We start from the raw sequence: 55,096 nt of genomic DNA on the forward strand, positions 1-55,096 counted from the left end.
GCCGGGGTCAATCGCCGCCTCGGCCGCGACAGCGCCGACGAACTGCTGCGCCGGATCGGCGCCCATCTGTCCAGCCATGCCAGCACCCAGCCCGGCGCAGCTGCTGCCCGTCTCAACGGTGCCGACTTCGCCCTGCTGCTGCCTGGCAACGACAACCCGGCACCGATCGCCGACCAGTTGCTGGCCCTGCTCCGCGACCTGGTCGCCGCCGGCCTGATCGACGGCGAGGGCGTCGGCCATATCGGCAGCGGCGTCTATCGCCACGGCGAAAGCCTGGCCAGCCTGCTCTCCCGCGTCGATGCCGCGATTGCCTCGGCCGAGGGCGAAGGCAATCTGGGCTGGCGTTGCGCCAACAGCGACGACGCCCAGTGCGCGAACAACAACGCCGACTGGCGGAAGGTGCTCGAATGCGCCATCGAGACGCAGCGCCTGCGCCTGATCGAATTCCCCGTCGCCAACAGCAGCGGCACCCTGCTCCACCTGGAATGCCCGCTGCGCCTGCAAGCCGCCGAGGATGGCGAATGGCTGGCCGCCGGCAGCTTCATGCCGGTCGCCTCCCGCCTGGCGATGACCAGCGAGCTCGACCTGGCCGCCGTCAACCTGGCGCTCGAACGCCTGGCCCTCGGCCTCCCGGCCGTGGCCGTGAACCTCTCCGGCGAATCGATCTACGACGCCGACTTCCGCCAGCGCCTGCACGCCATGCTCGGCCATCGCCGCGAACTGGCTGCCCGGCTCTGGCTGGAAGTTGCCGAAATTGGCGCCTTCCAGCACTTTGACGAATTCGTCGCCTTCACCGGCTTGATTCGCCCGCTCGGCTGCCGCCTCGGCATCGAGCACTTCGGCCGCCAGTTCAGCCAGATCGGTCGCCTGCACGATATCGGCCTGGATTACCTCAAGGTCGACGGCAGCTTCATCCGCGCCATCGACAGCCAGCCGGGCAACCAGGCCTTCCTCAAGGGGCTGTGCGGCATCGCCCACAACATCGGCCTGACGGTGATCGCCGAAGGCGTGCAAACCCAGGACGAACTCGACATGCTGCCCGAACTGGGCTTCGACGGCGCCACCGGCCCGGCCGTGCCGAGAGTGTGAACGCATGGCGACTGAAATCGAACTCAAGCTGCGCCTCGACCCGAAAACCGTCCGCAAGCTGCTCGCCCATCCCCTGCTGACCAGCACGCCGAGCAGCAAGCAGCATCTGCTGAACACCTATTACGACACGCCGGAACTCGATCTGCGCGCCCGCCGCGTCGCCATGCGCTTTCGCAAGAAGGGCTGGGAATGGCTGCTCACGGTCAAATCCGCCGAGCCCGCCAGCGGCGGACTGGCGGTGCGCAACGAATGGGAGACGGCGGCTGTTCCCGGCGTCTTCGACTTCGCCCATGTAGACGCCGCGGAACTTCGACATTTCCTCGAACAGCACCGCGACCGACTGGAACCGGCATTCACCACCGATTTCCGGCGCCAGGCATGGCTGCTGCCGTGCGGTGAATCGCTCATCGAAATGGCGCTCGATCGCGGCCATATCGCGGCTCGGGGTCGTCGCGAAGCGATCTGCGAAGTCGAACTGGAACTGGTCTCCGGCCGCATCGAAGACATCTTTGCCCTGACCCGGCAACTGCAAGCGCAGATCAACCTGCACCCGGCCGTCGCCAGCAAGGCCGAACGCGGCTACCGGCTCTATCTCGACGAGCCGAGCCAGGCATTTCGCGCCAAGCCCCTGCCGATCAACGCCCGGCAGACGCCGGTAGCCGCCTTCCGCACCATCGCCCTGGGTTGTCTCGAACACTTCCAGCGCAACGAGGAAGGTCTGCTGGCCGGCGGCGAAGCCGAATTCATCCACCAGGCCCGCGTCGCCCTGCGGCGCCTGCGCTCGGCCATCAAGTTGTTCGCCCCCGCCCTGCCGGAAGACTTCGTCGCCGCCTACGGGCGCAGCTGGCAAACCCTGGCCGGCGCCCTGGGCGACGCCCGCAACTGGGACGTCTTCCTCGAGGAAACCCTGCCCCCGATCCACGCCGCCTTCCCGCACAACCACGATCTGCACCGCCTGCGCAACGAAGCCAGACGCCGCGTCAAATCAGCCCGCCACGCCATCAAGCACCTGCTCGCGCTCAAGGAATATCCACGCCTGATGGTCGAATTCACCGCTGCCGTGCATGCGCTCACCGACACCGTCGACATCCCGCTCAAACGCTTCGCCGACGAACGCATCGCCGCCCACACCCGCAGCGTGCGCAAGATGGCCGAACAATACGACACGCTCGACCCGGAACAACGCCACATCATGCGCCTGCGCTTCAAGAAACTGCGCTACGCGATGGAATTCATGACCCCGCTGCTACCGACCCGCGGCATGAAAACCTACCTCAACACCCTGGCCAAGCTGCAGGAAACCCTGGGCCTGATCAACGACCAGGTCACTGCCGAACTGCTGATCCACGAAGCCCTCGGCCAGAAATCCGCGACAGCGGCACACGGCTGGGTTGCCGGGCGGCATGAGCTGCTGGTTGGGCAGGTTCCGGAATTATTGGTGGCGTGGCTGAAATCAGGCCCGGATCGACACTAGGAAAAATATCGACGGCAGAACAGAGCACCAACAAAAACCCCGGTGCAATTAAGCGCCGGGGTGTCGGGAAAAAAGAAGACGAAAAAAGACTAGCTTGTCTCAAATTCCCTCTGTTAGCCTTTGGAAATTACGGGGTAGCCCCGAGTGAGCACGTTCCAGCACTGTAGTTACATGTCACTGTTTGAGTACCGCGAGCTGCGTTGCGGAAAGTCGCAGTCCCTGTTGCAAGAGCTGTCGGCAACGTACCGGTATCGCAGGCAGAAAGCGCAGTAGTAGAAAGCAGAGCTGTAGAGTTATTGGCATTTGCCGCGGCCATACCTCTTGCAATAGCAGTCGCCTCGGCAAGACAAGCAGCATCAGCAGAGCGCTGAGTGTACGCTTGGTATTGAGGAAGAGCCACAGCAGCGAGAATACCGATGATCGCCACAACAATCATCAGTTCAATCAGGGTGAAACCTTGTTGAGTTTTTTGCATTTGAATCTCCTTTTTGGGAAAGGCGGGGGAAACCGCTGCTTAACCACAAACACATTTCATGCCAAGAACAAAAAAACAAAAAAAACAATCACCTAAGAATTTTTGATGAAAACAACACAAATAAAGTTGGCAAAATCTGACGTTTTTTGTCACCCAGTACCGACAATGAGCGTCAGCGAAGTCATTGCTTGAAGATTTACACCCTCAACAATCCACCTGCCCCCGATCCAGAAATACCTCCCCATAGCGCCGATGCACCCCTTGCCGCAGGAAGGCGTCGAACAGGTCCGGGTCGATATGACCGCTGTTGCGGAAGTTTTCCATGATCTTCATGGCTTCGGAAAGCTTCATCGGTTGCTTGTAGGGGCGGTCCTTGGCGGTCAGGGCTTCGAAGATGTCGGCGATGCCCATCATCCGGGCAGGCAGGCTCATCTCCTCGCGCTTCAGGCCTTTCGGATAGCCTTTTCCATCCATACGCTCGTGGTGGCCGCCGGCGTATTCGGGCACTTTCTGCAGGTGTTTTGGCCAGGGGAGCTGCTCCAGCATGCGGATGGTGGCGACGATGTGGTGATTGATGATCTCCCGTTCCGCCGCCGTCAGGGTACCGGCGCGGATGCTGAGATTGTCGAGTTCGTCGGCATCGAGTAGCGGCACTTCCTCGCCGGCCGGGTTGCGCCAATGGTAGTCGCTTGCGATCTGCTGGATGCGTGCCAGGTCCTCGTCACGCATCCGTTCGGCGCCCTTGTTGGCCTTGCGCAGGAATTCGCGGTCGGCATCGAGCTGGGCACAGAAAGCCTGGCATTCGGCTTCGGCCTCAGCTGCATTGCTCCCGGCAGCGACTGCCTGCAGCTTGCGAATCTCGGCGTCGCGGCGCAGGACTTCGAAGCGGGTATCGACCAGCGCAATGCGGTCGAAAATGGTCTGCAGCTTGGTCGCTTTTTCAACGACATGGACCGGTGTCGTGACCTTGCCGCAATCGTGCATCAGCGCGGCAATGCGCAGTTCGTAGCGATCCTTGTCGCTGAGCTTGAAATCGGCGAGCGGGCCGTCGTCGATGGCGTCGACGGCATCGGCCAGCATCATCGTCAGTGCAGGGACGCGCTGGCAGTGCCCACCGGTATGCGGTGATTTTTCGTCGATGGCCAGGTTAAGCACCTGGATGAAGGATTCGAAGAGGGTTTCCAGCTGTTCGACCAGTTGCCGGTTGGTCAGCGCGATGGCAGCTTGCGAGGCAAGCGACTCGGCCAGTTGCTGATCGGCCTGGGTGAATATCTCGACTTCGCCGGTGGCCGGATCAATGGCATTGATCAGTTGCAGGACGCCGATGATTTCCCCGGCATGATCCTTCATCGGCACGGTCAGGAAGGATCGTGAGCGGTAGCCGGTATGGGCGTCGAAACGGCGCGTCCCGGAGAAATCGAAGCCTTCGGCTTCATAGGCGTCGGCAATGTTGATGGTCCGTCCCGACAAGGCGGCATGGGCGGCAACCATGCTGTCGTTCGGTCTGCCATCCGGATGATGCAGCGGCAGATCGGAAAAATTGTCGGTCAGCGGTTTGCCGGTGGCGCCGCCGAACGCCAGGCCGAGTGAGTCGGTACGGACGATCTTGAATTGCAGGTGTTGTCCGTCTGGAGACAGACGGTACAAGGTGCCGCCATCGGCACGGGTGATTTCCTTGGCGGCAAGCAGGATTTTTTCCAGCAGGGTCTGGATGTCGCGTTCGGCAGAAAGTGAAACGCCGATATCGTTGAGCTGCTCGAGACGATGAAACAGGTCACTCAAGGTTTGCATTCCGGTTCTCCTGCGTCGCTCAAAACGTCAATACCAGTCCGTTGCTCAGCCTGCGGGGCGCCAGATGACCCAGACAGGATTCGACTTCGGCCAGGGTGGCTTCGGCCTGCCCCGGTTTCAGGTGGGTGATGTAAAGATCGCACGCTCGTTCAAGTTTTGCCAGCCCATCGGCCAGCATGGACGGGCAAAAATGTTTTGAAAGAACGGCCAGATCACGTTCGCGATCCGGGAAAGCGCATTCGATGATCAGGATGCGCAGGTTGTCGATGGCGTTGACCGCCTGCCAGAAGGCATCGCAAGGCCCTGTATCGCCGGAGAAGACAAGGCTGGCCTGCCCGGAATCGATCCGGTAGGCCGCAGCGGGCACCGAGTGGTCGACCGGCAACGGCAGAATTGTCCGCTCGCCGAGGCGTAACACCTGCCCCAAGGAAAGTTCGCGATAGCGCATGAACGGCGCATCGGTCGTTGGCAGACGGGAAAAATCGGGCCAGATCGTGCCATTGAAGACATGCCGCTGCAGCGCTTCGATGACGGCCGCCGGCGCATGCACCGTCAACGGTGTCTGCCGCATGCCGGCCACGGTGTCGACCAGCAGCGGCAGGAAAGCGATGTGATCGAGGTGGGCGTGGGTCAGGCAGACGTGGTCAATCCGGCACAGGGCGTCCATCGACAGATCGCCGACGCCGCTGCCCGCATCGATCAGGATGTCGCGATCAAGCAGCAAGGCGGTGGTCCGCTGCGCTGCCCCGCCGATTCCCCCACTGCAGCCGAGCACGCGCAGTTCCATGTCAGGCTTTCAGGAAAAATTCCATTTTGATGCCGGCAATTTCGATCACATCGTGATCGCCCAGCGGATGCGCCTGCGCATCGAGCTGCTCGCCATTGACCACCGGGAAAGTCTCGCCTTCCACATGGGTGATGAAGTAACCATGCGGGCGCCGAGCGATCACCGCGACCTGTGTACCGGGCTTGCCGATGGTGGTCAGAGTCTTCTGCAGGGCGAGTTCCTTGCCGGCATTCGGACCGTTCAGCAACTGGATTGCCGCAGGCGGCACTGCCGTCGGCCGGGAGCTCACGCCGACGTTGGAACGCACGCCCTGCTCGCTCGGTGCGAGCTGCAATTCGCCTGGCGCTCTGGCCGCCGGCGCTCGTTTGACAGCCACGTCCGCTTCCACCGGTTGGGCCGCAGCAGCATCGGTCATGTACTTGAGTTTGTACTTGCCCAGTTCGATGACATCGTTGGCGCGCAGGAAATGCTTCTTGATCGGCTGGCCATTGACCAGCGTACCGTTGGTGCTGTTCAGGTCCTCGAGGAAGGAATCGGCCAGGATGGTAACCACCACGGCGTGTTCGCCGGAAATGGCCAGATTGTCGATCTGAATGTCGTTATGCGGTTTGCGCCCGATCGTCAGACGCTCCTTGTCCAGCACGATTTCCTTGAGCACCAGACCATCCATGGAAAGGATCAGCTTCGCCATCTTTCATTCCCCATTACTTCAGTTTGGCCAGCAACTTGTGCCACCAGCCGCAATGTACTGCACAATCACCCGTCACCCTGACCAGAATCACCGAGACGTTGTCCCGGCCACCGTGGTCATTGGCCCGCTCGACCAGTTGCTCGGCCGCCTGCGCCAGGTTCTCCCCATGAACCGCGATGACTTCAGCAATCTGCTCATCATCGAGCATGTCGTTGAGACCATCGGAGCAAAGCAGCAGGATATCGCCCTCGCGAACATCATGTACACCGATATCGACCTCGACCTCGGATTCGATGCCCAGCGCCCGGGTAACCAGGTTGCGGTTGTGAGAAAAACGCGCCTCATCGAGGCTGATCATGCCGCTGTCGATCTGTTCCTGAAGCAGTGAATGATCACGCGTCAGACAACTCAGATTGTCGTCACGCCAGCGGTAGGCACGCGAATCGCCAACGTGGGCGATATAGACGCGATTATCGAGGAACCAGGCAAAGACCAGCGTGGTTCCCATGCCGGCGTATTTTTCCTGGGTTTGCGAGGCATGGAAGATCGCGGCATTGGTGCCGCAAATTTCATCGTTAACCAGTTGCTCCGGGTAACTCAGTAACGCTGTCTCGTTGCGCGCATCGCGCAACAAGCGCGAAAACGCCGTCGACAACAGGCTGGTCGCCATGCCACTGGCCACCTCGCCGGCGTTGTAGCCCCCCATCCCATCGGCCAGTATGGCGATGCCGAGATCGGCATCGGCGAACACCGCATCCTCGTTGTGCGAACGAACCACACCCGGGTCACTGCACAACGCGATGTCGAGCACTTCATGAAGACTCATTCGCCCCCCTCATACACGCTCCAGCCTCTCCCTTAGCAAGACAGCATATTGTCGACGGTACGGCGCAAGCGGTCAAACCTTCGTTGCATGCGACTCATTGCATCGGGATTTCCCGGCCCAGCCCCTGCTCGCTCGCCGCCGCCAGCACGCGCACGGCAACAGCCAGATCCTGAATGGCCATGCCCTGCGATTCGAACAGGCTGATCTGCTCGGCATCGCTGCGCCCAGGATGGCGACCGACGATGATTTCGCCCAGCTCGACCAACTGGCGCGCCTGCAGACGGCCTTTTTCCAGCAACGGCAGCAAGTCGCCGGCTTCGGCCAGCGCCGTCGGCACGGCATCGACCGTGATCAGCCCACAACGGCGTATGGCAGCCTCGGAGAGCTCCTGGCGGATCAGCGCATTCGAGCCGGCGGCATTGATGTGCGTCCCCGGCTGCAGCCAGTCGGCGTCGAACAGCGGCTTCGCCGCCGTCGTCACCGTGCCGACCAGGTCGGCCTCACGCACCGCATCCTCGGCATCGGCGGCAGGCACCACGCGACGCCCGGTCTGTTCGCTCAGGCGCGCGCAGAAATCGCGCAGTTTGACGGCATCGCGCGCCCACACCTTGACCAGTTCCAGCGGCAACGCCGCGCAGATCGCCCGCACATGCCCTTCCGCCTGCCAGCCGCTACCGAAAACGCCGGCCACCGTCGCATCCGGGCGCGCCAGCCAGCGCGCGGCAACGCCGCTGGCGGCGCCGGTACGCATCATGCCCAGGTAGTCGGCCTCGATCACCGCCTTCAACTGGCCACTACCGGCATCGAACAGATGGACCAGGAAACGGTTGCCGGAACGGTTGCTGGTATAGGCCTTGTAGCCGAGCACGCCCTGCGCCGACAACGCGCCCTGGAGGATGTGCAGCACCGTCTGCGGCAGGCGGCTGCGCTGGCGCGGCGTATCGACCGCCTGGCCGAGCGCCAGGTCGCGATGCGCCGATTCGACACCGGCCAGCGCCATGTCCACGGTCAACACCTGTTTGACGTCGTTTTCGGTCAGGAATACCGCCATGATTCGTTCTCCGGAAGATGGACGTAAAAAAGGCGGGCACGCGGCCCGCCTTCTTCGTCGAGCAAGGCTCGAAGTTTACAGCATGGCCTTGAGCAGCTTGGCCATTTCCGACGGGTTCTTGGTGACCGTGAAACCGCAAGCTTCCATGATTTCCAGCTTGGCATCAGCGGTGTCAGCACCACCGGAAATCAGGGCACCAGCGTGGCCCATGCGCTTGCCGGCCGGGGCGGTGACACCCGCGATGAAACCGACGATCGGCTTCTTCATGTTTTCCTTGCACCACATGGCGGCTTCAGCTTCGTCCGGACCGCCGATTTCGCCGATCATGATGACGGCGTCGGTATCCGGATCGTCGTTGAACATCTTCATGACGTCGATGTGCTTCAGACCGTTGATCGGGTCACCACCGATACCGACAGCGGACGACTGGCCGAGACCGATTTCGGTCAGCTGACCGACGGCTTCGTAGGTCAGGGTGCCGGAACGGGAAACGACGCCGATACGACCTTTACGGTGGATGTGACCCGGCATGATGCCGATCTTCACTTCGTCCGGGGTGATCAGGCCGGGGCAGTTCGGGCCGAGCAGCAGGGTCTTCTTGCCGCCCTTGGCTTCCTTTTCCTTCATCTTGTTGCGCACCATCAGCATGTCGCGGACGGGGATGCCTTCGGTGATGCAGATCGCCAGATCGAGGTCGGCTTCGACAGCTTCCCAGATGGCGGCAGCAGCACCGGCGGGCGGCACGTAGATGACGGAGACGGTCGCGCCGGTTTCAGCGGCGGCTTCCTTGACCGAAGCGTAGATGGGGATGTTGAAGATCGACTCGCCGGCCTTCTTCGGGTTCACGCCGGCAACGAAACATTCCTTGCCGTTCGCATACTCCTGGCACTTTTCCGTGTGGAACTGACCGGTCTTGCCGGTGATGCCCTGGGTGATGATCTTGGTGTTCTTGTTGATCAGGATAGACATTCGGTGGCTCCTTACTTGACCGCGGCAACGATCTGGGTGGCGGCCTCGGCCATGGAATCGGCAGAGATGATGGGCAGGCCGGAATCCTTGAGGATCTTCTTGCCCAGGTCTTCGTTGGTGCCCTTCATGCGGACGACCAGCGGCACCGACAGATTGACTTCCTTGGCTGCAGCGACGACGCCGGTGGCGATGGTGTCGCACTTCATGATGCCGCCGAAGATGTTGACCAGGATGCCCTTGACCTTGGTGTTCTTGAGCATGATCTTGAAGGCTTCGGTGACCTTCTCGGTCGTGGCACCGCCGCCGACGTCGAGGAAGTTGGCCGGCTCGGCGCCGAACAGCTTGATCGTGTCCATGGTGGCCATGGCCAGACCGGCACCGTTCACCAGGCAGCCGATGTTGCCATCGAGCGAGATGTAGGCCAGGTCGAACTTGGAAGCTTCGATTTCGTCAGCGTCTTCTTCGTCCAGGTCGCGCATGGCGACGATTTCTTCCTGACGGTAGAGAGCGTTGGAGTCGAAGTTGAACTTGGCGTCGAGCGCCTTGACGGTACCGTCGGCTTCGTGGATCAGCGGGTTGATTTCGGCCAGCGAAGCGTCGGTTTCCATGTAGCAGGTGTACAGCTTCTTCAGCGTATCGACACACTGCGGGATCGAGGCTTCGTTCATGCCCATGCCCTTGGCCAGGGTCAGCGCCTGCTCGTCGGTCAAGCCGACCAGCGGGTTGACGAAGACCTTGACGATCTTTTCCGGGGTCTTGTGGGCGACTTCTTCGATGTCCATGCCGCCTTCGTACGAGGCCATCATGGCGACCGATTGCGTGGCGCGGTCGGTCAGCGCGGCGACGTAGTATTCGTGCTGGATGTCAGCACCTTCTTCGATCAGCAGGTGACGAACCTTCTGGCCTTCCGGGCCGGTCTGGTGCGTGATCAGCTGCATGCCGAGGATCTGGCTGGCGTACTCGCGCACTTTTTCCAGAGAGGTTGCGACCTTGACGCCGCCGCCCTTGCCACGGCCGCCTGCGTGGATCTGTGCCTTGACGACCCAGACCTTGCCGCCCAGGGTTTCAGCTGCCTTGACTGCGTCATCGACGGTCGTGCAGTGAATCCCGCGCGGAACCGTAACGCCGAATTTCTTCAGGATTTGCTTGCCCTGATATTCGTGAATTTTCATGCGCTTTCCTTGCGTTGAGTTGAGTTGCGAGCTTTGAGCGGCACCAAACATCCCCCTGGCCCCGCCCGGTTATACTTCTTCGAGCCGAAAATCTTACCACAGCCGCAACGAATTATTGCAGGCCAAAATTCATAATTACGAAGCGCTTTCGCTCAGTCGGATGACCTTGACCATCAACGGCAAAAGCATTGCCGCTGCCGCCACCAGTGCAATCACCGACGCCAGCCAGAAACCGGCAACTCCCAGCGCCGGTTGCCAGCGGTAACATAGCCAGGCGCCGCCGCCCAGGGCGATCCCCCAGAAGCAGAAAGTCTGGATCAGCATCGGCACAAAAGTCACCCGGCAGGCCCGCAAGACATGACCGGCGATGGTCTGCAGGGCATCGAAAAATTGGTAGATCGCCACATAGGCAATCAGCCCCAGCGCCACCCCACGCACAGCAGGATCGTCGGTATAGGCTGCCACCAGCGGCTCGGCGGCCAGCCACAGGAGCAAGCCGACCAGCACCGACAGCAAGGCCGACAGATACAAGGCAGCGCGCACCGTCACCCGCAGCCGAGCCCAGTCGCGCGCGCCGAGCAACTGGCCGACCGCCGCCAGCGTGGCAATCGCCAGCGACAGCGGCAGCATGTAGGCGAGTGCCGACAGGTTGGCGATGATGCGATGACCAGCGACTTCGGTCGCGCCGAGCGAAGCGACGAACAGGGCGACCAGCGTGAACGCCGTGATCTCGACCAGATTGGAAAAACCCATCGGCACACCCAGCCGCAGCAACTGGCGCCAGACCGGCCAGCGCGGCGCCTGCCAGCCGGCAAACGGTCGATAACGGCGACCGAGCGAACCGAAATTCAGCCACAGCGCCCCGGTCGTGCAGGCCAACCAGCCGATCACGATGTTCGACAAGGCGCAACCAACCACCCCCAAGGGCTCGCCCAGCCAGCCCTGCAAGGCCAGCCCCCAGGCAAGCACGGCGTGAATGGCCAGCCCCGCCAGCCCGATGCCCATCAGCACCCGCGGGCGACCGAGGGCATTGCAGAAGGCGTAGAAGGTGCGATAAAGCAGCGCGGCCGGCAAGCTCCAGGCGAGCAGGCCGAGGTATTCGCGAACCTTGGCATCGACCGCCGCATCCATGGCAAAGGGATCGAGCACGAAACCAGGATGACGCAGGAAGAGCATGCCGGGCAAGCTGAGTAGCAGCGCCAGCCAGAAGCCCTGCTGGAGGATGCCAGCCACTTCGTCGTCGCGGCGGGCGCCGTGCAGATGCGCAACCAGCGGCGCCACCGCCTGGACCACGCCGACCAGCGCGAACACCAGCGAAATATGGATGCCGCCGCCGATGGCAACGGCCGCAAGATCGGCCGGGCTGACGTGGCCGAGCACCGCCGTGTCGACGACCATCATGCCGATCGACGCAAGCTGGGCAACGAGAATGGGGAAAGCGTGACCGATCAGGCCACGCATTGCCTGCAACACGAAGCGACGATCAGACGATGCGGGCGCGCAATCCGGGCAGGCCGTCGACGCCGCCTTCGAGCAGGTCGCCGCGCTGCAGCGGCCCGACCCCGGCCGGCGTGCCGGTGTAGATCAGGTCGCCGGCCTCCAGGCGCACCAGCGTCGACAGGTTGGCGATGATGTCCTCGACTTTCCAGCCCATCTGATCGAGATCGCCCTGCTGGCGCAACTCACCGTTGACCTTGAGCCAGATCGCGCCAGCGCGCGGATGACCGGCGGTGGCCAGCGGCGCCAGCGGCCCGCAGACCGCCGACTGGTCGAAACCCTTGCCCATGTCCCAGGGATGGCCCTTTTCCTTGGCCCTGGCCTGGATGTCGCGTCGGGTCAGGTCGAGCCCGACCGCGTAGCCGAACACCAGGCCGGCCGCCACCTCGACCGGCACATCGGCACCACCGGCGCCGAGCGCGACGACCATCTCGACCTCGTGGTGCAAATTGGCGGTCGCCGGCGGATAACTCACGGCCAGTTCGTCGACACCGCAGATCAGCGCATCGGCCGGCTTGGTGAAGAAAAAGGGCGGTTCCAGGCCATCTGCCTGGGCCGTCGCGCCCATTTCTCTCGCGTGCTCGGCATAGTTACGGCCTACGCAGAAAATCCGGCGAACCGGAAAAAAGGCATCGCTGTCAAAAACCGGCACCACCACCGGCGAACGAGGAGAAATAGCGTAATGCATGAAATGCCCCTGGCATGTTTCGGCAAATGTGCAATACTTCGCGCATTGCACCCTGCCATGTTATCCCGATTCGTTCAGTGAAGCCCAGCCTGCCGCGCCTCATCTGCCTGTTGATGGTATCTCCCTCCGCGCTTGCTGCGGGCCTGGGAGAACTCACGGTGCACTCGCGGATCGGCGAACCGCTGCAGGCGGAAGTCGCCATCATCGCCCGGGCGGATGAAAAACTGGAGGCCGTCTGCTTCAGCCTGTCCCGGATCAAGGACGCCGATTTGCCGGTGATCACCAATGCCCGCCTGCAACTCGAACAAGGCAGCCAGGGCATGCGCCTGCGCATCACGGCACCCGAGCCCCTGCACGAACCCCTGGCCACCCTGCGCTTGCGGGCCGGTTGCGGCGTCGAACTGCAACGTGACTACTTCGTCATGCCCTCGCCACCGGACACCCGGCAAACCGAATCCAGGATCGCCAGCGCGCCAGTCCGGACGTCCGCATCGGCAGTTGCCAGCGAGCCCCTGCGGCCACGCAGCGCGCCCCCCGCAAAGAAGCCCCGTCCGGCACCCCGGCCGCCGCCCGAAGCACGCGGCGACCGTCTGGTTCTTGGCAACTCCCCGATGCAACTCGATTACAACCTGCCGTCGGCGATCAGCGAAGAAACCGAAGCACGCCTGCTGCGCATGGAAACCAGCCTGAGCCGGCTCAACGAAAGCCTGCAGAAACTTGAGGCGGCGATGGTCATCGGCAGCGAAATCAAGGCCGCCGAGCAGGAACTGCAACTGGCCATCGCGCTCCGGCAACCGCCAGCGGCCGGCCCGCTGCCCGAGGAAAAGCTCCCCGCCAACACGGCCTGGAAGCAGTGGCTGGAACTGCTCGGCGGTGCCTTGTTCGGCGGCGTGCTCAGCGCCCTGGCGTTGCAGTACCTGAGTCGCCTCAGACCGGATTATCGAGATCGATGAAACTGCACTCCAGGGCAAAACGCGCCTGCAGATGGGCCGCCAAGGCCTTGACCCCGTAGCGCTCGGTGGCGTGATGGCCGGCGGCGACATAAGCGACACCGCTTTCCTCGGCCAGATGCACGGTCTGTTCGGAAATCTCGCCGGACAGATAAAGATCGACACCGAGGGCTATGGCCTGCTCGAAATAGCCCTGCGCCCCGCCGGAACACCAGGCCACACGCCGGATCGGCCGCGCCGAATCGCCGATCACCAGGGCTTGCCGCCCCAGCGCCGCATTGATTCCGGCACTGACCTCGGCCAGGGTGGCCGGCGCTGGCAGGCGACCGAACCAGCCAATATCCTGCTCGCCGAAGCGCCCTTCCGGCAGCCAGCCGAACAAAGCGGCCAGTTGCGCGTTGTTGCCCAGTTCCGGGTGTGCGTCGAGCGGCAGATGGTAGGCCAGCAGGCTGATTCCGTTGCCGAGCAGGGTCGCCAGGCGCTTGCGGCGCATGCCGGTAATGCGCCCGTCCTCGCCCTTCCAGAAATAGCCGTGATGGACCAGAACGGCCTGGGCGCCGCGTTCGACCGCCAGATCGAGCAGTTTCTGACTGGCCGTGACCCCGGCAACGATATGCGTCACCTCGCCACAACCTTCCACTTGCAGACCGTTTGGGCAATAATCCCGGTACTTCGGCGCTTGCAGCAATTCATCGAGATACAGCGTCAATTCATCAAGTTTCATCGTCACGGACTCACATGCACAGGTTGTGGCTGATTTTTGCACAAACGGTCACCGTTGCGCTGGCCGTCGTCTTCACGGTTTCGACATTGAAGCCGGAATGGCTGCCGCGCGGCCAGCGCATCATTGCGCTGCAGGAGGCCGCACCATCCGTTGACGGCGAGCCCCGGGCAGCCGCCTCCTATCGTGATGCCGCGCGCAGCTCGCTACCTGCAGTGGTGCATATCTACACCACGCAGCAGGTCCGCCAGCAACGCCATCCGCTGTTCGACGACCCGATCTTCCGCCACTTCTTCGGCGAGCGCCCCGAGGGCCAGAACCGGCGCAACTCCGGCCTTGGCTCCGGCGTCATTGTCAGCCAGAACGGCTACATCCTGACCAATTTCCACGTCATCGAAGGCGCCGACGACATTCAGGTTGCCCTCAACGACGGCAAGACCTACAAGGCACGGATCGTCGGCACCGACCCGGAATCCGACCTCGCCGTCCTGCGCATCGACGCCAGTGGCCTGCCGGCGATCACCTTCGGCCAGATGGACAACCTGCGCGTCGGCGATGTCGTGCTCGCCATCGGCAATCCCTTCGGCGTCGGCCAGACGGTGACCATGGGCATCGTCTCGGCACTGGGCCGCTCGCACCTGGGCATCAACACCTTCGAGAACTTCATCCAGACCGACGCCGCCATCAACCCCGGCAACTCCGGCGGCGCCCTGGTCGATGCCCAGGGCAACCTGGTCGGCATCAACACCGCGATCTACTCGCGGACCGGCGGCAACCACGGCATCGGTTTCGCCATTCCGGTATCGAGTGCGCGCAGCATCATGGAACAGATCATCGAAAGCGGTTCGGTGACCCGCGGCTGGATCGGTGTCGAAGCCCAGGAAATCACCGAGGAACTGGCCGAATCCTTCGGCCTGCCCGATACCGACGGCGCCCTGATCGCCGGCGTCGTGCGCGCCAGCCCGGCCGACCGCGCCGGCGTCCGCCCGGGCGACGTGCTGCTCTCGGTCAATGGCAAGGCCGTCACCGACCCGCAGGTCATGCTTGATCTGATCGCCGAACTCAAGCCCGACGAAAAAGCCGCCTTCCGCCTGCGCCGCGACCGCAGCATCCTCGAACTCCAGGTCAGGATCGGCAAGCGTCCGCCACTGCGCGCCGAGGAATAAGCCCCATGTGTCAGTTGCTTGGCATGAATTGCAACGTGCCTACGGATATCTGTTTTTCCTTTTCCGGCTTCCAGGCACGCGGCGGCGCCACCGACGTGCATTCGGACGGCTGGGGCATCGCCTTTTTCGAGGGCCGCGGCACGCGCGTCTTCCTTGATCCACAGCCCTCGGCCAGTTCGCCGGTGGCAGAACTGGTCAGCCGCTATCCGATCCGTTCGATGAATGTCATCGCGCACATCCGCAAGGCCACCCAGGGAACCGTAGCGCTGGAAAACACCCACCCCTTCATGCGCGAACTGTGGGGCCGCTACTGGATTTTCGCGCATAACGGCAACCTGCTCGATTTCCAGCCGACACTCGACGGCAGCTTCATGCCAGTCGGCAACACCGACAGCGAGCGCGCTTTCTGCTGGCTGCTGCAGGAATTCCGCCGCCGTTTCGGTGAGGTCATGCCATCGGTCGACGCCTTGTTCGCGGCGCTGCACGAGCTCACCTTGGCGATTGCCGGGCATGGTGAATTCAATTTCCTGCTGTCCAACGGCGACTGCCTGTTCGCCCATGCCTCAACGCGACTCAGCTACATCGTTCGCCAGGCGCCGTTCGCCGAAGCGCATCTGAAGGATCAGGATCTGACCGTTGATTTCCGCGAAGTCACCGGCGCCCGGGATCGGGTGGCGGTGATCGCCACCCTGCCGCTGACCGACAACGAACAGTGGACAACAATGCCGGCCGGCACCCTGTGGCGCTTCATCGACGGCGCGCCGGCGGGCCAGCAGGCAACCCGTCCGGGACCGCCACGCAATTAGGACTTGCCGTCGAGTTTGCGGAAGTCGGCTTCGGCCTTGTCCAGCTCGGCGTCGAGGTCAAGGTCGCTGGCAGCGGACTGTTCTGCGCTGGCAGCGGCAGCCGCATCGGCTTCGGCGCGGGTCGTGGTTTTCGACACCAGCGTCGCTGCCAGGATGCCGAGTTCGTAAAGCAGGCACATCGGAACCGCCAGCGCCAGTTGCGAAACGACGTCGGGCGGCGTGACCACGGCAGCCACGACAAAGGCGCCGACGATGAAATAGGAGCGCCATTCGCGCAGCTTCTCGACCTTGACCACGCCCAGCTTGACCAGCACGACGAGCGCCACCGGCACCTCGAAGGACAGGCCGAAGGCCATGAACATGGTCATCACGAAGGACAGGTAGGCTTCGATATCCGGCGCCGGTGTGATGCTCTTGGGCGCAAAACTGGCAATGAAGTGGAAGACCTGGCCGAAGACGAAGAAGTAACAGAAGGCCATGCCCAGCACGAACAGCACCGTACTCGAGATGATCAGCGGAATGCCCAGGCGGCGCTCGTGGGCGTATAAACCGGGCGCGACGAAGCCCCAGGCCTGGAACAGCACATAGGGCAAGGCAAGCACGAAGGCGACCATGGCGGTGACCTTGAGCGGCACCATGAACGGCGTGACGACGCCGATGGCAACCATCTTGGTTCCCTCGGGCAAGGCGCTGGTCAGCGGCGCCGCCAGCAGGTCATAGATCGCCCCCGGCCCGGGATAAAGCGCCAGTCCGCCCATCACCACGGCGATGGCAATCAGGCTGCGCAAAACCCGGTCGCGCAACTCGACCAGATGCGAGACGAAGGTTTCCTGCTGCTCGGTCTCGCTCATGCCTTGCTGCCATCCTTTTCCGGTACAGCCGGCTTCGCATCGGTGCTCACCGGGCTGGCCACTGCTGCGACATCCTGTTCGATCTTGCGGGCACTTGCTTCGAGATCGGCGATTGCGTCCTGGACCGGCGAAGCGAAGGTCGTGCGCGCGGAATCATATTCCTTGCGCACCGTATCTTCGAGCGAGCGGGCCGACTCGGCCACTTGCGCCTGCAGCTTTTTCAGTTCGTCGAGCTGCATTTCGCGATTGATGTCGGACTTGACGTCATTGACGTAACGCTGCGCGCGGCCAAGCAGATGGCCGAGCGTACGCGCCACCTTGGGCAGGCGCTCGGGACCGATGACCAGCAGCGCAACGACGCCGATCACCATCAATTCGGTAAAACCGATATCGAACATGGAATTTGATCATGAACGGGCAGGCAACAACCTGCCCGGATTATCAGGACTTGGTCTTTTCCTGGACCTCGACGTCGATGGTCTGGCCACCGACCTGCTGGGTCGGCTGGGCGCCATCGGCCGGCTTGTCGGCATTGGCTTCCTTCATGCCGTCCTTGAAGCCCTTGACCGCACCACCGAGATCCTGACCGACGTTACGCAGTTTCTTGGTGCCAAACACGAGCAGGACGATGACCAGAACGATCAGCCAGTGCCAGATGGAAAAAGTACCCATGATGATGTCTCCTTAAATTCGCTTGAGCATGGGGCCGACCGGGTCAGGTCCGCCCACGATGTGCATGTGCAGATGGGGCACTTCCTGCTGCCCGATCTCGCCAGTATTGATGATGACACGGAAGCCGCCGGGGCTACCCTCGGCAAGCGCGATTTCGTTGGCTTTGACCAGCATGCGACCGAGGATTTCAGCATCCTCCGGCGCAACGGTGGCCAACGACGTAATATGCTTCTTCGGGATGACGAGAATATGAACCTGCCGCTGCGGATGAATGTCGCGGAAGGCCAGGATCAGTTCATCCTCGTAAACCTTCTGCGCGGGAATCTGCCCGGCAACGATCCGGCAGAACAGGCAATCGCTCACTTGCCGGCGCTCCGCGAGGCCTTCTCGTCGATGCCGGAAATCCCTTCGCGACGGCGCATTTCCTGCGACACGTCTTCGATCGACAGGCCGTAGAAGGCGAGCAGGACCAGGATGTGATAAACGACGTCAGTCGATTCGCGGACGATGTTCAGGCGCTTGCCATCCTTGCCGGCCATGATCAGCTCGGCACATTCCTCGCCAATCTTCTTGAGGATGGAGTCCGGGCCATCGGCAAACAGCTTGGCGGTGTAGGACTTTTCCGGATCGGCATGGCGGCGCGAAGCCAGGGTTTCGGACAAGCGATGCAGGATGTCGTGCGTGCTCATTGGTAGATGTCCTTCGGATCTTTCAAAACCGGATCGACGGGAACCCAGCGTTCCCCTTGCAACTCATTGAAAAAACAACTCGCGCGGCCAGTATGGCAGGCGATGCCGCCGACCTGTTCGACCGTCAGCAGAAGCACGTCGCCGTCGCAATCAGTACGGATGGCGCTGACCTTCTGCCAGTGCCCCGATTCCTCGCCTTTACGCCACAAACGTGCCCGCGAACGCGACCAGTATACCGCGTTGCCGCTGCGCACCGTTTCCTGCAGCGACTCGCGGTTCATGTACGCGAACATTACGATACGCCCAGCGGCGTCCTGGGCAATCGCCGGGATCATGCCGTCGGCGTCCCATTTGAGTGCGGCCAGCCAGTCGAGGGCGTGATCGAGATCGGCCATTACAGTCGCACCTCGATCCCGCGCGCGGCCATGTATTCCTTGGCCTGGCGCACCGTGTACTCACCAAAATGGAAGATGGATGCAGCCAATACCGCGTCAGCGCGACCTTCGGAAACGCCGTCGGCCAGGTGCTGCAGATTGCCGACGCCGCCGGAAGCGATCACCGGAATCCCGACCGCGTCGGATACACCGCGCGTCAGCGGCAGATCGAAACCGTTCTTGGTGCCGTCGCGGTCCATGCTGGTCAGCAGGATTTCACCGGCGCCCAGCGCCTCGACCTTCTTCGCCCATTCGATGGCGTCGAGTCCGGTATCGTTGCGGCCGCCGTGCGTAAACACATGCCACTTGCCGGGCGCGACCTGCTTGGCGTCGATGGCGACGACGATGCACTGCGAACCGACCTTGCTCGATGCATCGAAGATCAGGTCCGGATTCTGCACCGCGGCAGTATTCATCGACACCTTGTCGGCGCCGGCGTTGAGCAGGCGACGCACGTCTTCGACCTTGCGCACACCACCACCGACGGTCAGCGGAATGAAGACCTGCTCGGCGCAGGCTTCGACAATGTGCAGAATGATGTCGCGCTGATCGGAGGAGGCCGTGATGTCGAGGAAGGTGACTTCGTCGGCACCCTGCTCGTTGTAGCGGCGGGCAATCTCGATCGGATCGCCGGCATCGCGCAGGCCGACGAAATTGGTGCCCTTGACGACCCGGCCAGCGGTGACGTCGAGACAGGGGATGATGCGTTTGGCGAGCATCAGGCGCCCAGCTCGTCGGCGAGTTCCTGCGCCGCCTTGAAATCCAGCGAACCGTCGTACACGGCGCGACCGGCGATGGTGCCGACCACGCCTTCGCCTTCGACCGCGCACAGGGCGCGGATGTCGTCGAGGTTGGACAGGCCGCCGGAAGCAATCACCGGGATGGTCAGCGCCTGAGCCAGACGCACGGTGGCTTCGATGTTCAGGCCAGAGAGCATGCCGTCACGACCGATATCGGTGTAGATGATCGACTCGACGCCGTAGTCCTCGTATTTCTTGCCGAGATCGACGACATCGTGACCGGTCAGTTTCGACCAGCCGTCGGTCGCCACCTTGCCGTCCTTGGCGTCGAGGCCGACGATGATGTGCCCCGGGAAGGCAACGCAGGCATCGTGCAGAAAGCCCGGATTCTTCACCGCGGCAGTGCCGATGATGACGTAGGACAGGCCGCCATCCAGACAGGCTTCGATGGTGTCGAGATCGCGAATGCCGCCGCCGAGCTGGACCGGAATGTCGTCACCGACCTCGGCCAGGATGGCCTTGATCGCTGCGGCATTCTTCGGTTTGCCGGCAAAGGCACCGTTGAGGTCGACCAGATGCAGACGGCGCGCGCCTTGATCCAGCCAGTGCCGGGCCTGTTCGGCCGGGCTGTCTGAGAAAATGGTGGCCTCTTCCATCAGGCCCTGCTTGAGGCGGACACATTGTCCGTCCTTCAGGTCAATTGCGGGAATGATCAGCATGGGGGAATCAACGGGAAAATTTACGACAGACGCGAATCAGGGGCGCCACTCGACAAAATTCTTCAGGAGTTGCAGGCCGTCGCGAGCGCTTTTCTCGGGATGGAACTGGACCGCAAAGATATTATCCCGGCCCACTGCACAGGTAAAGGGCAGGCCGTATACGGTCGTGCCGGTGGTCAACCCAGGAGTGATGGTCTGCACGCAGTAGCTATGCACGAAATAGAAGCGCGAACCGTCGGTAATCCCCGACCACAGGGCGTGCGGCACCTGCCGGACTTCATTCCAGCCCATGTGCGGGACCTTCAGACGAGCGCCGCTGGCGTCGACCATCTGTGCCTCGGGGAAGCGCCGGACGACACCGGGAAAAACGCCGAGACCAGCAACATCGCCCTCTTCGCTGCGTTCGAACAACATCTGTTCGCCGACGCAGATACCGAGAAAGGGTTTGTTCTTTGCCGCCGCCAGCACGGCTTCCCGCAGATTGCGGGCATCGAGTTCGCGCATGCAGTCGGGCATCGCCCCCTGACCGGGAAAGACCACCCGCTCGGCAGCGGCGACCACCGCCGGATCGGCGGTGACGACCACGGCTTCGCTGCCGGCGACATGTTCCAGCGCCTTCGACACCGAGCGCAGATTGCCCATGCCGTAATCGATGACGGCGATGGTCACAGCGTTCCCTTCGTCGACGGCATGCAGCCGGCCATGCGCGGATCCGGCGTCACCGCCATGCGCAGCGCCCGGCCGAAGGCCTTGAAGATGGTTTCGGCCTGGTGATGGGCATTCTTGCCGCGCAGGTTGTCGATGTGCAGCGTCATCCCGGCATGGTTGACCAGGCCGTGGAAGAATTCAGAGACCAGGTCGACATCGAACTGGCCGATCATTGCCCGGGTGAATTCGCAATTGAGTTCCAGCCCCGGCCGCCCCGACAGGTCGATGACCACGCGCGACAGCGCTTCGTCCAGCGGCACGTAGCTGTGGCCGTAACGGGTCAGCCCCTTCTTGTCACCCCAGGCCTTGGCCAGCGCCTGACCGAAGGTGATGCCGATATCCTCGACCGTGTGATGGGCGTCGATGTGCAGATCGCCCTTGGCGTCGACATCGAGGTCGATCAAGCCGTGCCGGGCAATCTGGTCGAGCATGTGATCGAGGAAGGGAACGCCGGTGGCGAACCGGCCCTGGCCGGTACCATCAAGATTCACCTTGATGGTGATCTGGGTCTCCAGGGTATTGCGGGTAACTTCGGCTTGTCGCATGGACTTGGCGGAAAAACGTTGAAACGGAGGGGCATGATACCATTTCGTCTTACTTTTACGCCTACCGTGAAAACCCGATGAGCCGCTTCTGGAGCCAGGTCGTCCGCGACCTAACCCCCTACGTGCCGGGCGAACAGCCCAAGATCGCCAATCTGATCAAGCTGAACACCAACGAGCACCCCTGCCCGCCCTCACCCCGGGTGGTCGCCGCCATAAAGGCCGAGCTCGGCGACGACGGTGCCCGCCTGCGCCTTTACCCGGACCCCAACGCCGACCTGCTGAAGAACGCCATCGCCCGGCATCACGGCGTGAAGCCCGGCGAAGTCTTCGTCGGCAACGGTTCCGACGAGGTCCTGGCGCACATCTTCATGGCACTGCTCAAGCACGACGCGCCGATTCTCTTCCCGGACATCACCTACAGCTTCTACCCGGTCTATTGCGGCCTCTACGGCGTCGCTCACCGCACCGTGCCGCTGGCCGCCGATTTCTCCATCGACCCGGCCGACTACTGCGGCGTCGCCAACGGCGGCATCCTGATTGCCAACCCGAACGCCCCGACCGGTCGCCTGCTGCCGCTGGCTGCCATCGAGCGCATCGTCCGCGCCAACCCGGATTCGGTCGTGGTCGTTGATGAGGCCTACGTCGACTTCGGCGGCACCAGCGCCATTCCGCTGACCCAGCAGTACGACAACCTGCTGGTCGTGCACACCTTGTCCAAATCGCGCTCGCTGGCCGGTTTGCGGGTCGGCTTCGCGGTCGGTCACCCGGATCTGATCGAGGCGCTGGAGCGGGTCAAGAACAGCTTCAATTCCTACCCGCTGGACCGCCTGGCGATCGTCGGTGCCGTTGCCGCGATCGAGGACGAAGACTACTTCCGCCAATGCTGCGCCACGGTGATCGCCACCCGCGAGGCGCTGACCGCCGATCTCGCCGGACAAGGCTTCGAGGTGCTGCCGTCGGCCGCCAATTTCATCTTCGCCCGTCATCCCGGTCGCGACGCCGCCGAGCTGGCCAAGGCGCTGCGCGAACGCAACATCATCGTCCGCCACTTCAAGCTGCCGCGCATCGACCAGTACCTGCGCATCACCATCGGCAGCGATGCCGACTGTCAGGCACTGAGCACGGCGCTGCGCGAAATCCTCGGCTGAGTCGGCGACGGCCTCAAACGAGGCCGAGCAAACCGAGCAAGGCGCCGACGCCGATGAACCACAGCGGATGCAGTCTGGTCTTCAGGTTGGCCAGTACCGTGGCCGCCAGCAGCAACCACGCGGCCAGCCCCAGACCGGCCGCCTGACTGATCAGCGTCGCCCCGGAAAAAACCAGGCCGACCGCCAGCGGCGCCACGCCGAGACTGATCGCCCGCTGCCAGCGCTTGCCGGCAAAGCTCTCCCAGCGGTCGATCAGCAGGTAGATGAGCACGCTCATCGGCAGGCACATCGCCAGCGTTGCTGCCAGCGCGCCGCCCAGGCCGGCGACGTGCCAGCCGATCAGGGTCACCACCAGCACGTTCGGGCCCGGCGCGGCCTGGGCGATGGCGTACAAATGAGTGAAGGTCGTGTCGTCCAGCCACTGGTGATTTTCGACGACGACGCGGTGCATCTCAGGCAACAGCGCGGTCGCGCCACCAAAGGCGACGAAGGACAGGATCGCGAATTCGCGGAACAGGTCGACGATCAGGCTCATCGCCGCCCCAACCGCCAGTAAGCCAGACCGCCGGAGAGCAGCAGGCCGGCCAGCATCACCCACAGCATCGGCCAGCGCAGCCAGGCAATCCCGAAGACAACCAGCGCGGCAAAAGGCAGGAAAGCCGCCTTGTCACGAATCGCCATGCCCATGCGCCAGGCCATGGCGAACAACAGACCGGCGCCGACCGCAGCCACGCCGCGCAGCATCGACTGGGCGACCGGCAGACTGCCGTAAGCATCGTAGAGCATGGCCAGCAGCAGGACGATGGCAATCGGCCCGGCCAGCAGGCCGACCGGCGCGACAATGGCCCCCGCCAAGCCGCGGTAACGCTTGCCGACCAGCACCGCCAGATTGACGACATTCGGCCCCGGCAAGAACTGGCAGAGCCCGAGCTGGGCGTTGAATTCCTCGGCGGTCATCCAGCCGCGCTGGTCGACCAGCATGCGCCGGGCAAAGGGCAGCACACCCCCAAAACCGGACAGGCCGACCGACGAAAAGCCCAAAAAAAGCGCCCGGAGATCCGGGCGCGCTTGATTCGGCTGAAGCTGGGTCATGAAAGCTCAGTCTTCCAGCCGGAATTCCGCCGATTTCGCATGTGCCGGCAGGCCCTCGCCATGCGCCAGCGTAGACGCGACCCGGCCCAGCGTCTGCGCGCCGGCCTTCGATACCTTGATCAGGCTGGTCCGCTTCTGGAAGTCGTAGACCCCGAGCGGCGACGAGAAACGTGCCGAGCCGGAGGTCGGCAGCACGTGGTTCGGCCCGGCACAGTAATCGCCGAGCGATTCCGAGGTGTAGTGGCCGATGAAGATGGCGCCGGCGTGGTGAATCTTTTCCACCCAAGGATCGGGGTTGTCGAGGGCCAGTTCAAGGTGCTCGGGCGCGACGCGGTTGGCAATGGCAATCGCCTCGTCCATGTCACGAACCTGGATGAAGGCGCCGCGATTGGTCAGGGAGGTGCGGATCGTCTCCTGGCGCGGCATCGTCGGCAAGAGTTTTTCGATGCTGGCCTGGACGCGTTCGATGAAAGCCGCGTCCGGGCAGATCAGGATGGATTGCGCCAGTTCGTCGTGCTCGGCCTGCGAGAACAGGTCCATCGCCACCCAGTCGGGATTGCCCGAGCCGTCCGAAACGACCAGGATTTCCGACGGACCGGCAACCATGTCGATGCCGACGATGCCGAACACGCGGCGCTTGGCCGTGGCCACGTAGGCGTTACCGGGTCCGACGATCTTGTCCACCTGCGGCACGCTCTCGGTACCGTAAGCCAGCGCGCCGACCGCCTGTGCGCCGCCGATGGTGAACACCCGGTCGACGCCGGCCAGGCAGGCTGCCGCCAGGACCAGCTGGTTGCGCTCGCCACCCGGCGTCGGCACGACCATGATCAGTTCCTTGACGCCGGCGACCTTGGCCGGAATCGCGTTCATCAGCACCGACGACGGGTAGGCCGCCTTGCCGCCCGGCACGTAGAGGCCAACGCGGTCGAGCGGGGTGATCATCTGGCCGAGCAGGGTGCCGTCGGCCTCGGTATAGGACCAGCCGTCGAGCTTCTGCTTCTCGTGGTAGGCACGCACACGCTGGGCGGCGACTTCGAGGGCAGCACGACGGTCGGGCGGCAAACCGGCGAGTGCCTTTTCGAGCTCGTCGCGCGACAGTTCGAGATCGGCCATCGAAACAGCCGTCAGCCGGTCGAAACGGTTGCTGTAATCGACCACGGCAGCGTCGCCACGGGCCTTGACGTCGGTGAGGATGCCGGCGACGGTGCGCTCGATGCCCTCATCCGCTGCTGCCTCGAAGGCGAGCAGTTCCTTCAGCCTGGCCGCGAAATCGGCGGCTACCGTGGACAGGCGCTGGATCGCGACAGTCATTTACTTCTCCACCGCCTGAGCAAAGGCGTCGATGATCGGTTGCAGGGTCTCGCGCTTGACCTTGAGTGCCGCCTGATTGACGACCAGGCGCGAGGAAATGTCCATGATGTGCTCGCACGCGACCAGCTTGTTGGCCTTGAGCGTGCCGCCGGTCGACACCAGATCGACGATGGCATCGGCCAGGCCGGCCAGCGGCGCCAGTTCCATCGAACCGTAGAGCTTGATCAGGTCGACGTGCACGCCCTTGGCGGCAAAATGTTCGCGCGCCGTCTTGATGTACTTGGACGCCACCTTCAGGCGGTTGCCCTGACGCACGGCGTTCTGGTAATCGAAACCTTCGGGGATGGCGACCATCATCCGGCACTTGGCGATCTTCAGATCGAGCGGTGCGTACAGGCCTTCGCCGCCGTGCTCGATCAGCACATCCTTGCCGGCCACGCCGATATCGGCCGCGCCGTACTGGACATAGGTCGGCACGTCGGTGGCGCGAACGATGACGACGCGCACGTCCGGCTGATTGGTCTCGATGATCAGCTTGCGCGAGGTTTCCGGATTCTCGGCCGGCACGATGCCGGCTGCGGCCAGCAAGGGCAGGGTTTCGTCGAAGATGCGGCCCTTGGACAGGGCAATGGTGATACCGGTCACGGGGAGTGTCTCGTGGGTAAAGCGGTGATTTTACCGCAAAGCGGCATGGCCGCCGAAATCGCCGCCAATGGCGGCGACCCAAAAGCAAAAAGCCCGGCAAGCCGGGCTTTTCGATACAGGCGTATCCGGTAGCTTATTCAGCCGGGCGGATGTTGGCAGCCTGCTTGCCCTTCGGGCCATTGACGACGTCGAAGGTCACCTTCTGGTTTTCGGCCAGGGTCTTGAAACCATTGCCTTGAATTGCAGAGAAGTGAGCGAAGAGGTCTTCACCACCTTCGGACGGGGAGATGAAACCAAAACCCTTGGAGTCGTTGAACCACTTGACGGTACCAGTTGCCATGATAGCTTCCTTGGAAAATATTAAAAAAATCGAGAATCAAGACCGAGGAGCTGACAAACCGAAATCGGTGCAGGAACAACACACTGCCTGGAAATCCCGTGCCGGCGAGTATGGGGCAGAGACGGAATAAAGCAAAGCATTTTTCAAACTTTTTTGCACCCCGGGCCAAAAAAGCCCGGGTTTCATGCCAAAAACAACATCAGCGGACCCGTTCGACGCTGGCGCCGAGGGCAGCCAGTTTCTGCTCGATGCGCTCGTAACCACGATCCAGATGGTAGATGCGATCGATCAAGGTCTCGCCGCTGGCCACCAGGCCGGCAATGATCAGCGACGCCGAAGCGCGTAGGTCGGTGGCCATGACCGTCGCGCCTTCAAGGCGATCGACCCCGCGGACAATCGCGTTATTGCCTTCGATCTGGATGTTGGCGCCGAGGCGCATCAACTCGCTGACGTGCATGAAGCGGTTTTCGAAAATCGTCTCGCGGATCGTCGCCACCCCGTCGGCGACACAGTTCATGGCCATGAACTGGGCCTGCATGTCGGTCGGGAACGCCGGGTAAGGCGCCGTGCGCAGGCTGACCGATTTCAGCTTGGCCGGTGCCGTCAGGCGGATCGCGTCGCGTTCGACGACGATTTCGCAACCGGCGTCCATCAGCTTGTCGACGACCGAATCGAGGTAGGCAGCCGAGGTCCGGGTCAGGCGGATATCGCCACCGGTAACGGCAGCCGCGCACAGATAGGTGCCGGTCTCGATGCGGTCGGGCATGATCGAATGGCGGGCGCCGTGCAGTTTTTCGACGCCCTGGATGCGGATGATGTCGGTGCCGGCACCGGAAATCCGGGCGCCCATCGCCACCAGGCAGTTGGCCAGGTCGACGACTTCGGGTTCGCGGGCGGCGTTCTCGATGATCGTTTCGCCGTCGGCCAGGCAGGCCGCCATCATCAGGTTTTCGGTACCGGTCACGGTGACCATGTCGGTACAGATGCGCGCGCCCTTGAGGCGGCTGGCACGGGCATGGACATAGCCCTGCTCGACGGTGACTTCGGCACCCATCGCCTGCAGCCCCTTGATGTGCTGATCGACCGGCCGGGCACCGATGGCGCAACCGCCGGGCAGTGACACACGGGCTTCGCCACAACGGGCGACCAGCGGACCGAGCACCAGGATGGAGGCGCGCATGGTCTTGACCATCTCGTAGGAGGCCACCGGGTTGTTCAGTCCACTGCCGTCGAGCGTCAGCCCGTCGTCACCCTCATGGCGCACGCCGATACCCATGTCGCCGAGCAGGCGCAGCATGGTCGAGATATCGTTGAGTTGCGGCACATTGCCCAGTTCGAGCGGATCGGCCGAGAGCAGCGAGGCACAGAGAATCGGCAGCGCCGCGTTCTTGGCCCCGGACATGGCGACTTCGCCCTTGAGGACGCTACCGCCCCGGATCAACAGTTTATCCACGCTGGGCACTCCATTCTTCGGGGGTCAGGGTCTTGAAAGACAGGGCGTGCAGTTCGCCGGTCGCCAGTTTTTCCTTGAGCGTCTGATAGACGCGCTGCTGGCGCTGGACGCGATTCTTGCCGGCAAATTCGGCACTGACGATGAGGGCTTCGAAATGCTGCCCGTCGCCGTCGAGTTCGAGGTGATCGCAGGCCATGCCGGCGAGGATGAGTTGCTTGATCTGGTCGGGATGCATGCGGATTCAGGTTCTCAGTTTCCAGCCCCGCTTGAGCAGGGCCAGTGTCAACAGGCTGGTCAGGGCAAAACAGCTGGCCACCACGGCCAGACTGTGCACCGGCGACACGTCCGAAACGCCGAAAAAGCCGTAACGGAAGCCGTCGATCATGTAAAAGACAGGATTGTAATGGGACAGTCGTTGCCAGAATGTCGGCAAAGTGTAAATCGAGTAGAAGACGCCGGAGAGCATAGTCAGCGGCATGATCAAAAAGTTCTGAAAAGCGGCCAGTTGATCGAACTTCTCGACCCAGATACCGGCAATCATCCCCAGCGCGCCAAACAGGGCGCCGCTGAGCACGGCGAACAGCAGCACCCAGCCCGGCGCCACCACCTGCAGATCGACGAACCACACTGTAACCAGCAATACGCCGACGCCGACCATGATCCCGCGCAGCATGGCGGCCAATACGTAAGCGATGAAGAAGCTGCTGTACGGCAAGGGTGGCAGCAAGACGAAGACAATGGAACCGGTGATCTTGGCCTGGATCAGGCTGGACGAGGAATTGGCGAAGGCATTCTGCAGCACCTGCATCATCACCAGCCCGGGAATCAGGAAACTGGTGTAGCCGATGCCATGCACCCGCACATGATCCTCCAGCACATGACCGAAGATCATCAGGTAGAGCATGGCCGTCAGTACCGGCGCGGCCACGGTCTGGAAGGCGACCTTCCAGAAACGCAGCACTTCCTTGTAGAACAGGGTCCAGAAACCGATCACCGCTGCATCGTCCGCAGGAAAACCTCTTCCAGCGACGCACCGGGGTGCGCAGCCATCAGGTTGACGGTACTGTCGAGGGCCAGCAACTGCCCCTGCTTCATCAGCGCGATGCGGTTGCACAGCGCTTCCGCCTCTTCGAGGTAATGCGTGGTCAGGATGATGGTGTGCCCTTCGCCGTTGAGCCGGCGAACAAATTGCCACAGCCCCTGGCGCAACTCGACATCGACGCCGGCCGTCGGCTCGTCGAGGACGATCACCGGCGGCTTGTGCACCAGCGCCTGGGCAACCAGCACACGGCGCTTCATGCCACCGGAGAGACGGCGCATGTTGGCGTCGGCCTTGCCGGTCAGGTCGAGGTGATGCAGGATTTCGTCGATCCAGTCGTCATTGCGACGGATGCCGAAGTAACCGGACTGGATGCGCAGGGTTTCGCGCACACTGAAGAACGGATCGAAGACCAGCTCCTGCGGCACCACGCCGAGCAGACGGCGGGCCTGGCGAAAATCGCGGACGACATCGTGGCCGAGCACCCGGATACTGCCCGAATCCAGGCGCGCCAAGCCGGCCAGACAGGATATCAACGTCGTCTTGCCGGCCCCGTTCGGCCCGAGCAGACCGAAGAATTCACCTTGCCGAATTTCCAGGGAAAGGCGGTCCAGCGCCCTCAGCGAGCCAAAGGTCTTGACGACATCGACGATGGAAACGGCGGGGATCATGAGCGGCCGTCAGGCCAGGGGCAGAAGGTCGGAAACACCGTAGAGTTCAGCCAGCGAAGCCACCCCGGCCGGCACGCCGGCAAAGCGGATCAGCGCACCGGTCAGCGCACCATGGCGCAACCAGCCGAGCATGACTGCCACCGCTGAGGAATCGGCGTGGCCAACCCCGGACAGATCGATGACCTGCTCACCGGGAACGATCAAGTCACGACCACGCTCAAGCAGCTCCCGAGCCTGATCGGTGGTCATTGCACAGCCGACACAGAGCCGGCCGTTTATGCTTTCAATCATCAACGAGCAGCCCGGTTGTTGGCAGTAACTTCCAGCGACTTGTTCTTGGCCGCCAGGCTGGCGATCAAACCGTCAATACCGCCGTCGCGGACTTCACGGGCAAACTGCTCACGATAATTGGTCACCAGACTGATGCCGGCGACGACAACATCAAACACCTTCCACTGACCATCCGCCAGTTCCAGCCAGTAATCGATCTGCACCGGTTGGGCACCGGGCTGGACAACTTCCGAGCGGACCAGCACTTCCGTCTCGCCATCGCGCATGCGGAAAGGGCGGAAAACGATGCGCTGATTGCTGTAACTGGTCAGTGCATTGGCGTAGGTACGCACCAGCAGCATCTTGAATTCAGCCTGCAACCGGGTCTTCTGGGCAGTACTCGCGCTACGCCAGTCACGACCAACCGCCAGCGCCGTCATGCGCTGGAAATTGAAATGCGGCAGAACCTTGGCATCAACCAGAGCGGCAATCTTTTGAATGTCGCCGTTACGGACATCCTTGTCCTGACGCACGATTTCCAGGACCTCTTCCGATACCCGCTTGATCAATACGTCCGGGGCATCACCCGCGACAGCAGAGAAGGAAAGCAGCGCGGCAATCAGGGTAACAAACAGTTTTTTCATCATTGTCTGGCTATCAGCTTCAGTCATCCATCCTTGGCGGGCGACCGTCGTAAATCAAATTGCGGCGACGCTGCAGATAGGCATCGCGAACATAGGAATATTTGTCGAGAGCAGCCTCTTCCACCAGTCGATCAGCAGGCAACAGGCCCGCCCGGATATCGACAAAGCGTACCACCGTCGCGCTCAGGCGCTCGTTGTTCGAGCGAATGGAGCGCACCGGATCAGCATAGGTATCGACCGCCCAACCAGCGAAGTCACGTGAAGTGCGCGGCCCGATCACCGGCAGGAACAGGTAGGGGCCATCGCTGACGCCCCACACCGCGAGTGTCTGCCCGAAGTCTTCGTTGTAACGCTCCAGACCCATTTCACTGGCCACATCGAACAGGCCGAGAATGCCCACCGTCGAATTGATCAACAAGCGCGCCAAAGTGATGCCCGCGTCACCGCCCTTGCCCTGAAGCGCACTGTTTGCACCAACCCAGACTTCACCGACATTGCCAAACACGTTCCCGACACTGGCCTTGACCGGCAGCGGCACAGCAGCATCATAGGCCTGAGCAACCGGACGCGCGGCATACTGATCGAGGACCTCGTTGACCGAGTACATGGTCCGATTGAAACCCTCGAACGGATCACGCTGCTTGTCCTGTGCGCCGACTTGCGCCGCGACGAGCAGCGCGCCACCCAGAACCAGCAGGCGCTTCAGCCGTCGAATCGAATCCCCTGCCTGTAACGTCATTTACTTTCCTGCCCCTCAGCTGCCTTGTTGAAGAGAAACTGACCAAGCAGTTTCTCAAGGACAACGGCCGACTGTGTCATTCTCACCATGTCGCCCGCCTGCAACATCTTGTCATCGCCACCAACATCCAGCCCGATGTATTGCTCACCCAGCAAGCCGGCCGTATAGATCGAAGCAAAGGTATCCCGCGGAAAACGGTAACGCCCGTCTATATTCATGGTGACAACAGCCTGGTAGCTCTCCGGGTCGAAACCGATATCCGCAATCCGTCCGACGAGCACGCCAGCGCTTCTCACCGGCCCGCGCACTTTCAGGCCGCCGATGTTATCAAACCTGGCTTGCAGCACATAGGTATCGGACAGGTGCGCCGAGGAAAGATTCCCCACTTTCAGCGCCAAAAACAACACCGCGGCCAGGCCGAGTGCAACGAAGAAGCCGACCCACAGGTCGAGAACGGTACGGTTCATCAATTACCCCGGAACATGAACGAAGTGAGAATGAAATCCAGCGCCAGTATGGTCATCGCCGACGTTACCACGGTGCGCGTAATGGCTCGCGACACGCCTTCGGCCGTCGGCGCGGAGTCGTAACCTTCGAATACGGCAATCAGCGAAACGGCAAAACCGAAGACCACACTCTTGATGACGCCGTTCATGATGTCATAGCGAAAATCAACACTTGACTGCATCTGCGACCAGAATGCGCCGTCATCGACACCGATAAAGACGACACCGATCAGCCAGCCGCCAAACACCCCCATGGCAGAGAACATCGCTGCCAGCAGCGGCATCGAGATGACCCCCCCCCAGAAGCGTGGCGCCACCACCCGGGCGATTGGATTGACCGCCATCATGTCCATCGCCTTCAATTGTTCCGTCGTCTTCATCAGACCGATCTCGGCAGTTATCGACGAACCCGCCCGGGAAGCGAACAGCAGGCCAGCCACCACCGGCCCGAGCTCACGCACCAGCGAAAGCGAAACCAGGACACCCAAAGCTTCGGTCGAACCGAAACGCTGCAGCGTCTCGTAACCTTGCAAGCCAAGAACCAGACCAACAAACAGACCCGAAACGATGATGATCAGTAGCGACAGTACACCACTGAAGTAAATTTCGCGCAGAGTCAGCGACAGCCGACGCAATGCCGTTCCCGAATGCAACAGAATCGCAAAAAAGAAGCGCGTGGCAAAACCCAGTCGCCAGACACGATCAACAACCGAACTGCCGAGACGGCGCACCAACTCAAGCGGCCCTGGCATGCGCCCCTCCCGGCAAGAAATCCTGGAGCACGGTGGGCGCCGGATAATCGAAATGCACCGGACCATCAGGCTCAGCATGGACAAACTGGTACACAAAAGGATCAGAGGAAGCACGAATTTCGTCGGGTGTCCCCTGCGCGACCACCTTGCCGCCATTCAGGAAATAGATGTAGTCGACGATCAGCAACGATTCCTGAATGTCGTGGGTAACCATGATCGAAGTTGCCCCCAAGGCGTCGTTCAACGAACGGATCAGTCGCCCGATCACCCCCAGCGCGATCGGATCGAGACCGGTAAACGGCTCGTCGTACATGATCAACGTGGGATCAAGCGCAACCGCCCGGGCCAGGGCAACACGCCGTGCCATGCCACCTGACAGCGAGGCCGGCATCAGGGCATGGGCGCCACGCAAACCAACGGCCTCAAGCTTCATCAAGACCAGGTCGCGAATCATTTCTTCGGACAGATCGGTGTGCTCGCGCAAAGGAAAAGCCACGTTATCGAAAACCGACAGGTCGGTAAACAAGGCACCGAACTGGAAGAGCATACCCATCCGGCGGCGCAGCCGATACAACTCGGCCTCCGACATCTTGCAGACTTGGTGATTCTCCAGACGAACACTGCCGCCGGTTGGCTTCAGCTGCCCCCCGATACAACGCAGCAAGGTGGTCTTGCCACATCCTGACCCCCCCATGATGGCGACCACCTTGCCGCGCGGAATCTTCATATCGATCCCCTGCAGCACCGGCCGCCCGTCATAGTGAAAGTGTAGGTCTCGAATATCGACCAGTGAGTCGTCTGCCAACGTCAGTTTCCTTTTAAAGCCAGGCCGCATTCTATCAGAACTGCCTATTCTCACTTCATCGGAGACAGGGGGAACACCAGAAAGAATGACAATAGAATATTTTGCATATAGCATATCCGCTTGTTCCAAATATTCGCATCTCCATGTACCAAGCCATGATGATCCTGCCACTCATGCTGATCGCCGTAGCCTGCAGCACGGCCACGCCGACGAGCACGCGCCAAGGACATCTTCGCCTGACTCATCCGGCCGGCCCGATTCCGGAAATCGTCGACCATCCGGCACCGACTATCGAACCTGCAGTCGACGCCGTTTACAGCGTCACAGTCAGCGATGTCCCGGTGCGCGACCTGCTGTTTGCCCTGGCCCGTGACGCTGACATCGACATCGATATCGCCCCGGAAATTACCGGAAAGATCACGCTCAAGGCCAGCCGGCAGCCGCTACCCGTCCTGCTTGATCGTATCTCGCGACAGGTTCCGCTACGGTTCGACTTCACCGCCGGCGGGCTCCTGATCCTTCCGGACACGCCCTACTTCGCTCACTACCCGGTGGATTACGTAAATTTGGGACGCACCGTCAGCAGCACGGTCGCCAACAAGATGCAGATAGGTGACGCCGGCGAGGGAGGCAGCGGCGGCAGCCTGTCCAACACCCGCATCGAAAATGTCGGCGCACATCGATTCTGGGATGGCCTGGAAAAGAACCTCGACCGCTTGATGAAAACAAGCGCTGCACAGATAGACAAGACTGCGCCGCCACGCCTGATCGTCGATGCAGAAGCCGGGCTCATCACGGCTTACGCAACCCAGGCGGAGCACCGCCAGATCCGCCGCTTCGTCGACCGGGTGACCACCGCCGCCCGCCGTCAGGTCATGATCGAGGCGACCATTGTCGAAGTGACGCTGAGCGACGGCTATCAGCAAGGCATAGACTGGAGCGGGCTGGTCCGTGGCGGCGTATTTTCGCTGGCCGGCAATGCGCTCAAAGGCAGCGTCAACCTGAGCTACAACCGGGACGACAACCCACGCGCGCTGATCAGCCTGCTTGAGCGCTTCGGCACCAGTCGGGTACTTTCCAGCCCGCGCCTGTCGGTGCTCAACAACCAGGCTGCCTTGTTGCGCGTCGTCGAAAACTACGTTTATTTCCAGGTCAAGGCCGACACAACCACCACCGCCAATGTCGGCACGACCACCACTTATACGACCACGCCGCAAACCGTCTCGGTCGGCCTGGTCATGGGTGTGACGCCGCAGATCGCCAGCGACGACTCGATCCTGCTCAACATTCGCCCGAGCATCACCAGCATCGACCGCGAAGTCCCGGACCCGAATCCTGACCTGCGCCGCAACGGCATCGAGAATCTCGTACCGATGATCCGCACCCGGGAAATCGAGTCGGTCATGCGCATCGCCAACGGACAAACCGCAGTACTGGGCGGCCTGATGGAAGATAGAGCCGATTACCAGAGCCAGCGCGTGCCTATCCTCAGCGACATTCCGCTGGCCGGCGAAGCCTTCAATAACCGCAACAACCGGACACGCAAAACCGAACTGGTCATTTTCCTGCGCCCGGTAGTGATCCGCGACCCCGGACTGCGCGGCGATTACGCAGCACTGGCCGACCGTCTCCCGGGAGATGATTTCTTCGCCCCGCCGGCACATGCCCGACCTTTCAAGCCACTGTCCATCACGGAGTAAGCATGCAGCGCGCTATCCCACTCTGCCTTTGTCTGGCGCTATCGAGCACCACCGCTGTTGCTGATGGTGCCGCCCCTTTCATTCACTCCGCCCTCAGCCTTGCGGTAGCCGACGACGATCAGGAAAGCCAGCTACGCGAGTTGATAGCGACGCACCCCGGGAACGCCGAACTGCAATTCCGTCTCGGCAGCCTGCTCAGCCGTGAACAGCGCTGGGCCGAAGCCCGCCAGGCCTACGCCAGCGCCAACGCCCTGGCACCAGAACAAGCCGACACCCTGTACAACCTGGCCGTCTGCCTCGACCACCTGGAGCAGACCGTTGCCGCCAGCCATTACTACCAGGGCGCGCTTGAACTGGCGGCGGAACAAGCCCACAACTTCCGGCAGGCAGCGGCACACCAGCGCCTGACGCAACTGCGGGCGGCGCTGCCATGAACAACAAGCTGCTGGGCCAACACCTGCTCGAAGCCGGCCTGATCGACGAGGATCAGTTGCGTATCGCCCTGGTCGAACAACAGAAGAACCGCCAGCCACTCGGCATCTTGGTACACGCCCTGGGTTTTGCCGACGAGCCCGGGGTCAGCGACGTCCTTTCCCGGCAACTCGGCCTGGAACGCTTCGACCCGTCGCGCCACGACATCGCCCCCGAAGCCATCCGGCTCCTGCCGGCCGAAACCGCCCGCCGCCATCGCATCCTGCCGATCGCCATCAATCCCGGACGCCGTCGCTGGCGCCTGGCCATGTCATCACCCCGCGACCACCAGGCGCTGGCCAGCCTGCACGCGCACACCCCCGCCGGCATGGACACCGAAATCCTGCTGGCCGCCCCCGGCGAAATCGAGCAAGCCATCGACCTGCATTACGGCTGCGCGCTGGCCATCGACGGCATTCTCGACGAGTTCGAAGGCAAAGGTCCGCTGAATTCGCTCTCGGGCGATTCGCCGGCCGTCCGCCTGGTTGATGCGCTGCTCGCCGACGCTGTCAGGCGCCAAGCCTCCGACTTGCACTTCGAGCCGGAAGCGGCCAGCCTGCGCATCCGCTACCGGATCGACGGCCTGCTGGAAACCATCCGCATCCTGCACCGTTCGACCTGGGCACCACTGGCGAGCCGGATCAAGGTCATTTCCGGCATGAACATCGCGGAAAATCGGCTACCGCAGGATGGTCATCTCGGCCGACGCATCGGTGGCCGCGACATCGATTTCCGGGTTGCCAGCCAACCCGGGATTCACGGCGAGAGCATCGTGCTACGCGTACTCGACCGGCAAAAGGGTATCGTCCCGCTGGAGTCCCTGAGCATCAGCGACGCGCATCAAGCCTTGCTCGACCGCATGCTGTCCCGCCCCGAAGGGCTCTTCCTGGTCACCGGACCGACCGGCAGCGGCAAGACGACCACCCTCTACTCGCTGCTCAACCGCCTCAGGAACGACAGCGTCAACATCATGACGCTGGAAGACCCGGTCGAATACCCCTTGCCATTGTTGCGCCAGACCTCGCTGTCCGACAAGGTCAAGATGGATTTCGCCGACGGTGTCCGCTCGATGCTCCGTCAGGACCCCGACACCATGCTCATCGGCGAGATCCGCGATGGCGAAACTGCGGCAATGACCCTGCGCGCCGCGCTGACCGGCCACCAGGTGTTCGCCACCCTGCACGCCGGCAGCACCATCGCCGCCCTGTCACGACTGGCCGAACTCGGCATCAGCCCGCGCATGCTGCACGGCAACCTGACCGGCATCGTCGCCCAACGCCTGGTACGCCGCCTGTGTCCGAACTGCCGCGGCGAGCGTCCGGCCACGCCCGCGGAATCGGCACTACTGGGCACAACAACGCTGCCATCGGCTGGCGCCTGCCCAGCCTGTCGCCAGCGCGGCTATCGCGGTCGCCTGGTGTTGATGGAAATCCTGCGCATCGACAAGACACTCGACCTCCTGCTCGCCGATGCAGCTTCGCCCCCCGAACTGTTTGCCCAGGCCAGGAAGCGCGGTTTCACCACCCTGGCCGACAACGCGCTGGAAGCCGTACGCCGGGGCGACACCACGCTCGAAGAAGTCAGCCGGGCCGTCGATCTGAGCGATTGGTTGTAAACATGCACTTTCGCTACCTGGCGCTCGACCGCCGACAGCAACGTGTTTCCGGCGAACGGGAAGCCTGCTCGCGGACGCACCTGGAAGCGGAATTGCTGCAGCTCGGCCTGGAATTGATCAACGCCAAACCTCGACATCTGCGCCGGCCGGCCCGAATGTCACGCGCCGAGCTGGCCGACTTCTGCCTGCAGGTCGAACAACTCCTCGCCGCCGGCATCCCCCTGACCGAGGCGCTCCACGATCTTGGCGCCAGCGCCGAGGGCACGCGCCTGCCGGCCTTGTGTCGGCGCCTGGGCGAGCGACTCGTCGCCGGCCAGTCATTGTCGCAAGCCCTGGCGGAAGAAAAGCTGCCCCCCGACTGCGTCGGCATCATCCACGCCGGTGAATACAGCGGCCGGCTGGCAGACAGCCTGCGCCGCCTGGGCAACAGTCTGCAGCAGAGCGAAGCGCAAGCCAGGGCCACGAAAAAGCTCCTGCTGCAACCGCTGCTCGCCGGTCTGATGGTCCTCGCTGCCGGCTTGTTCCTGATGTTCTACCTGGTGCCGCAGATTCGCAATTTCCTGACCGACAGCAGCCAGTCGCTGCCGCTGGCCAGTACCCTGCTATTCGCGACGGCCGATTTTCTGCAGCACCACTGGCCCTGGCTGGGACTGCCACCGGTCGTGCTGCTTGTCTCGGCCAGCGGCCTGCGACGGCATCCGGCACTGGCGCCGGAGATCGATCGCCTGAGCCTGCTCATCCCGCTCATCGGCCAGATCCGGCGCCGACTCCTGACCGCGCGACTGGCCGAACTGCTCGCCCTGCTCTACAGCAGCGGCATTCCGCTACTGGAAGCACTCAGGAGCATTCCGGCAGCCATCGACAACCGTTTCGCCGGCAACATCGTTGGCCAGATCGCCGATGACGTCGAACAGGGAAGCGCCCTGGCCGAAGCCTTCTCACGCCACGACTTTTTCCCGCCGCTACTGATCCGCATCCTGCACGCCGGCGAACGCAGTGGCACGCTGGAGCAGGCACTCGAGCACATCGTCAGGCGCTGCGAACGCGAAGCCGGCGACGCCATGGCCACCCTGCAAAGTCTGACCGGCCCGGCGCTGACACTGCTGATCGGCCTGCTGCTGGGCTGGATCATGCTGGCAACCATCCAGCCGCTCTATGGAATGATCGACGGAGGAATCCCATGACGCAGGCCATTCGCCTTTACCTCGACGAAAACGGCATGTCCGCCTGGGAAAGGCGTAACGGGCAGACGGAGAGAATTGCCGACTTCCCGGAAAACCCGGACGGCTTAGACGCTTTCAGTCATTTCCTGAGGATGACCGACAAACGGCACTTCCTGCTGCTGATCAACCGGCACGAGGAGCGTTATCTCGGCGAAGCCATGCCCTCACTGCCACAACGCGAGCGCCGCCAACTGGCAGAAACCCGAAGCCGTCGCGCCTTCCCCGACACCCCGTGGCGATGTGTCGGCTTGAACAAGGGCCGGCGAGAGGAAAACACGCGAATCTCGCTCATGGCCGTCAGCAACAGCAGTGCCTTCGACTGCTGGACACAACGACTGCGCAGCGCCCCTCTGAGCGGCGTCTACACTTTGCCCCAGTTATTGACGCCATTGCTCGGCAAGGCGCCAGAAAGCCCCGCCCAACTCGTCGTTCTGAGCAAACACCGTCACGCCTGCCGGCTCACGCTGCTCGAACACGGCCTGCCTTGTGCCGTGCAATGGACGACAAACGATGACGATACCGCCATCGACGACGCCTGGCGGCGACTGCTCATGCAAGGCGGCGCCGCAGAGATTCCGCCCACGCTGTGCCTCATCGGACCACCCGATTGGCACCCGCCGCTACCGGCCAGCGCCACAATCAGGCATCTACCGACGAACGAGGATGCGGCACAACTCATTCTCGCGCTCGCCGACAAACATTGGCCCGACTGGCAGTTTGCACCGCCCTCGGCCAGAGCAATCGCACGCCAACGGCAGTACGGGCGCTGGTGCTGGTATCTGGGCATGCTGGCACTGGGTGCCGGCCTGAGCATGTCAGTTGAACGTTGGCTCGAATTCAATACCTTGCACCGGCAGGCTAGCACGGCACAACAGCATCTCGCACACGCCCAACAGGCTGTCGCCACCGCGATGGCCGAGCTTGACCGTGACGGAATGACGCCGGCCCAACGGCAACAATTTATCCAGGAACACCGGCAACTGCTTCAGCAACGCAGCGCTTTCGCCGACGACTTGGTTGCGCTGAGCCGAGCGCTAGACCAACGTCCCGAGATTCAACTCGACAGCATCGACTGGCGGATTCCCACCGAACAGGCGCTGACCAATGCTCACCCCCAACTGCAACTGGACGGCAGCATCCAGGCCGCCGACGAGAAACAGGCCGGAGAACTCCTACAGAGTTTGCGCCAGCCTGGCCATCAAGCAGCCCGACTTGTCACCCGTCCGCAAGCGATCAGCCCCGGCGAATTCCGCTTTTCGCTACAACTGCTCAGGACGCCGCTGGGGGCAACATGAGATTCGACCTTCCGCCCCCCCTGCGTACCCCACTGTTTTTTTGCACACTCTGCTGGCTATTCAGCGCTGGCCTGGCGCTCTGGTCGTGGCAGCGGGCGGCGCAAGCAGCCAGCCAACTTGACGGACTGCGCAAGGAAATATCTGCAAGTGAGCGCCAGCTCAGCGAGCTAAGACAGGCGTTGCAGAGTGCCGAGCAGGCGCAGCGATTGCTGGCCGACATTCAGATGCTTGAGGTAACCCACCCGAGCCAGCCGGCAGCGCCTCACGCCACGGCGGAGGCTCGCTGGCGTGAATATCCGGCAACGCTGGAAAGCACCTTCGTACACGAGGAAGCTCTGCTCTCCAGAATCGCCGATTGGCAGGCGCGTTCGCCAATTCAGCACCAATTTCGCGGTTGCCGCTTGACCCGCGCTGAAGACGGCATGTTCGCCAGTTGCCAGCTGGTCGCGCTGGAAATGCAGCAATGAACACCGCCAAGCACTCCTTTCTGCCCCTGCTGGTCGGTTCGCTGACCAGCTTCACCTGCCCGGCGGAAACGCTGGGCAGGCTTTTTTTCACCCCGGAACAACGACGCCTGCTCGAAGACTCCCGACAGGCGCCGGAACGTAACGACGGCTTCCTGAAATCCCCGAACGGACGCGAAATTCAATGGATCGATGGCAAGGCACAAGACGCTACGCGCTCCACCACGCCCATCGGCGACAGCCGACAAACCCCGTTGCTGCCGAGCGGCAGCGTGTTGCGCCACCCAGCACCGGAGAAACGATGAAAACGACAAGCAGGCATCAAAGCGGCGCAGTACTGTATGCCCTACTGCTCAGCCTGCTCGGATTTGCGGGATACATGGCCTACGCCCAAGGCTCGGCCAACCAAGCACGTCTGGAAAGCACGCGCGCCCAACAGGCGGCAATGGCACTGGCACGTGAAGCCTTGATCGCCCGCGCCGCCAACGATACCAATCGCCCCGGCAGCCTGCCCTGCCCGGCGCAATGGAAACCCACCACCCCCGGCGACGGCAGAGCCGATTTGCTGGCCGGCCAGCACTGCCCCAGCCTGATCGGTCGCCTGCCGTGGAGCACCCTGGACATTCCTCAACCGGTCGACGACAACCAGAATACGCTCTGGTACGTCATCGCACCGGGGCTGCGCGACCATCAGAGTGCCAACCCGATCAACAGCGATAGCGCGACCGGACTTTCCCTGAACGGCAAGGGCGATATCGCCGCCTTGATCATTCGCCCCGGCGCACCATTGCCTGGACAGAAAAGGCCATCGAACAACCCGGCGGATTACCTCGAAGCCAGCCTGAGCCAGAACAACCCACGGGATTTCAAGACGGCGCCGGAGAGTAACGACAGCATCCTCAGCATCACCCGCGGCAGCCTGATGGCAGCGGTCGAACTGCGCATCGCGCACAAACTGCGCGACTGCCTTAGCGCATACGCCCGGCAAACCGGCCGCTACCCCTGGCCCGCCCCACTCTCGTCAAACTTCGGCGAAGGACGCAGCGGCAGTCGGTTCGGCCGGGTGCCACTGAGCCAGCCAGCCAACGATGGCGAAGGAGAGCACCAGCCCATGGCCTGGACATCAGCGAGCTGCAACTTTCTCGCCGAGCCGAATAGCTGGTGGTATGAGGGCAAATGGTCGGACAGCGTCTTCTACCAGTTTGGCGACGCCTTGGAACCCGAACAGGCCAGCCTGCAGATTCCCGGCCAGCCGGCTCGTCCGCTGCTGGTCATTGCTGCCGGCGCCAGAATCAACGGCCAGCAACGTCCCGGCAAGGATGTCGCCGACTACCTCGAAGGCAGGAATGCCGCTCCTTCGCGCAACGGCGATGCGGAAATGCCGGACAACACCTTCGACGCCCGGCAACGGCGCCCCGACCACAATGACCAGATCGCCCACTGAGCGCGGCTTCTCGCTGATCGAGCTAAGCATCGCCCTGATCATCATTGGCCTGCTCGCCGGCAGCCTGCTCGGCCAGACCACGGGACAACGTCGCCTGCACACCGAACAACGCGCCCGCGCCCAACTCGAACTGAGCCTGGAAGCCCTGTATGGATTCGCAATCACCCATGGCCGCCTGCCCTGCGCCGCCGATCCGTTGCTTGCCAGCTCCGCCGACAAGGCCGGCGAAGAAGACTGCGTACGCGGAAAAAGCGGGGTACTGCCCTGGCGCACGCTCGGGCTGCCAGAGACCGACCCGTGGGGGCAGCGCCTGACTTACTACCCACATGATGCTTTCACTGCAGAGCCCGCAAACGATGCCCGAGCTGGGTTCAGCTTCGAAAGCATGGGAACGCTAGCGGTCCGCCCTGCTGCCAACAACAGTCAGACGGTCGCCAATGGACTGCCGGCGGTCATTGTCAGCCATGGCCGTAATGGCCTGGGCGGCTACCGCGGCAATGGCCAACTCACTCCAGCCAGCTCCCCCGACGAAGCGGAAAACGCCAACACTGACCGCATCTTCGTCAACCGTCCTCCGGACGCCCAATACGACGATCTGGTCGCCTGGATCGTACCTACCGTACTCAACACCCGGATGCTCACCGCCGGGCGCCTGCCCTGATTTTTCACCCACCAAAGGAGCGCATCATGCAACACAGGCAACAAGGTTTCACCCTGATCGAAATCGCCATCGTGCTGGTCATCATCGGCGTCCTGCTGGGCGGCATCCTGAAAGGCCAGGAAATGCTGACCCAGAGCAAGATCCGCGCAATCGAGAAGGAACTCGACGGCGTCGCCATCGCCATTCTGGGCTACCGGGATCGCTACAAAGCACTGCCGGGAGATGACTCGCAGGCAAATGCACGCTGGACCGATGCTACTTCTGGCAACGGAACAGGCACCATCGAAGGAGAGTTCAACACATCGGACGGCACCAAGGCCAGCCTACGTGCCTGGCAACATTTGCGTTTCGCCGGACTGATCAGCGGTGATGCCGAGGGCGGCAAACAACCAACCAATGCCGCCGGCGGCATCACCGGAATAGCCAGCAACACGGCGGGTAACCTTATTGTCTGCACGACCAATCTGCCAGCAAAAATCGCCAACGCCATTGACACCAACCAGGACGACGGCTTGCCGGAAAAGGGCAGTATCCAGGCCTACGAGCAAACGGCCCACAACACACCACAAACCGACCTAGCCACCGCCTACAAGGACGATGGCAGTACGCAATACACCATCTGTCGCAAGGTCTGAGCCGTCGACACCCTGGCCCGTCCGGGGTCCCCCGCAGGCAGATTGGCGAAGTCGGGTATACTTCCCGGCCAAGACCATCTGCCTGCCATGAATACAACGATATCTCCCCCCTTCTCGCCTGAACGCGCCTTGAATCTCGGTCGCCAGACACTGGCCATCGAAGCAGCGGCTGTTGACGCGCTGAGAAGCAGGCTGGACGGAGAATTTGCCGAGGCCGTTCAGTTGATCCTGAACTGCAGCGGACGCTTGATCGTCAGTGGTATGGGCAAGTCCGGACACATCGCGCGCAAAATCGCCGCGACCATGGCCAGCACCGGCACCCCCGCCTATTTTGTCCATCCGGCCGAGGCCAGCCATGGCGATCTGGGCATGATCACCCGCCAGGACATCCTGCTTGCGCTGTCCAATTCGGGCGAATCCGAGGAACTGCTGCGCATCGTTCCGACAATCAAGCGCCAGGGAGCCCGCTTGATCGCCATGACCGGCGCCCCCGGCTCGACACTGGCCCGAGAAGCCGACGTTCATCTCGATGCCGGCGTTGCCCAAGAGGCCTGCCCGCACAATCTGGCGCCGACCGCCAGCACCACTGCCGCACTGGCGCTCGGCGATGCCCTCGCCGTTGCCCTGCTTGATGCCCGGGGATTCGGGCCAGAGGACTTTGCCCGTTCGCACCCCGGCGGCTCGCTCGGTCGCCGTCTGCTGACGCATGTCCGCGACGTCATGCGCCCGGCCGACCTGGTTCCGGTCGTCACGCCTGACACCCCGCTTGGCGACGCCATCGTCACCATGTCCCGCGGCGGACTCGGTCTGGTTGCGATTACCGACACCACAGGTCGTGCCATCGGCATCTTTACGGACGGCGATTTGCGACGCGCCTTTGAACGGCGACTCGATCTTCATCACGGCGCAATCTCAGAATTCATGAACCAGGCGCCACATTTCATCGCACCAGATCAACTGGCTGTTGAAGCGGTGGAAATGATGGAGCGACTTCGCATCAATGGCTTGCTGGTCGCGCTCGACAACGGCCCCTTGCTTGGCGCGCTGAACATGCATGATCTGTTCTCGGCCAGGGTCATCTGAGGGCCGCCCCATGAAGAACTGGTCAGGCCAAATCTTCCCGATCACCTTGCTGGCCTTGATCGCCGGCTTGAGTTTCTGGCTCCAGGCCAGCCAGGCCCCCATCGAAGCCGCTGGCTCAGGCAGTGACGACAAGACGCCGGACGCCTACGCAGAAAACTTTCAGATACGTCGACACGACGATAATGGGCAACTGAAATACCGCCTGAGCGCCCCCCATTTACAACACTTCCCTCACGATGACAGCTCCGAAATCCGCAATCCTGAATTGATTGCGTACCGCAAGGACATGCCCCCAGTCATCGTTACCGCAGGCCAGGCCAAGGTGACTGCTCAAGGGGAGAAAATCCTGCTGAGCGAGTCGGTCCGCATTGTTCGCGCAGGAAGCGCCGACCAACCAGCACTCATCGCCGAGACCAGCCGGCTTGATGTCAATCCGGAAGCCGGGCTAGCCGATACCGAGCAAGCAGTACACATCACCCAGGGTGCCTTCTGGATATCCGGTGTCGGCGCCCATATCGACAACAACGCGTCGACCTTCGAACTGAAATCGCAAGTTCGCGGCCAGTACCTTGCCCCCCGAGCCCAACCATGATCCTGCGCCTAGCCACGCTCGCCCTCGCCCTGGCAGTCAGCCAGCCAGCCGTTGCCGAAAAAGCCGACCGCGACAAGCCGATGCTGCTCGAAGCCAACCGCATCTCCATCGACGACACAAAGAAGCAGCAGATTCTCGAAGGTGATGTGATCATTACCAAGGGCACACTGGTTCTCAAGGCCGAACGCATCATCATCAGCGAAGACCAGCAAGGTTTCCAGAAAGGCACCGCCTTTGCCGCTCCCGGCAGCAAGGCCACTTTCCGCCAGAAGCGGGAAGGCCGGGACGACTATGTTGAAGGCGAGGCCGAGCGCATCGAGTACAACAGCAATACCGAGATCGCCGAACTCTTTCACCGGGCAAAAGTCCGCAGCGGTGAAGATGAAGTTCGTGGCGACTACATCTGGTACGACGCGGTCAGCGAAAAATTCCTCGCCAGTGCGGCAGAAGCACGCGACCCAAAGAGTATCACGCCGCGCGTCCGGGCCGTCATCCAGCCGCGCAACAAGGGCAGCGAGCCCGCCCGCCCGGCAAGCCGCGGCGAATCACTTGAACTACGCGGCGCGGACACCCTGACGCCGACCGAATGATGTAATTAGTTGATTAAAAACAATTTCGCAGAATGCTGCAGTGCACAAGATAATTGTTGACAAGTCGACAAGCTGATCTATAATCAGGGACATGGTGCGGTGCAGCATCGGATAATCTAAGGCACCGCGACGGAATTCTTTTTCTGTACGACCTTTCCTTCAGGAGATATCCATGTTCAAGACCCCCGAGCAATTTGCTGCCGCCAACAAAGCCACCGTCGATTCCCTGCTGTCGCTGGCCAATACCGCGCTGGCTTCCGCCGAGCGCATCGCCGCCCTGAACCTGAACACCGCCCGCTCGCTGATGGAAGACTCCGTCTCCGGCGCCAAGGCCCTGATGGGTGCCAAGGACGTTCAGGAAGCCCTGTCGATCCAGGCTTCGCTGGCCCAGCCGAACGTCGAGAAGGCCGTTGCCTACTCGCGTAGCGTCTACGAAATCTCTGCCCAGACCCAGGAAGAACTGTCGAAGATGGTCGAAGCCCAGTTCGGCGACTTCCAGAAGACCGTTGCCGGTCTGCTCGACCAGGCTGCCAAGTCGGCTCCGGCCGGTTCCGACGTTGCCGTTGCCGCCGTCAAGAGCGCCATCGCTGCTGCCAACTCCGCTTTCGACAACATGAACAAGGCCGCCAAGCAGGTTGCCGAGATCGCCGAAGCCAACGTTGCCGCTGCGACCAACGCCACCGTCAAGGCCGTCGGCGCCACCGCTGCCGCGTCCAAGAAGAAGTAATTCGCTGTATTCCGGCCTCCGCCTTCGGGCGGAGGCTTTGTTTCATCCGTACCACCAAAAACCACACTGGAGATGATGATGAGCAACCCGAATATCGAACAACTGACTGCCGCCCAGAAAGCCAACGCTGAAGTCATGACGGCGCTGATGCGTACTGCCTTCAACGGCCTGGAGCGCCTGACTGCGCTGAACATGGCTGCCTCCCGCGAGTTCTTCAACGCCACGGTCGCCAACACCCAGCAACTGCTGGCTGCCAAGGACGCCAACGCCGTCGCCAAGCTGAACAGCGAACTGGCTCAGCCGAACGTCGAAAAGCTGATGGAATACTCGCGCAGCGTGTATGACCTGGTGTCCGAGATGCAGAAGGAAGTGACCACGGTCATGGAAAGCCAGTACAGCAGCTTCCAGAAGAACGCTGCCAGCGCCGTCGAAAAGGCCAAGGCCTCGGCCCCGGTCGGTGGTGACGTCTTCGCCGCCACCATGCAATCCATGCTCGGCGCCTCGACCAAGGCCTTCGACCAGATGACCTCGATGGCCAAGCAACTCTCGGACATCGCCGAAGCCAACATGCAGGTTGCCACCAAGGCGGCCGCACCGGCCAAGAGCAGCGCCACCGCTGCAGCCCGCAAGAGCGCCGCCAAGTAAGGCAGCAAGCGCCCCGATCAGCCCGCGCCCAGCGCGGGCTTTTTTACGCCTGCTGAACAGCTCGGGTCATGGCCGCCAGCCCCAGGTGATGCCACGCTTCTCGACCTCAAGGCGGATTTCCTCCATCGCCTGATCAACCAGAGCCGGCGCCCCTTCGACGCCCAGTTCAAGATGCTTGCGCTCCTGACCAACCAACGAAGGCAGGGAAAACAGGCGTAACGCCGGATAGCCGGCGACGATCCTCTCCATCAGGTCGAGCAGCGCGCTCTCGTAGGCGTTCGGCCCAGTCAACAGAAAAGCCTTCTCGACCTTGTCGCCGACCGGCTTGAATTCATCCCGGTAGAAGGTATCGAGCGCCCAGGCTATCATGGGATGCGCCATCTGCGGAAAACCAGGAACAAAGTAATGGTCGTTGGCCATGAAGCCGGGGATGCGATTGAAGGGATTGGGCACGATGTTGACGCCGCGCGGAAAGGTCACCAGCAGCTTGCGCTTGTCGGTGATTTCCTCGTTGGCAAAACGGACCTTGAGCTCCTCGAAACCTTGCGGATGCAGTTCGAGCTCGACGCCGAGCGCCGCCGCCACCGCCTGCCGGGTGTGGTCGTCGGGTGTGTTGCCGATGCCACCACAGGAGAAGACGACATCACCGGCAGCCATCGTGCGCTTGAACGTCTCGGTCAGGCGTTGCCGGTCATCGCCGAGGTACTCGACCCAAGACAATTGCAGGCCGCGTGCGCCGAGCATCTCGGCAATTTTCGCAAAATGCTTGTCCTGGCGTTTGCCGGACAGAATTTCATCGCCGATGATGACAGCGCCAAAAGTACGACTCATGAACGTTCTCCCTGAATGCTGACGATGGCGCCGCCACGTTGGCGACGCAGGGCTTCCAGCCCGAAGTGGACGAATGATAGCGCGGCCAGCGTGGGCACCAGCAGGCCAATGATCGGCACATGCGCGAGCAGCGCCATGACCAGGCCGAGCATGAACAAAGGCCAGCGGTATTGCGCCCGCAGACTGGCCCACTCGGCGTCGGTCGCATGCATCGCCAGGGCGTCGTAAGCGAAGGTACGGCGATTGAGCCAGGCCATCAGCAGCAGCGGAACAAGCAGCGACATCCCGGGAATCAGCCACAACGGAATTGTCACCAGCCAGGCAATGATGAACAGCATTGCTGCACCCAGGCTGTTGACCGTGGCCGCGACAAAGCTGTCGCGGCCCATCGCAGCCAGGTCGCGATATTCGCCTTCGGCCAGATGCTTGAGCAGCAAGGGCATGATGAAGACGGCGGCGATCAACATTGCACACAGGTAGGCCAAGGCAAATAGCGCCATCCAGCCACCGAGCCAGGCCAGCAACTGAGCCAGCCAGACCAGCCCCCAGGCCACCAGCAGCGTCATCGGCGGCAGTTCGAGCAACTGTGCGATCAGCCAGCCGAGCGCCGAGAAGCCGAGCACCACCGCCAGCAACAAGGCGGCCAGCGCCGGCAGCAACAAGTACAACCAGACCCGACCGACGCGCAGGTCAGCCAGCGAGCGGCCCAGGGCCAGAACCACGATATCCATCACAGCACCTTCCGGAAAGCGGACGCAACCGGCATTTTAAAGTTTTTGCCGGCATCGCCGTAAAACAGCAATCGCCTCGAGCAATCCAGCCCCCGATGAATCTGCCGCCAGTCAGTACCAGCAACACAAGCGCTCAGGCCTCGCCCAGTGCCCGCGAAGTCTGGGAAAAGCGCCAGGAAAAGCAATCGCAGAACATGCAGGAAGGCCTGCAGCGCCTGCGCGCCATGCCCAGTCCGAAGGAAGCCGCAAAGGCGCGTGCCGAAGCCCGGGTCGAACAACTGAAGGAGCGCATCAAGCAGCTGCGGGCAATGCTGATCGGCCTGTCGCCGGAGCAGGCCAAGGCCATACTTCGCCAGATCGGGGCGATTGCCAAGGAGCTTGCCGGCATGGCCAAGGCAGCCGGCGGCGACAGCGGCGGAAGTGGTAGCGCCGTGTCGGTCCAGGTCCAGCAGGGCAGTACCGCCAGTTCGGCTGCCTCGGCCGGGACTACGGCAAGCACCGCCGCAGCCAGCGGTGAAGCTGCCGCCACCGATGGCAAGACAGGCACGGACAGCGCGCAGGCCGATTCGGCGACCGCGCCTGCGGAAAAAAACACCGGCAACGCCAAGTCGCTACGTGACAAGCTTCAGGAAGCGGCCAAGCAACTCAAAGCCCTGCTCGAACTGGTCAAGGCCAAGATGCGCGAAGCCCACCAGCAGGAACAGGACGAAGTCAGACAGGTAGAAAGCGCACTGCGCCAGGTGGACAGTGCCCTCGACGGCGGCGGCAATCTCTACAGCGGACTCAGCGCCGCCGCCGGGATCACCCCGACGCTGACGATGGCAAGCGTTGCAAGCGTCGGCAACATCAGCGTCCAGGCCTGACTCAGCACAGCCGACTCAGCGCCCAATTCCTTCCCACTGTTTCTGCAGTCGCTTCACCGACACCGGTACCGGCGTACGCAACTCCTGCGCGTAGAGGCCGACGCGCAACTCTTCCAGCAGCCAGCGGAACTGCTCGACCTGCGGATCGACCGCGCCCATCTTCGCCAGCTGGATCGCGCGGCGTTCGTAATTGGTCCACAACGGCGCGTACTCGGCCATCAACTGGGCGTCACGCGCCGGATTGGCCTTGAGCTTGTCGAGCCGCACACCGATCGCCTTGAAATAGCGCGGGTAATGCTGCAGACGCTCGAACGGCGTATCGACGACGAAGGTCTTGCCGATCAGCCGCTTCAGTTGCGCTTCGATGTCGGCGACGACCGCCGCCTGCGCCTTGAACGCCGGCAACTTCTTGACCACTGCCTGCCATTCGGTCAGCACGGTGCCAACCAGGCGGCAGACTTCCTGCATGATCAGCCCAAGCCGCGCCTTGGCCTCGGCACAACGCGCCTTGAAGGCCTCCGGCGTGGTCGGCAGCGGCTCGCTCAGGCAGGCGCGTTCGAACGTCAATTCGACAATCTGCCGCTTCAGGTCGTCGCTGCTGCCCAGCGCCATGAACTGCATCGCCATCTGGGTCAGGCCGGGGACGTTCTTGTCGAAGTACTTCACCTGCTCCTTGAACTGCAGCATGAACAGCCGCGACAAACCTTTGCGGTGCGCGTCGGCGGCTTCTTCGGCGGAATCGAAGACTTTCAGACTGACCGTTTCGCCGTCGTCGATCAGCGCCGGGTAGCCGATCACGGTTTGTTTGCCGACCGGCACTTCCATCAGTTCCGGCAACTCGCCGAAGGTCCAGTCGGTCAGTTGGGTGTATTCGGACGGCGTTTCGTGCAGTTCGGCGAATTCCTCCTTGGCTTCCTTGCCCCATTCGCCGCGCAGCGCGACCAGGCTGCGGTTCATGTCGAGTTGCCGGCCGTGTTCGTCGATCAGCTTGTAGTTCATCGAGAAGTGCGGTGGCAGCGCGTCGGGGCGGAAGGCGTCGGGCGTCACCGCCCAGCCGCGCGCGTTCAGTCCGCGCGCTTCGAGGATGAATTCGATCAGCGGGTTGATGATGCCCTGGTTGAGCTTGCGATCGTTGCCTTCGACAGCGGCCAGGAACTCCTCGACGAATTCCGGCACCGGCACCAGCTTGGCGCGGATTTTCTGCGGCAGCGTCTTGATCAACTGCACCAGCTTTTCCTTGATCAGCCCCGGCACCAGCCATTCCATGCGCGCCGCCGGAATCTGGTTGAGTTGCGCCAGCGGCAGCGTCAGCGTGACGCCATCCCTCGGCGAGCCCGGCTCGAAGTGATAAGTGAGCGCGTACTCCACAGCGCCGGCCTTGAGCTTGTGCGGGAAGGCCTCGGTGGTGACGCCGGCCGCCGAATGGCGCATCAGGTCGTCCTTGGCCAGGAAGAGCAGCTTCGGGTTGTCCTGCTCGGCGGTCTTGCGCCAGTGGTCGAAGGTGGCGCCGTTGTGGATGTCTTCCGGGATCAGGTGGTCGTAGAAGGCGAAGATCAGCTCGTCGTCGACCAGCACGTCCTGCCGGCGCTGCTTGTGCTCGATCTTCTCGATCTCGCGAATCTGCTTCTGGTTGTGCTGGAAGAAGGGCCATCTCTTCGCAAACGACTCCTCGATCTCCTCGCCGACCAGTCCCTGGCGGATGAAGATCTCGCGCGCCTCGACCGGTGCCAGCGGGCCGTAATGGATGCGCCGCTTCGGGTTGATGACGATCCCGTAGAGCGTCGTCCGTTCCCAGCCGGCGACCTGCATCGCCTTCTTTTCCCAATGCGGATCGAAGTACTGGCGCTTGATCAAGTGAGCGCCCACTTTCTCGATCCAGGCATCCTCGATGCGGGCGATGCAGCGGCCGAAGAGGCGCGTCGTCTCGGTGATCTCGGCGGCCATGATCCACTTGCCGGCCTTCTTCTGCAGCGGCGACGACGGATGGATCAGGAAGCGGATACCGCGCGCGCCGAGGTAGTAACCGGATTCGTCCGACTTGCAGCCAATATTGCCCAACAGCCCGGACAGCAGCGCCATGTGGATGGCGTCGTAGATGCCGGGGATATCGTTTTCCTTCCAGCCCAGCTCGGCGACCATCGCATGCAACTGCCCATGCACCTCGCGCCATTCGCGCAGCCGCAGGTAGGAAAGGAAGTGCGCGTGGCAGGTATCGACCAGCGACTTGTTCGATTTCTTGTGCTCGACGGCGTTCTGGAACCACTGCCAGAGTTTGACCCAACTCAGGAACTCCGACTTCTCGTCGGCGAACAGCTTGTGCTTTTCGTCCGCCGCCTGCTGCCGCTCCTGCGGCCGCTCGCGCGGATCCTGCGTGGACAGCCCGGCGGCGATGACCAGCACTTCGCTCAGACAACCGAGATCGCGCGCGGCGACCAGCATGCGGCCGATGCGCGGATCGAGCGGCAGTTTCGCCAACGCTTCGCCGACCTTGGTCAGCTTGTTATCGTCGTCGAGCGCGCCGAGTTCCTGCAACAGCGCGTAACCATCGCTGATCGCCTTTGCCGGCGGCGGCTCGATGAAGGGGAAGCTCTCGACATCGGTCAGGCGCAGCGACTTCATGCGCAGGATGACGCCGGCCAACGAGGAACGCAGGATTTCCGGGTCGGTGAACGGCGGCCGCGCGTTGAAATCGGCCTCGTCGTAGAGGCGGATGCACACGCCGGCGGCGACGCGGCCGCAACGGCCGGCGCGCTGGCGCGCCGCCGCCTGCGAAATCTTCTCGACCTGCAACTGCTCGACCTTGTTGCGGTAGGAATAGCGCTTGACCCGCGCCAGACCGGTGTCGATGACGTAGCGGATGCCCGGCACGGTGAGCGAGGTTTCAGCGACGTTGGTGGCCAGCACGATGCGCCGCTGGCCGCCCGAGGGCTTGAAGATGCGGTCCTGCTCGCCGGCCGACAGGCGCGAGAACAGCGGCAGGATTTCCGGTGCGTGCGCGGTGCTCAAGCCCGGACGAGCCAGGGCATGCTTGCGCAAGGCCTCTGCCGCCTCGCGGATTTCGCGCTCACCAGGCAGGAAGACGAGGATGTCGCCGGAACCCAGGCGGGCCAGTTCGTCGGCGGCATCGACAATGGCATCGTAGAGGTCGCGCTCGTCGTCCTTCTTGTCGATGTCCTCGACCGGACGATGACGCACCTCGACCGGGTACAGGCGGCCGGATACCTCGATCACCGGCGCGCCGTTGAAATGCTGCGAGAAGCGCTCGGCATCAATGGTCGCCGAGGTGATGATCAGCTTCAGGTCCGGCCGGCGCGGCAGCAACTGCTTCAGGTAGCCGAGCAGGAAGTCGATGTTCAGGCTGCGCTCGTGCGCCTCGTCGATGATGATCGCCTCGTAGGCGTTCAGGTACGGGTCGCTTTGTGATTCGGCGAGCAGGATGCCGTCGGTCATCAGCTTGACCCAGCTCTCCGGCGTCGATTTATCGTGGAAGCGGATTTTCACGCCGACGCCAGCGCCAACCTGGGTCTTCAGTTCCTGCGCCAGGCGCGTCGCCACCGAACGGGCAGCCAGCCGGCGCGGCTGCGTGTGGCCGATCAGGCCGCGCGCGCCGATGCCAAGATCGAGGCAGATCTTCGGCAACTGCGTGGTCTTACCCGAGCCGGTCTCGCCGCAGACGATGACCACCTGATGCTTGGCGATCAGCTTGGCAATCTCGTCGCGCCGTTCGTTGACCGGCAGGTCGGGCTGGAATTCCGGCCTCGGCAACTTGCCGCGCCGTTCGGCGACGGCGGCCTGCGAGGCGGCGAGCAGTTTTTCCAGGTCGGCCTGCAGTTTTTGCCGCTGGTCGCCGGCCGAGCGTGGCAGTTCGCGCTGCAAGGCCCGCAGGCGGCGCGCATCGGCGCTCAGGGTGGTCAGGGAGACGTCGTCGCGCGAGGCGGGCTTGCGGGTGTGAGCAGACATGGGGATGGATTATATTCGTCTGGCGGTGGTGACTTGCCGAAACGAGTCAAGCCTGTAGCCAGACACATTGGCATTTAAGTAACACGCGTCTCGACAACGCTGCCACTATGTCATATTCTTGCCTTCAAAAAATGCAAAACTACCGAAATTGGCAACCATTTGGAGACATAACCGTGAGTATATTCAGCTTTTCCAGCATGAAGGGGCGCTTGACCCTGTCCGTCTTGGTCGCCCTGCTTGGCCTGATCCTGCTCGGCACCTTCCAAATCCTGCACCTACGCGCACAATTGCTCGAGGACCGCAAAGCCACGCTGAACGCTGCCGTCGACATCGCGACAAGCACGATCAAGGCATTCCACGAACAGGAGACCAAGGGGGAGCTCAGCCGCGAACAGGCGCAAAAGCACGCTACCGATGCGCTGCGTGGCATGCGCTACCTCGGGCCAGAATATTTCTACGTCTACGACAGCAAGGGGATGGGCGTGATGCACCCGATCCGTCCCGAGTACGTTGGCAAAAGCCACTGGGATCGCCAGGACAAGCAGGGCAACTACACGGTCCGGGATCTGGTCAAAACCGCACTCGACAAGACCGGGTTCACGGAAACACAAACTGCCAAGCCCGGAAGCGAAGCACTGGTTCCAAAATTGCAGCGAGTGGAGCATTTCGCCCCATGGGACTGGGTCGTGGGTACCGGCTTGTACATTGACGACCTTGATGCATTGTTTTACCAACAGTTGCGCAACGCCGGCATCGTCATTGGCCTGATTCTGTTGCTCGTCGGCGGCATCACCTGGTGGGTTGCTCGCTCGCTGCTTGCTCAGATCGGCGGCGAGCCGGCGCTGGCAGTGGCAACGATGAGCAAAGTTGCCGCCGGCGACCTGACCGTCACGATTGACCGAACAATCCCGGGCAGCCTGCTTGGCGAACTCAACCAATTGGTCGAGGCTTTACGCCGGATGATGGCCAATATTTCCCAGAATGCCTCCCAGGTCGCAGCAGCTGCCCAGGAAATTTCCGACACATCCGCCCGCGTTGCCGACGCCGCTTCGGCCCAGACCGACGCAACGCAGACAATGGCAGCTGCCATGGAAGAACTCACCGTTTCGATCACTCACGTTTCCAGCAACGCTGGCGAAACAGAAGAACACGCCAGCAGCGCTGCCGAGCTCGCCGATCAGGGCGAACGCAGCGTCGAAACAGTCGCCGCCAATATCGCGACCATGGCCGGGACCGTCGGCGAAGCCGCCGAAAAGGTACGCACACTCTCAGCCAATGCACAGGAGGTCGCGCGTATCGCCTCGGTGATCAAGGATATTGCTGGACAAACCAATCTGCTCGCCCTGAACGCTGCCATTGAAGCCGCCCGAGCAGGCGAACAGGGACGCGGCTTTGCCGTCGTTGCCGACGAAGTACGGGTACTTGCCGAGCGCACCGAAAAAGCAACGCTGGAAATTTCCGGTGTCGTAGACCGGATCCAGAGAGAAACGCTGAATGCAGCCCGGGTGATGGATACCGCCTTGCCAGAAGCGGAACAGGCACGCACGACCGCTGGCGAGACGACTGAACTACTGCATCGTATTGCCGAAGGCTCACGTGCCGCCCAAAGCCTGGTCCGCGATGTTGCAGCCTCCACCCGAGAACAAAGCGAAGCGAGCACTTCGCTGGCTCAGCAGGTCGAACGCATCGCCAACCAAGTCGAAGACACGGGAGAGAGCATGCGCACAACAGCACAAGCTGCCCAATCGTTACTTGATACTGCCCGCAACCTGAGCGCTGAAACGGCACGCTTCAAAGTCTGAGGCCCGCAAGGTTATGGTTTTCCCTTCGTTGCCAAGTGCTTCCACAACAAGGCGGAAAACAATGTCCGGGTGATCCTGCAGGCGGTACCGACGCTGACGCTGGCGGAACGGCTTCCCCGGCTGGCACGCCGATTGCACGCACCGGTAAATGTCCCTGCCGGCGTCGAATTTGCGACACACCGCCCACCCCACTGGAGCCAGCCATGCCCGCCACCACCCTCGATTGCAAGGGCCTCACCGTCGCCAACGGCGACTGTGTCCGCATTCTCTCCATCACCCCCGACCCGGATCTCGATGAGGACGAGCTTGATCTGTTCATGAACATGATCGGATCAAGCTGCGAGGTCGAGCGGATCGACGCCGATGGCGCCGCTTGGGTCGTCGTCTGGTGGAGTTGCAGCGATGGCAGCGTGACAACCCAGGTCGGCCTCTACCCGCACCAGATGGAAAAGGTCACCCGCTAGGCCGGCACGCGATGGCAAACGGGCCCGCGCCTTCGCCAAGGGCAATCTAACAAGGAAAGAAGCTGCGTCGTGTCGGATACCCCACAAAACCCCTTGCGCACCTATCATGCGCAAACCAAACATCATTACGATGCCTACGCCGAAGGCCCGGGCCAGCTGGACTGGGATGCCCAGCCGGCGCCCTTCCGCCATTACCCCGGGGCGCCACGGCTTGAATTGCCGCTGACCGCCGAACGGTTTGATCGCCCTTACGGCCAGTTGCCGGAAAAACCGCAAAACCCCGTCGCTGCCGACCTGGTCAGCCTGGGGGCCCTACTCGAACTGTCGCTGGCCATTTCCGCCTGGAAAAGCTGGGGTCCGAACCGCTGGGCACT

63 protein-coding genes and 1 pseudogene (2 of these 64 running past the window's edge) are annotated in these 55,096 nt (G+C 62.4%); 25 read left to right on the forward strand and 39 right to left on the reverse strand.

The features are described from left to right. Together AADV58_RS15035 and AADV58_RS15040 are read left to right on the forward strand one after the other, a co-directional pair. On the forward strand, nt 1-1,089 hold the 3' portion of the coding sequence (locus AADV58_RS15035) for a bifunctional diguanylate cyclase/phosphodiesterase (protein ID WP_341743582.1). The gene continues 825 nt to the left of window position 1, outside the view; the window shows 1,089 of its 1,914 coding nt (coding positions 826-1,914); its start codon lies off the left edge, out of view; it ends in the stop codon at nt 1,087-1,089. Nucleotides 1,090-1,093: 4 nt separating this feature from the next. Continuing rightward, on the forward strand, nt 1,094-2,563 hold the full coding sequence (locus AADV58_RS15040) for a CHAD domain-containing protein (RefSeq protein WP_341743583.1): 1,470 nt from the start codon (nt 1,094-1,096) through the stop codon (nt 2,561-2,563). A 127-nt stretch (nt 2,564-2,690) separates the two neighbouring features. Here the strand turns inward: AADV58_RS15040 and AADV58_RS15045 are convergent, their stop codons facing one another. The 10 genes from AADV58_RS15045 to AADV58_RS15090 form a co-directional block, all read right to left on the reverse strand. Continuing rightward, a complete protein-coding gene (locus AADV58_RS15045) occupies nt 2,691-3,038 on the reverse strand; it encodes a pilin (RefSeq protein ID WP_341743584.1) in 348 nt (115 codons plus the stop codon). A 204-nt stretch (nt 3,039-3,242) separates the two neighbouring features. Continuing rightward, on the reverse strand, nt 3,243-4,829 hold the full coding sequence (locus tag AADV58_RS15050; RefSeq protein WP_341743585.1) for an HD domain-containing phosphohydrolase: 1,587 nt from the start codon (nt 4,827-4,829) through the stop codon (nt 3,243-3,245). A 19-nt stretch (nt 4,830-4,848) separates the two neighbouring features. Further along, the gene (locus AADV58_RS15055) at nt 4,849-5,616 is read right to left on the reverse strand and encodes a 3',5'-cyclic-nucleotide phosphodiesterase (RefSeq protein WP_341743586.1); all 768 of its coding nucleotides are present in this window, start codon (nt 5,614-5,616) and stop codon (nt 4,849-4,851) included. Between the two features lies 1 nt (nt 5,617). Further along, nucleotides 5,618-6,307, reverse strand: coding sequence for an FHA domain-containing protein (locus AADV58_RS15060; RefSeq protein WP_341743587.1), 690 nt, complete (start codon nt 6,305-6,307; stop codon nt 5,618-5,620). Nucleotides 6,308-6,320: 13 nt separating this feature from the next. Next, nucleotides 6,321-7,133, reverse strand: a complete 813-nt coding sequence (locus tag AADV58_RS15065; protein WP_341743588.1) for a Stp1/IreP family PP2C-type Ser/Thr phosphatase — start codon at nt 7,131-7,133, stop codon at nt 6,321-6,323. Nucleotides 7,134-7,227: 94 nt separating this feature from the next. Continuing rightward, a complete protein-coding gene (locus tag AADV58_RS15070) occupies nt 7,228-8,184 on the reverse strand; it encodes an ornithine cyclodeaminase family protein (RefSeq protein WP_341743589.1) in 957 nt (318 codons plus the stop codon). A gap of 75 nt (nt 8,185-8,259) precedes the next feature. After that, nucleotides 8,260-9,153, reverse strand: coding sequence for a succinate--CoA ligase subunit alpha (sucD, locus tag AADV58_RS15075; protein WP_341743590.1), 894 nt, complete (start codon nt 9,151-9,153; stop codon nt 8,260-8,262). A gap of 11 nt (nt 9,154-9,164) precedes the next feature. After that, the gene (gene sucC, locus AADV58_RS15080; protein ID WP_121459179.1) at nt 9,165-10,325 is read right to left on the reverse strand and encodes an ADP-forming succinate--CoA ligase subunit beta; all 1,161 of its coding nucleotides are present in this window, start codon (nt 10,323-10,325) and stop codon (nt 9,165-9,167) included. A 135-nt stretch (nt 10,326-10,460) separates the two neighbouring features. Next, nucleotides 10,461-11,786, reverse strand: coding sequence for an MATE family efflux transporter (locus AADV58_RS15085; RefSeq protein ID WP_341743591.1), 1,326 nt, complete (start codon nt 11,784-11,786; stop codon nt 10,461-10,463). Between the two features lie 22 nt (nt 11,787-11,808). Beyond that, nucleotides 11,809-12,510, reverse strand: a complete 702-nt coding sequence (locus AADV58_RS15090) for a fumarylacetoacetate hydrolase family protein (RefSeq protein WP_341743592.1) — start codon at nt 12,508-12,510, stop codon at nt 11,809-11,811. A gap of 158 nt (nt 12,511-12,668) precedes the next feature. On the opposite strand from AADV58_RS15090, the gene AADV58_RS15095 reads away from it, so the two are divergent. Beyond that, a complete protein-coding gene (locus AADV58_RS15095; protein ID WP_341743593.1) occupies nt 12,669-13,463 on the forward strand; it encodes a hypothetical protein in 795 nt (264 codons plus the stop codon). Here AADV58_RS15095 and AADV58_RS15100 read toward each other — a convergent pair. Next, on the reverse strand, nt 13,438-14,184 hold the full coding sequence (locus tag AADV58_RS15100) for a Nif3-like dinuclear metal center hexameric protein (protein ID WP_341743594.1): 747 nt from the start codon (nt 14,182-14,184) through the stop codon (nt 13,438-13,440). The genes AADV58_RS15095 and AADV58_RS15100 overlap by 26 nt on opposite strands. Nucleotides 14,185-14,198: 14 nt before the next feature. On the opposite strand from AADV58_RS15100, the gene AADV58_RS15105 reads away from it, so the two are divergent. Next, nucleotides 14,199-15,347 (forward strand): Do family serine endopeptidase, encoded by a 1,149-nt coding sequence (locus AADV58_RS15105; protein WP_341743595.1) that lies wholly within the window; start codon nt 14,199-14,201, stop codon nt 15,345-15,347. Between the two features lie 5 nt (nt 15,348-15,352). Then, entirely contained in the window at nt 15,353-16,153 is an 801-nt protein-coding gene (locus AADV58_RS15110; RefSeq protein ID WP_341743596.1) for a class II glutamine amidotransferase, read from the forward strand. Here the strand turns inward: AADV58_RS15110 and tatC are convergent. From tatC to hisB, 10 genes are read right to left on the reverse strand one after another with little or no spacing between them, the layout of a single operon-like run. Beyond that, nucleotides 16,150-17,004, reverse strand: coding sequence for a twin-arginine translocase subunit TatC (gene tatC / locus AADV58_RS15115; RefSeq protein WP_341743597.1), 855 nt, complete (start codon nt 17,002-17,004; stop codon nt 16,150-16,152). The two genes, AADV58_RS15110 and tatC, sit on opposite strands and share 4 nt — an antisense overlap. Beyond that, complete coding sequence (gene tatB, locus AADV58_RS15120) at nt 17,001-17,402, reverse strand: Sec-independent protein translocase protein TatB (RefSeq protein WP_043420913.1); 402 nt, start codon at nt 17,400-17,402, stop codon at nt 17,001-17,003. The genes tatC and tatB overlap by 4 nt, the downstream gene beginning before the upstream one ends. A gap of 43 nt (nt 17,403-17,445) precedes the next feature. Beyond that, the gene (tatA, locus tag AADV58_RS15125) at nt 17,446-17,676 is read right to left on the reverse strand and encodes a Sec-independent protein translocase subunit TatA (RefSeq protein ID WP_028994445.1); all 231 of its coding nucleotides are present in this window, start codon (nt 17,674-17,676) and stop codon (nt 17,446-17,448) included. Between the two features lie 12 nt (nt 17,677-17,688). Further along, nucleotides 17,689-18,039, reverse strand: a complete 351-nt coding sequence (locus AADV58_RS15130; RefSeq protein WP_341743598.1) for a histidine triad nucleotide-binding protein — start codon at nt 18,037-18,039, stop codon at nt 17,689-17,691. After that, a complete protein-coding gene (locus tag AADV58_RS15135; RefSeq protein WP_028994443.1) occupies nt 18,036-18,365 on the reverse strand; it encodes a phosphoribosyl-ATP diphosphatase in 330 nt (109 codons plus the stop codon). The genes AADV58_RS15130 and AADV58_RS15135 overlap by 4 nt, the downstream gene beginning before the upstream one ends. After that, the gene (hisI, locus tag AADV58_RS15140; RefSeq protein WP_341743599.1) at nt 18,362-18,760 is read right to left on the reverse strand and encodes a phosphoribosyl-AMP cyclohydrolase; all 399 of its coding nucleotides are present in this window, start codon (nt 18,758-18,760) and stop codon (nt 18,362-18,364) included. Before hisI ends, AADV58_RS15135 begins: the two co-directional genes overlap by 4 nt. Then, nucleotides 18,760-19,521, reverse strand: a complete 762-nt coding sequence (gene hisF, locus AADV58_RS15145; protein WP_424243853.1) for an imidazole glycerol phosphate synthase subunit HisF — start codon at nt 19,519-19,521, stop codon at nt 18,760-18,762. The genes hisI and hisF overlap by 1 nt, the downstream gene beginning before the upstream one ends. Continuing rightward, nucleotides 19,518-20,258, reverse strand: a complete 741-nt coding sequence (hisA, locus tag AADV58_RS15150; RefSeq protein ID WP_028994440.1) for a 1-(5-phosphoribosyl)-5-[(5-phosphoribosylamino)methylideneamino]imidazole-4-carboxamide isomerase — start codon at nt 20,256-20,258, stop codon at nt 19,518-19,520. Before hisA ends, hisF begins: the two co-directional genes overlap by 4 nt. 36 nt (nt 20,259-20,294) lie before the next feature. After that, nucleotides 20,295-20,927 carry an imidazole glycerol phosphate synthase subunit HisH gene (hisH, locus tag AADV58_RS15155; protein ID WP_424243819.1) on the reverse strand — a complete coding sequence of 211 codons (633 nt, stop codon included), beginning with the start codon at nt 20,925-20,927 and terminating at the stop codon, nt 20,295-20,297. Then, nucleotides 20,924-21,511 carry an imidazoleglycerol-phosphate dehydratase HisB gene (hisB, locus tag AADV58_RS15160; protein ID WP_028994438.1) on the reverse strand — a complete coding sequence of 196 codons (588 nt, stop codon included), beginning with the start codon at nt 21,509-21,511 and terminating at the stop codon, nt 20,924-20,926. The genes hisH and hisB overlap by 4 nt, the downstream gene beginning before the upstream one ends. A gap of 77 nt (nt 21,512-21,588) precedes the next feature. Here hisB and hisC point away from each other — a divergent pair, with 77 nt between their 5' ends. Next, nucleotides 21,589-22,659 carry a histidinol-phosphate transaminase gene (gene hisC, locus AADV58_RS15165; protein ID WP_341743601.1) on the forward strand — a complete coding sequence of 357 codons (1,071 nt, stop codon included), beginning with the start codon at nt 21,589-21,591 and terminating at the stop codon, nt 22,657-22,659. Between the two features lie 13 nt (nt 22,660-22,672). On the opposite strand, the gene AADV58_RS15170 is transcribed toward hisC, so the two are convergent. From AADV58_RS15170 to AADV58_RS15240, 15 genes and pseudogenes are all read right to left on the reverse strand, one after another. Then, nucleotides 22,673-23,194, reverse strand: coding sequence for a chromate transporter (locus AADV58_RS15170; RefSeq protein WP_341743602.1), 522 nt, complete (start codon nt 23,192-23,194; stop codon nt 22,673-22,675). After that, nucleotides 23,191-23,751 (reverse strand): chromate transporter, encoded by a 561-nt coding sequence (locus AADV58_RS15175; protein ID WP_341743603.1) that lies wholly within the window; start codon nt 23,749-23,751, stop codon nt 23,191-23,193. The genes AADV58_RS15170 and AADV58_RS15175 overlap by 4 nt, the downstream gene beginning before the upstream one ends. A gap of 6 nt (nt 23,752-23,757) precedes the next feature. Further along, nucleotides 23,758-25,062 carry a histidinol dehydrogenase gene (hisD, locus tag AADV58_RS15180; protein WP_341743604.1) on the reverse strand — a complete coding sequence of 435 codons (1,305 nt, stop codon included), beginning with the start codon at nt 25,060-25,062 and terminating at the stop codon, nt 23,758-23,760. Next, on the reverse strand, nt 25,063-25,707 hold the full coding sequence (gene hisG, locus AADV58_RS15185) for an ATP phosphoribosyltransferase (protein ID WP_028994433.1): 645 nt from the start codon (nt 25,705-25,707) through the stop codon (nt 25,063-25,065). It abuts the gene before it with no gap. Nucleotides 25,708-25,840: 133 nt separating this feature from the next. Continuing rightward, entirely contained in the window at nt 25,841-26,047 is a 207-nt protein-coding gene (locus tag AADV58_RS15190) for a cold-shock protein (protein ID WP_028994432.1), read from the reverse strand. Nucleotides 26,048-26,246: 199 nt separating this feature from the next. Continuing rightward, entirely contained in the window at nt 26,247-27,500 is a 1,254-nt protein-coding gene (murA, locus tag AADV58_RS15195) for a UDP-N-acetylglucosamine 1-carboxyvinyltransferase (protein ID WP_341743605.1), read from the reverse strand. Beyond that, nucleotides 27,493-27,735, reverse strand: coding sequence for a BolA family protein (locus tag AADV58_RS15200; protein ID WP_341743606.1), 243 nt, complete (start codon nt 27,733-27,735; stop codon nt 27,493-27,495). The genes murA and AADV58_RS15200 overlap by 8 nt, the downstream gene beginning before the upstream one ends. Before the next feature lie 6 nt (nt 27,736-27,741). Then, nucleotides 27,742-28,494 carry an ABC transporter permease gene (locus tag AADV58_RS15205; RefSeq protein ID WP_028994429.1) on the reverse strand — a complete coding sequence of 251 codons (753 nt, stop codon included), beginning with the start codon at nt 28,492-28,494 and terminating at the stop codon, nt 27,742-27,744. Between the two features lie 29 nt (nt 28,495-28,523). Then, nucleotides 28,524-29,210 (reverse strand): annotated as a pseudogene (locus tag AADV58_RS15210) (ABC transporter ATP-binding protein); the annotation flags it as partial. 9 nt (nt 29,211-29,219) lie between these two features. Further along, on the reverse strand, nt 29,220-29,459 hold the full coding sequence (locus tag AADV58_RS15215; RefSeq protein ID WP_341743607.1) for an STAS domain-containing protein: 240 nt from the start codon (nt 29,457-29,459) through the stop codon (nt 29,220-29,222). 41 nt (nt 29,460-29,500) lie between these two features. Then, entirely contained in the window at nt 29,501-30,151 is a 651-nt protein-coding gene (locus AADV58_RS15220) for an ABC transporter substrate-binding protein (protein ID WP_341743608.1), read from the reverse strand. After that, nucleotides 30,144-30,863, reverse strand: a complete 720-nt coding sequence (locus AADV58_RS15225; RefSeq protein WP_341743609.1) for a VacJ family lipoprotein — start codon at nt 30,861-30,863, stop codon at nt 30,144-30,146. Before AADV58_RS15225 ends, AADV58_RS15220 begins: the two co-directional genes overlap by 8 nt. Continuing rightward, nucleotides 30,860-31,330 (reverse strand): outer membrane lipid asymmetry maintenance protein MlaD, encoded by a 471-nt coding sequence (gene mlaD, locus AADV58_RS15230; RefSeq protein ID WP_028994425.1) that lies wholly within the window; start codon nt 31,328-31,330, stop codon nt 30,860-30,862. The genes AADV58_RS15225 and mlaD overlap by 4 nt, the downstream gene beginning before the upstream one ends. Then, a complete protein-coding gene (mlaE, locus tag AADV58_RS15235; RefSeq protein ID WP_028994424.1) occupies nt 31,330-32,121 on the reverse strand; it encodes a lipid asymmetry maintenance ABC transporter permease subunit MlaE in 792 nt (263 codons plus the stop codon). The genes mlaD and mlaE overlap by 1 nt, the downstream gene beginning before the upstream one ends. After that, nucleotides 32,105-32,926, reverse strand: coding sequence for an ABC transporter ATP-binding protein (locus tag AADV58_RS15240; protein WP_424243820.1), 822 nt, complete (start codon nt 32,924-32,926; stop codon nt 32,105-32,107). The genes mlaE and AADV58_RS15240 overlap by 17 nt, the downstream gene beginning before the upstream one ends. Before the next feature lie 143 nt (nt 32,927-33,069). Between AADV58_RS15240 and AADV58_RS15245 the strand changes: the two genes are divergently transcribed. The 15 genes from AADV58_RS15245 to AADV58_RS15315 all read left to right on the forward strand — a co-directional run bounded on the left by AADV58_RS15245 (nt 33,070) and on the right by AADV58_RS15315 (nt 46,071). Beyond that, nucleotides 33,070-34,626: a type II and III secretion system protein gene (locus AADV58_RS15245; RefSeq protein WP_341743610.1), complete on the forward strand. Its 1,557-nt coding sequence runs from the start codon at nt 33,070-33,072 to the stop codon at nt 34,624-34,626. Between the two features lie 2 nt (nt 34,627-34,628). Then, entirely contained in the window at nt 34,629-35,060 is a 432-nt protein-coding gene (locus AADV58_RS15250; RefSeq protein WP_028994421.1) for a hypothetical protein, read from the forward strand. Further along, nucleotides 35,057-36,712 carry a GspE/PulE family protein gene (locus AADV58_RS15255; RefSeq protein WP_341743611.1) on the forward strand — a complete coding sequence of 552 codons (1,656 nt, stop codon included), beginning with the start codon at nt 35,057-35,059 and terminating at the stop codon, nt 36,710-36,712. Before AADV58_RS15250 ends, AADV58_RS15255 begins: the two co-directional genes overlap by 4 nt. A gap of 2 nt (nt 36,713-36,714) precedes the next feature. Then, on the forward strand, nt 36,715-37,896 hold the full coding sequence (locus tag AADV58_RS15260; RefSeq protein WP_341743612.1) for a type II secretion system F family protein: 1,182 nt from the start codon (nt 36,715-36,717) through the stop codon (nt 37,894-37,896). Beyond that, on the forward strand, nt 37,893-39,230 hold the full coding sequence (locus AADV58_RS15265) for a hypothetical protein (RefSeq protein ID WP_341743613.1): 1,338 nt from the start codon (nt 37,893-37,895) through the stop codon (nt 39,228-39,230). Before AADV58_RS15260 ends, AADV58_RS15265 begins: the two co-directional genes overlap by 4 nt. Next, nucleotides 39,227-39,697 carry a hypothetical protein gene (locus AADV58_RS15270; protein WP_341743614.1) on the forward strand — a complete coding sequence of 157 codons (471 nt, stop codon included), beginning with the start codon at nt 39,227-39,229 and terminating at the stop codon, nt 39,695-39,697. The genes AADV58_RS15265 and AADV58_RS15270 overlap by 4 nt, the downstream gene beginning before the upstream one ends. Next, nucleotides 39,694-39,999, forward strand: a complete 306-nt coding sequence (locus tag AADV58_RS15275; protein WP_028994416.1) for a hypothetical protein — start codon at nt 39,694-39,696, stop codon at nt 39,997-39,999. The genes AADV58_RS15270 and AADV58_RS15275 overlap by 4 nt, the downstream gene beginning before the upstream one ends. Nucleotides 40,000-40,073: 74 nt before the next feature. Further along, on the forward strand, nt 40,074-41,138 hold the full coding sequence (locus AADV58_RS15280; RefSeq protein ID WP_341743615.1) for a hypothetical protein: 1,065 nt from the start codon (nt 40,074-40,076) through the stop codon (nt 41,136-41,138). Then, nucleotides 41,119-41,799: a type II secretion system protein gene (locus tag AADV58_RS15285; RefSeq protein ID WP_028994414.1), complete on the forward strand. Its 681-nt coding sequence runs from the start codon at nt 41,119-41,121 to the stop codon at nt 41,797-41,799. The genes AADV58_RS15280 and AADV58_RS15285 overlap by 20 nt, the downstream gene beginning before the upstream one ends. A gap of 26 nt (nt 41,800-41,825) precedes the next feature. Beyond that, on the forward strand, nt 41,826-42,434 hold the full coding sequence (locus AADV58_RS15290; protein ID WP_028994413.1) for a type II secretion system protein: 609 nt from the start codon (nt 41,826-41,828) through the stop codon (nt 42,432-42,434). Between the two features lie 87 nt (nt 42,435-42,521). Then, nucleotides 42,522-43,517, forward strand: coding sequence for a KpsF/GutQ family sugar-phosphate isomerase (locus AADV58_RS15295; protein WP_028994412.1), 996 nt, complete (start codon nt 42,522-42,524; stop codon nt 43,515-43,517). 10 nt (nt 43,518-43,527) lie between these two features. Further along, complete coding sequence (lptC, locus tag AADV58_RS15300; protein WP_028994411.1) at nt 43,528-44,109, forward strand: LPS export ABC transporter periplasmic protein LptC; 582 nt, start codon at nt 43,528-43,530, stop codon at nt 44,107-44,109. Beyond that, complete coding sequence (gene lptA, locus AADV58_RS15305; protein ID WP_028994410.1) at nt 44,106-44,699, forward strand: lipopolysaccharide transport periplasmic protein LptA; 594 nt, start codon at nt 44,106-44,108, stop codon at nt 44,697-44,699. Before lptC ends, lptA begins: the two co-directional genes overlap by 4 nt. Before the next feature lie 172 nt (nt 44,700-44,871). After that, a complete protein-coding gene (locus tag AADV58_RS15310; protein WP_028994409.1) occupies nt 44,872-45,426 on the forward strand; it encodes a phasin family protein in 555 nt (184 codons plus the stop codon). 78 nt (nt 45,427-45,504) lie between these two features. Then, entirely contained in the window at nt 45,505-46,071 is a 567-nt protein-coding gene (locus AADV58_RS15315; protein WP_028994408.1) for a phasin family protein, read from the forward strand. A 66-nt stretch (nt 46,072-46,137) separates the two neighbouring features. Here AADV58_RS15315 and AADV58_RS15320 read toward each other — a convergent pair whose 3' ends face one another. Both AADV58_RS15320 and AADV58_RS15325 read right to left on the reverse strand, forming a co-directional pair. Beyond that, on the reverse strand, nt 46,138-46,902 hold the full coding sequence (locus AADV58_RS15320) for a competence/damage-inducible protein A (protein ID WP_281983835.1): 765 nt from the start codon (nt 46,900-46,902) through the stop codon (nt 46,138-46,140). After that, a complete protein-coding gene (locus AADV58_RS15325; protein ID WP_028994406.1) occupies nt 46,899-47,633 on the reverse strand; it encodes an EI24 domain-containing protein in 735 nt (244 codons plus the stop codon). The genes AADV58_RS15320 and AADV58_RS15325 overlap by 4 nt, the downstream gene beginning before the upstream one ends. A gap of 95 nt (nt 47,634-47,728) precedes the next feature. On the opposite strand from AADV58_RS15325, the gene AADV58_RS15330 reads away from it, so the two are divergent. Beyond that, nucleotides 47,729-48,496: a hypothetical protein gene (locus tag AADV58_RS15330; protein ID WP_281983832.1), complete on the forward strand. Its 768-nt coding sequence runs from the start codon at nt 47,729-47,731 to the stop codon at nt 48,494-48,496. Between the two features lie 15 nt (nt 48,497-48,511). Here the strand turns inward: AADV58_RS15330 and hrpA are convergent, their stop codons facing one another. Next, nucleotides 48,512-52,456, reverse strand: a complete 3,945-nt coding sequence (hrpA, locus tag AADV58_RS15335; protein WP_341743616.1) for an ATP-dependent RNA helicase HrpA — start codon at nt 52,454-52,456, stop codon at nt 48,512-48,514. Between the two features lie 131 nt (nt 52,457-52,587). On the opposite strand from hrpA, the gene AADV58_RS15340 reads away from it, so the two are divergent. The 3 genes from AADV58_RS15340 to AADV58_RS15350 all read left to right on the forward strand — a co-directional run. Continuing rightward, complete coding sequence (locus AADV58_RS15340) at nt 52,588-54,258, forward strand: methyl-accepting chemotaxis protein (protein WP_341743617.1); 1,671 nt, start codon at nt 52,588-52,590, stop codon at nt 54,256-54,258. Between the two features lie 203 nt (nt 54,259-54,461). After that, a complete protein-coding gene (locus tag AADV58_RS15345) occupies nt 54,462-54,722 on the forward strand; it encodes a hypothetical protein (protein WP_028994402.1) in 261 nt (86 codons plus the stop codon). Nucleotides 54,723-54,791: 69 nt separating this feature from the next. After that, nucleotides 54,792-55,096 carry the start of a nitroreductase family protein gene (locus AADV58_RS15350; RefSeq protein ID WP_341743618.1) on the forward strand. It continues 1,330 nt past the right edge of the window, so the window shows 305 of its 1,635 coding nt (coding positions 1-305); it begins with the start codon at nt 54,792-54,794; its stop codon lies off the right edge, out of view.

Source organism: Azonexus hydrophilus (genome assembly GCF_038368255.1).
GTDB lineage: Bacteria > Pseudomonadota > Gammaproteobacteria > Burkholderiales > Rhodocyclaceae > Azonexus > Azonexus hydrophilus.

Excerpts from the sequence above, each read along its gene's own strand:
- AADV58_RS15040 (WP_341743583.1), top strand. The coding sequence starts at position 1,094 with ATGGCGACTGAAATCGAACTCAAGCTGCGCCTCGACCCGAAAACCGTC.
- AADV58_RS15045 (WP_341743584.1), bottom strand. The coding sequence starts at position 3,038 with ATGCAAAAAACTCAACAAGGTTTCACCCTGATTGAACTGATGATTGTT.
- AADV58_RS15050 (WP_341743585.1), bottom strand. The coding sequence starts at position 4,829 with ATGCAAACCTTGAGTGACCTGTTTCATCGTCTCGAGCAGCTCAACGAT.
- AADV58_RS15055 (WP_341743586.1), bottom strand. The coding sequence starts at position 5,616 with ATGGAACTGCGCGTGCTCGGCTGCAGTGGGGGAATCGGCGGGGCAGCG.
- AADV58_RS15060 (WP_341743587.1), bottom strand. The coding sequence starts at position 6,307 with ATGGCGAAGCTGATCCTTTCCATGGATGGTCTGGTGCTCAAGGAAATC.
- AADV58_RS15065 (WP_341743588.1), bottom strand. The coding sequence starts at position 7,133 with ATGAGTCTTCATGAAGTGCTCGACATCGCGTTGTGCAGTGACCCGGGT.
- AADV58_RS15070 (WP_341743589.1), bottom strand. The coding sequence starts at position 8,184 with ATGGCGGTATTCCTGACCGAAAACGACGTCAAACAGGTGTTGACCGTG.
- sucD (WP_341743590.1), bottom strand. The coding sequence starts at position 9,153 with ATGTCTATCCTGATCAACAAGAACACCAAGATCATCACCCAGGGCATC.
- sucC (WP_121459179.1), bottom strand. The coding sequence starts at position 10,325 with ATGAAAATTCACGAATATCAGGGCAAGCAAATCCTGAAGAAATTCGGC.
- AADV58_RS15085 (WP_341743591.1), bottom strand. The coding sequence starts at position 11,786 with ATGCGTGGCCTGATCGGTCACGCTTTCCCCATTCTCGTTGCCCAGCTT.
- AADV58_RS15090 (WP_341743592.1), bottom strand. The coding sequence starts at position 12,510 with ATGCATTACGCTATTTCTCCTCGTTCGCCGGTGGTGGTGCCGGTTTTT.
- AADV58_RS15100 (WP_341743594.1), bottom strand. The coding sequence starts at position 14,184 with ATGAAACTTGATGAATTGACGCTGTATCTCGATGAATTGCTGCAAGCG.
- AADV58_RS15105 (WP_341743595.1), top strand. The coding sequence starts at position 14,199 with ATGCACAGGTTGTGGCTGATTTTTGCACAAACGGTCACCGTTGCGCTG.
- AADV58_RS15110 (WP_341743596.1), top strand. The coding sequence starts at position 15,353 with ATGTGTCAGTTGCTTGGCATGAATTGCAACGTGCCTACGGATATCTGT.
- tatC (WP_341743597.1), bottom strand. The coding sequence starts at position 17,004 with ATGAGCGAGACCGAGCAGCAGGAAACCTTCGTCTCGCATCTGGTCGAG.
- tatB (WP_043420913.1), bottom strand. The coding sequence starts at position 17,402 with ATGTTCGATATCGGTTTTACCGAATTGATGGTGATCGGCGTCGTTGCG.
- tatA (WP_028994445.1), bottom strand. The coding sequence starts at position 17,676 with ATGGGTACTTTTTCCATCTGGCACTGGCTGATCGTTCTGGTCATCGTC.
- AADV58_RS15135 (WP_028994443.1), bottom strand. The coding sequence starts at position 18,365 with ATGAGCACGCACGACATCCTGCATCGCTTGTCCGAAACCCTGGCTTCG.
- hisI (WP_341743599.1), bottom strand. The coding sequence starts at position 18,760 with ATGGCCGATCTCGATCACGCCCTCGACTGGCTGGCCGCACTCAAATGG.
- hisA (WP_028994440.1), bottom strand. The coding sequence starts at position 20,258 with ATGCTGATCATTCCCGCAATTGACCTGAAGGACGGACAATGTGTCCGC.
- hisB (WP_028994438.1), bottom strand. The coding sequence starts at position 21,511 with ATGCGACAAGCCGAAGTTACCCGCAATACCCTGGAGACCCAGATCACC.
- hisC (WP_341743601.1), top strand. The coding sequence starts at position 21,589 with ATGAGCCGCTTCTGGAGCCAGGTCGTCCGCGACCTAACCCCCTACGTG.
- AADV58_RS15170 (WP_341743602.1), bottom strand. The coding sequence starts at position 23,194 with ATGAGCCTGATCGTCGACCTGTTCCGCGAATTCGCGATCCTGTCCTTC.
- AADV58_RS15175 (WP_341743603.1), bottom strand. The coding sequence starts at position 23,751 with ATGACCCAGCTTCAGCCGAATCAAGCGCGCCCGGATCTCCGGGCGCTT.
- hisD (WP_341743604.1), bottom strand. The coding sequence starts at position 25,062 with ATGACTGTCGCGATCCAGCGCCTGTCCACGGTAGCCGCCGATTTCGCG.
- AADV58_RS15190 (WP_028994432.1), bottom strand. The coding sequence starts at position 26,047 with ATGGCAACTGGTACCGTCAAGTGGTTCAACGACTCCAAGGGTTTTGGT.
- AADV58_RS15200 (WP_341743606.1), bottom strand. The coding sequence starts at position 27,735 with ATGCATCCCGACCAGATCAAGCAACTCATCCTCGCCGGCATGGCCTGC.
- AADV58_RS15215 (WP_341743607.1), bottom strand. The coding sequence starts at position 29,459 with ATGACCACCGATCAGGCTCGGGAGCTGCTTGAGCGTGGTCGTGACTTG.
- AADV58_RS15220 (WP_341743608.1), bottom strand. The coding sequence starts at position 30,151 with ATGACTGAAGCTGATAGCCAGACAATGATGAAAAAACTGTTTGTTACC.
- AADV58_RS15225 (WP_341743609.1), bottom strand. The coding sequence starts at position 30,863 with ATGACGTTACAGGCAGGGGATTCGATTCGACGGCTGAAGCGCCTGCTG.
- mlaD (WP_028994425.1), bottom strand. The coding sequence starts at position 31,330 with ATGAACCGTACCGTTCTCGACCTGTGGGTCGGCTTCTTCGTTGCACTC.
- mlaE (WP_028994424.1), bottom strand. The coding sequence starts at position 32,121 with ATGCCAGGGCCGCTTGAGTTGGTGCGCCGTCTCGGCAGTTCGGTTGTT.
- AADV58_RS15245 (WP_341743610.1), top strand. The coding sequence starts at position 33,070 with ATGTACCAAGCCATGATGATCCTGCCACTCATGCTGATCGCCGTAGCC.
- AADV58_RS15250 (WP_028994421.1), top strand. The coding sequence starts at position 34,629 with ATGCAGCGCGCTATCCCACTCTGCCTTTGTCTGGCGCTATCGAGCACC.
- AADV58_RS15255 (WP_341743611.1), top strand. The coding sequence starts at position 35,057 with ATGAACAACAAGCTGCTGGGCCAACACCTGCTCGAAGCCGGCCTGATC.
- AADV58_RS15260 (WP_341743612.1), top strand. The coding sequence starts at position 36,715 with ATGCACTTTCGCTACCTGGCGCTCGACCGCCGACAGCAACGTGTTTCC.
- AADV58_RS15265 (WP_341743613.1), top strand. The coding sequence starts at position 37,893 with ATGACGCAGGCCATTCGCCTTTACCTCGACGAAAACGGCATGTCCGCC.
- AADV58_RS15270 (WP_341743614.1), top strand. The coding sequence starts at position 39,227 with ATGAGATTCGACCTTCCGCCCCCCCTGCGTACCCCACTGTTTTTTTGC.
- AADV58_RS15275 (WP_028994416.1), top strand. The coding sequence starts at position 39,694 with ATGAACACCGCCAAGCACTCCTTTCTGCCCCTGCTGGTCGGTTCGCTG.
- AADV58_RS15280 (WP_341743615.1), top strand. The coding sequence starts at position 40,074 with ATGGCCTACGCCCAAGGCTCGGCCAACCAAGCACGTCTGGAAAGCACG.
- AADV58_RS15285 (WP_028994414.1), top strand. The coding sequence starts at position 41,119 with ATGACCAGATCGCCCACTGAGCGCGGCTTCTCGCTGATCGAGCTAAGC.
- AADV58_RS15290 (WP_028994413.1), top strand. The coding sequence starts at position 41,826 with ATGCAACACAGGCAACAAGGTTTCACCCTGATCGAAATCGCCATCGTG.
- AADV58_RS15295 (WP_028994412.1), top strand. The coding sequence starts at position 42,522 with ATGAATACAACGATATCTCCCCCCTTCTCGCCTGAACGCGCCTTGAAT.
- lptC (WP_028994411.1), top strand. The coding sequence starts at position 43,528 with ATGAAGAACTGGTCAGGCCAAATCTTCCCGATCACCTTGCTGGCCTTG.
- lptA (WP_028994410.1), top strand. The coding sequence starts at position 44,106 with ATGATCCTGCGCCTAGCCACGCTCGCCCTCGCCCTGGCAGTCAGCCAG.
- AADV58_RS15310 (WP_028994409.1), top strand. The coding sequence starts at position 44,872 with ATGTTCAAGACCCCCGAGCAATTTGCTGCCGCCAACAAAGCCACCGTC.
- AADV58_RS15315 (WP_028994408.1), top strand. The coding sequence starts at position 45,505 with ATGAGCAACCCGAATATCGAACAACTGACTGCCGCCCAGAAAGCCAAC.
- AADV58_RS15320 (WP_281983835.1), bottom strand. The coding sequence starts at position 46,902 with ATGAGTCGTACTTTTGGCGCTGTCATCATCGGCGATGAAATTCTGTCC.
- AADV58_RS15325 (WP_028994406.1), bottom strand. The coding sequence starts at position 47,633 with ATGGATATCGTGGTTCTGGCCCTGGGCCGCTCGCTGGCTGACCTGCGC.
- AADV58_RS15330 (WP_281983832.1), top strand. The coding sequence starts at position 47,729 with ATGAATCTGCCGCCAGTCAGTACCAGCAACACAAGCGCTCAGGCCTCG.
- hrpA (WP_341743616.1), bottom strand. The coding sequence starts at position 52,456 with ATGTCTGCTCACACCCGCAAGCCCGCCTCGCGCGACGACGTCTCCCTG.
- AADV58_RS15340 (WP_341743617.1), top strand. The coding sequence starts at position 52,588 with ATGCAAAACTACCGAAATTGGCAACCATTTGGAGACATAACCGTGAGT.
- AADV58_RS15345 (WP_028994402.1), top strand. The coding sequence starts at position 54,462 with ATGCCCGCCACCACCCTCGATTGCAAGGGCCTCACCGTCGCCAACGGC.